46 protein-coding genes, 1 tRNA gene and 2 pseudogenes (1 of these 49 running past the window's edge) are annotated in these 46,132 nt (G+C 67.2%); 42 read left to right on the top strand and 7 right to left on the bottom strand.

What is annotated here, in order from left to right; all coding sequences use genetic code 11:
- From DFQ15_RS16955 to DFQ15_RS05040, 8 genes and pseudogenes are all read left to right on the top strand, one after another.
- Nucleotides 1–1,242: DUF6862 domain-containing protein (locus tag DFQ15_RS16955; RefSeq protein WP_407703852.1), on the top strand; the 1,242-nt coding region annotated here is incomplete at its 5' end.
- A 2-nt stretch (nt 1,243–1,244) separates the two neighbouring features.
- Nucleotides 1,245–1,727 (top strand): hypothetical protein, encoded by a 483-nt coding sequence (locus DFQ15_RS16950; protein WP_146228647.1) that lies wholly within the window; start codon nt 1,245–1,247, stop codon nt 1,725–1,727.
- Nucleotides 1,728–2,043: 316 nt separating this feature from the next.
- On the top strand, nt 2,044–2,760 hold the full coding sequence (locus DFQ15_RS05060) for a hypothetical protein (protein WP_146228646.1): 717 nt from the start codon (nt 2,044–2,046) through the stop codon (nt 2,758–2,760).
- 304 nt (nt 2,761–3,064) lie between these two features.
- Complete coding sequence (locus tag DFQ15_RS16945) at nt 3,065–3,421, top strand: hypothetical protein (RefSeq protein WP_146228645.1); 357 nt, start codon at nt 3,065–3,067, stop codon at nt 3,419–3,421.
- Between the two features lie 105 nt (nt 3,422–3,526).
- Nucleotides 3,527–5,275 (top strand): annotated as a pseudogene (locus DFQ15_RS05055) (Hsp70 family protein).
- Nucleotides 5,272–7,263, top strand: coding sequence for a hypothetical protein (locus DFQ15_RS17515; protein ID WP_199399812.1), 1,992 nt, complete (start codon nt 5,272–5,274; stop codon nt 7,261–7,263). Before DFQ15_RS05055 ends, DFQ15_RS17515 begins: the two are co-directional and overlap by 4 nt.
- A 166-nt stretch (nt 7,264–7,429) precedes the next feature.
- Nucleotides 7,430–8,044: a Dps family protein gene (locus DFQ15_RS05045; protein ID WP_110464912.1), complete on the top strand. Its 615-nt coding sequence runs from the start codon at nt 7,430–7,432 to the stop codon at nt 8,042–8,044.
- A gap of 234 nt (nt 8,045–8,278) precedes the next feature.
- Entirely contained in the window at nt 8,279–9,265 is a 987-nt protein-coding gene (locus DFQ15_RS05040; protein ID WP_110464911.1) for a 4-hydroxybenzoate octaprenyltransferase, read from the top strand.
- Between the two features lie 27 nt (nt 9,266–9,292).
- On the opposite strand, the gene proC is transcribed toward DFQ15_RS05040, so the two are convergent.
- The 3 genes and pseudogenes from proC to DFQ15_RS05025 form a co-directional block, all read right to left on the bottom strand.
- Entirely contained in the window at nt 9,293–10,138 is an 846-nt protein-coding gene (gene proC, locus DFQ15_RS05035; RefSeq protein ID WP_110464910.1) for a pyrroline-5-carboxylate reductase, read from the bottom strand.
- A 182-nt stretch (nt 10,139–10,320) separates the two neighbouring features.
- Nucleotides 10,321–11,814 (bottom strand): glycerol kinase GlpK, encoded by a 1,494-nt coding sequence (glpK, locus tag DFQ15_RS05030; protein WP_110464909.1) that lies wholly within the window; start codon nt 11,812–11,814, stop codon nt 10,321–10,323.
- A gap of 65 nt (nt 11,815–11,879) precedes the next feature.
- Nucleotides 11,880–12,194: pseudogene (locus DFQ15_RS05025) on the bottom strand (DeoR family transcriptional regulator); the annotation flags it as partial.
- A 537-nt stretch (nt 12,195–12,731) separates the two neighbouring features.
- On the opposite strand from DFQ15_RS05025, the gene DFQ15_RS05020 reads away from it, so the two are divergent.
- From DFQ15_RS05020 to DFQ15_RS04925, 20 genes are all read left to right on the top strand, one after another.
- On the top strand, nt 12,732–14,366 hold the full coding sequence (locus tag DFQ15_RS05020; RefSeq protein WP_110464908.1) for a glycerol-3-phosphate dehydrogenase/oxidase: 1,635 nt from the start codon (nt 12,732–12,734) through the stop codon (nt 14,364–14,366).
- Between the two features lie 166 nt (nt 14,367–14,532).
- Nucleotides 14,533–14,901: a 50S ribosomal protein L14 gene (gene rplN, locus DFQ15_RS05015; protein WP_055840955.1), complete on the top strand. Its 369-nt coding sequence runs from the start codon at nt 14,533–14,535 to the stop codon at nt 14,899–14,901.
- An 18-nt stretch (nt 14,902–14,919) separates the two neighbouring features.
- Nucleotides 14,920–15,240, top strand: a complete 321-nt coding sequence (gene rplX, locus DFQ15_RS05010) for a 50S ribosomal protein L24 (protein WP_110464907.1) — start codon at nt 14,920–14,922, stop codon at nt 15,238–15,240.
- A gap of 11 nt (nt 15,241–15,251) precedes the next feature.
- Nucleotides 15,252–15,791 carry a 50S ribosomal protein L5 gene (rplE, locus tag DFQ15_RS05005; RefSeq protein WP_055840949.1) on the top strand — a complete coding sequence of 180 codons (540 nt, stop codon included), beginning with the start codon at nt 15,252–15,254 and terminating at the stop codon, nt 15,789–15,791.
- Nucleotides 15,792–15,799: 8 nt separating this feature from the next.
- Nucleotides 15,800–16,105 (top strand): 30S ribosomal protein S14, encoded by a 306-nt coding sequence (rpsN, locus tag DFQ15_RS05000; RefSeq protein ID WP_110464906.1) that lies wholly within the window; start codon nt 15,800–15,802, stop codon nt 16,103–16,105.
- Between the two features lie 20 nt (nt 16,106–16,125).
- Nucleotides 16,126–16,521 carry a 30S ribosomal protein S8 gene (gene rpsH / locus DFQ15_RS04995; protein WP_110464905.1) on the top strand — a complete coding sequence of 132 codons (396 nt, stop codon included), beginning with the start codon at nt 16,126–16,128 and terminating at the stop codon, nt 16,519–16,521.
- 23 nt (nt 16,522–16,544) lie between these two features.
- Complete coding sequence (gene rplF, locus DFQ15_RS04990) at nt 16,545–17,078, top strand: 50S ribosomal protein L6 (protein ID WP_110464904.1); 534 nt, start codon at nt 16,545–16,547, stop codon at nt 17,076–17,078.
- Nucleotides 17,079–17,089: 11 nt separating this feature from the next.
- A complete protein-coding gene (gene rplR / locus DFQ15_RS04985; RefSeq protein ID WP_110464903.1) occupies nt 17,090–17,458 on the top strand; it encodes a 50S ribosomal protein L18 in 369 nt (122 codons plus the stop codon).
- 18 nt (nt 17,459–17,476) lie between these two features.
- Nucleotides 17,477–17,998 carry a 30S ribosomal protein S5 gene (rpsE, locus tag DFQ15_RS04980; protein ID WP_055840936.1) on the top strand — a complete coding sequence of 174 codons (522 nt, stop codon included), beginning with the start codon at nt 17,477–17,479 and terminating at the stop codon, nt 17,996–17,998.
- Between the two features lie 13 nt (nt 17,999–18,011).
- Nucleotides 18,012–18,194: a 50S ribosomal protein L30 gene (rpmD, locus tag DFQ15_RS04975; protein WP_055840933.1), complete on the top strand. Its 183-nt coding sequence runs from the start codon at nt 18,012–18,014 to the stop codon at nt 18,192–18,194.
- 12 nt (nt 18,195–18,206) lie between these two features.
- Nucleotides 18,207–18,638, top strand: a complete 432-nt coding sequence (rplO, locus tag DFQ15_RS04970; protein WP_110464902.1) for a 50S ribosomal protein L15 — start codon at nt 18,207–18,209, stop codon at nt 18,636–18,638.
- Between the two features lie 58 nt (nt 18,639–18,696).
- Nucleotides 18,697–20,016, top strand: a complete 1,320-nt coding sequence (gene secY, locus DFQ15_RS04965; protein WP_110464901.1) for a preprotein translocase subunit SecY — start codon at nt 18,697–18,699, stop codon at nt 20,014–20,016.
- Nucleotides 20,017–20,252: 236 nt separating this feature from the next.
- Nucleotides 20,253–20,366, top strand: a complete 114-nt coding sequence (rpmJ, locus tag DFQ15_RS04960; protein ID WP_005793651.1) for a 50S ribosomal protein L36 — start codon at nt 20,253–20,255, stop codon at nt 20,364–20,366.
- 19 nt (nt 20,367–20,385) lie between these two features.
- The gene (rpsM, locus tag DFQ15_RS04955; protein ID WP_055840924.1) at nt 20,386–20,751 is read left to right on the top strand and encodes a 30S ribosomal protein S13; all 366 of its coding nucleotides are present in this window, start codon (nt 20,386–20,388) and stop codon (nt 20,749–20,751) included.
- A gap of 19 nt (nt 20,752–20,770) precedes the next feature.
- Nucleotides 20,771–21,175, top strand: a complete 405-nt coding sequence (gene rpsK / locus DFQ15_RS04950) for a 30S ribosomal protein S11 (protein ID WP_055840921.1) — start codon at nt 20,771–20,773, stop codon at nt 21,173–21,175.
- A 133-nt stretch (nt 21,176–21,308) separates the two neighbouring features.
- Entirely contained in the window at nt 21,309–21,932 is a 624-nt protein-coding gene (gene rpsD / locus DFQ15_RS04945; RefSeq protein ID WP_055840918.1) for a 30S ribosomal protein S4, read from the top strand.
- 127 nt (nt 21,933–22,059) lie between these two features.
- Complete coding sequence (locus DFQ15_RS04940; protein WP_110464900.1) at nt 22,060–23,052, top strand: DNA-directed RNA polymerase subunit alpha; 993 nt, start codon at nt 22,060–22,062, stop codon at nt 23,050–23,052.
- 93 nt (nt 23,053–23,145) lie between these two features.
- A complete protein-coding gene (gene rplQ / locus DFQ15_RS04935) occupies nt 23,146–23,547 on the top strand; it encodes a 50S ribosomal protein L17 (RefSeq protein ID WP_110464899.1) in 402 nt (133 codons plus the stop codon).
- Nucleotides 23,548–23,570: 23 nt separating this feature from the next.
- A tRNA-Met gene (locus tag DFQ15_RS04930) sits at nt 23,571–23,647 on the top strand.
- Nucleotides 23,648–23,731: 84 nt separating this feature from the next.
- The gene (locus tag DFQ15_RS04925; RefSeq protein ID WP_158529005.1) at nt 23,732–24,820 is read left to right on the top strand and encodes a DUF2272 domain-containing protein; all 1,089 of its coding nucleotides are present in this window, start codon (nt 23,732–23,734) and stop codon (nt 24,818–24,820) included.
- 169 nt (nt 24,821–24,989) lie between these two features.
- On the opposite strand, the gene DFQ15_RS04920 is transcribed toward DFQ15_RS04925, so the two are convergent.
- Nucleotides 24,990–27,053: a molybdopterin-containing oxidoreductase family protein gene (locus DFQ15_RS04920; protein WP_110464897.1), complete on the bottom strand. Its 2,064-nt coding sequence runs from the start codon at nt 27,051–27,053 to the stop codon at nt 24,990–24,992.
- 108 nt (nt 27,054–27,161) lie between these two features.
- Here DFQ15_RS04920 and DFQ15_RS04915 point away from each other — a divergent pair, with 108 nt between their 5' ends.
- The 3 genes from DFQ15_RS04915 (at nt 27,162) to DFQ15_RS04905 (ending at nt 30,140) form a co-directional block, all read left to right on the top strand.
- Nucleotides 27,162–28,307, top strand: coding sequence for an ABC transporter substrate-binding protein (locus DFQ15_RS04915; protein WP_110464896.1), 1,146 nt, complete (start codon nt 27,162–27,164; stop codon nt 28,305–28,307).
- A 150-nt stretch (nt 28,308–28,457) separates the two neighbouring features.
- Complete coding sequence (locus tag DFQ15_RS04910) at nt 28,458–29,735, top strand: M20 aminoacylase family protein (protein ID WP_233504278.1); 1,278 nt, start codon at nt 28,458–28,460, stop codon at nt 29,733–29,735.
- A 150-nt stretch (nt 29,736–29,885) separates the two neighbouring features.
- The gene (locus DFQ15_RS04905) at nt 29,886–30,140 is read left to right on the top strand and encodes an acyl-CoA-binding protein (protein WP_110464894.1); all 255 of its coding nucleotides are present in this window, start codon (nt 29,886–29,888) and stop codon (nt 30,138–30,140) included.
- Between the two features lie 31 nt (nt 30,141–30,171).
- Here DFQ15_RS04905 and DFQ15_RS04900 read toward each other — a convergent pair whose 3' ends face one another.
- Nucleotides 30,172–30,519, bottom strand: a complete 348-nt coding sequence (locus DFQ15_RS04900) for a polyhydroxyalkanoic acid system family protein (RefSeq protein WP_110464893.1) — start codon at nt 30,517–30,519, stop codon at nt 30,172–30,174.
- On the bottom strand, nt 30,516–31,703 hold the full coding sequence (locus tag DFQ15_RS04895) for an aminopeptidase (RefSeq protein ID WP_110464892.1): 1,188 nt from the start codon (nt 31,701–31,703) through the stop codon (nt 30,516–30,518). Before DFQ15_RS04895 ends, DFQ15_RS04900 begins: the two co-directional genes overlap by 4 nt.
- 266 nt (nt 31,704–31,969) lie before the next feature.
- Between DFQ15_RS04895 and DFQ15_RS04890 the strand changes: the two genes are divergently transcribed.
- The gene (locus DFQ15_RS04890) at nt 31,970–32,293 is read left to right on the top strand and encodes a DUF1840 domain-containing protein (protein WP_110464891.1); all 324 of its coding nucleotides are present in this window, start codon (nt 31,970–31,972) and stop codon (nt 32,291–32,293) included.
- A gap of 123 nt (nt 32,294–32,416) precedes the next feature.
- On the opposite strand, the gene DFQ15_RS04885 is transcribed toward DFQ15_RS04890, so the two are convergent.
- The gene (locus tag DFQ15_RS04885; protein WP_110464890.1) at nt 32,417–33,403 is read right to left on the bottom strand and encodes a tripartite tricarboxylate transporter substrate-binding protein; all 987 of its coding nucleotides are present in this window, start codon (nt 33,401–33,403) and stop codon (nt 32,417–32,419) included.
- A 365-nt stretch (nt 33,404–33,768) separates the two neighbouring features.
- Between DFQ15_RS04885 and DFQ15_RS04880 the strand changes: the two genes are divergently transcribed.
- The 10 genes from DFQ15_RS04880 to DFQ15_RS04835 all read left to right on the top strand — a co-directional run.
- Nucleotides 33,769–34,710 (top strand): SDR family oxidoreductase, encoded by a 942-nt coding sequence (locus tag DFQ15_RS04880; RefSeq protein ID WP_199399814.1) that lies wholly within the window; start codon nt 33,769–33,771, stop codon nt 34,708–34,710.
- A gap of 359 nt (nt 34,711–35,069) precedes the next feature.
- The gene (locus DFQ15_RS04875) at nt 35,070–35,996 is read left to right on the top strand and encodes a glutaminase (RefSeq protein ID WP_110464889.1); all 927 of its coding nucleotides are present in this window, start codon (nt 35,070–35,072) and stop codon (nt 35,994–35,996) included.
- 324 nt (nt 35,997–36,320) lie between these two features.
- Nucleotides 36,321–36,419, top strand: a complete 99-nt coding sequence (locus DFQ15_RS04870) for a potassium-transporting ATPase subunit F (RefSeq protein WP_110464888.1) — start codon at nt 36,321–36,323, stop codon at nt 36,417–36,419.
- On the top strand, nt 36,416–38,197 hold the full coding sequence (gene kdpA / locus DFQ15_RS04865) for a potassium-transporting ATPase subunit KdpA (RefSeq protein WP_110464887.1): 1,782 nt from the start codon (nt 36,416–36,418) through the stop codon (nt 38,195–38,197). The genes DFQ15_RS04870 and kdpA overlap by 4 nt, the downstream gene beginning before the upstream one ends.
- Nucleotides 38,198–38,219: 22 nt before the next feature.
- The gene (gene kdpB / locus DFQ15_RS04860) at nt 38,220–40,376 is read left to right on the top strand and encodes a potassium-transporting ATPase subunit KdpB (protein ID WP_110464886.1); all 2,157 of its coding nucleotides are present in this window, start codon (nt 38,220–38,222) and stop codon (nt 40,374–40,376) included.
- Between the two features lie 15 nt (nt 40,377–40,391).
- On the top strand, nt 40,392–40,973 hold the full coding sequence (kdpC, locus tag DFQ15_RS04855; RefSeq protein ID WP_110464885.1) for a potassium-transporting ATPase subunit KdpC: 582 nt from the start codon (nt 40,392–40,394) through the stop codon (nt 40,971–40,973).
- Between the two features lie 100 nt (nt 40,974–41,073).
- Nucleotides 41,074–43,959 (top strand): DUF4118 domain-containing protein, encoded by a 2,886-nt coding sequence (locus DFQ15_RS04850; protein WP_110464884.1) that lies wholly within the window; start codon nt 41,074–41,076, stop codon nt 43,957–43,959.
- Nucleotides 43,960–43,983: 24 nt separating this feature from the next.
- Nucleotides 43,984–44,679, top strand: a complete 696-nt coding sequence (gene kdpE / locus DFQ15_RS04845) for a two-component system response regulator KdpE (RefSeq protein ID WP_110464883.1) — start codon at nt 43,984–43,986, stop codon at nt 44,677–44,679.
- A gap of 183 nt (nt 44,680–44,862) precedes the next feature.
- Nucleotides 44,863–45,690 carry a pseudouridine synthase gene (locus DFQ15_RS04840; RefSeq protein WP_110464882.1) on the top strand — a complete coding sequence of 276 codons (828 nt, stop codon included), beginning with the start codon at nt 44,863–44,865 and terminating at the stop codon, nt 45,688–45,690.
- 67 nt (nt 45,691–45,757) lie between these two features.
- Nucleotides 45,758–46,132, top strand: partial view of a polysaccharide lyase family 1 protein gene (locus DFQ15_RS04835; RefSeq protein ID WP_110464881.1) — the beginning only. The gene runs 873 nt beyond the window's last position; the window shows 375 of its 1,248 coding nt (coding positions 1–375); it begins with the start codon at nt 45,758–45,760; the stop codon falls past the right edge of the window.

Genomic DNA, 46,132 nt, shown 5'->3' with positions numbered 1-46,132 from the left:
GCCCTCGTCGCCATCGCGGGCACCAGCGTGGGTGCTGCCGTTGGCGGCGGTGCCGGGGCGGCTGCGGCGGGCAACGCCACCGTCAACAACTACCTGAGTCACGTGCGCCCCAACCCCATGCGGCTCTCGGAAGCAGAGCGCTACGAAGCAGCGGTTGCCGCATGCGGCCGAGGCGATGCAGCGGCATGCGACACCCGCAACGCTCTGGCCCAAACCTCCGCCCAGCGCGACAGAGACCTGGCACAAGCCTGCTCCGGCGCCACGCCCGACGCATGTGCGGTCCGGGCCGGTGAAGCCACCGCCATGGGCAACACCGTCAGGACCACCGAGGGCGGTTATGTCTACGCCACCAGTCCCACGCTCACGCAGCTCAATCCCCCCACCATCGGTAATCCGAAGCGCCCCGACTCGCTCCATGACACCTTGGCGCAAAGCACGGCCGATGGCATCTTGGTGGAAGCGGGGAACCAGGCGATAGTCGCGGTGGTGGCACCGCTCGTGAAGGGTGCGAGTGCCGTCGTGGGCATGGTCAAGGGGCCTGTCGGGGACCTGGCGCCCTCCACGGCCACGACGACAGGGATCGCCGCAACGGACGGTACCGCCACCAGCGCCTACGGTAGCGGCGGCCGGACCTACGGCAGCACGACGGTGACGGACGCCGGCGGGAATGTGGTGCCGACGCAGCCGACTTTGCCGGGGGCGGCTGGGCGGGGGGCTGGTGCGACGGATGCTGCGGATTTGGGGGTGGGGGGAAATGGGGGAGTTGTAGCCGATGAGGCTGCGGCATTGGGCCGCATTGGAGGAAAAGCGAATGGCCCGGCACTTACCGGGAAGGCTCCAAACACCGTTCTTAACCAACAGGCTGTAAATGATTTGGCGAATGGATCATTGCCGGGAATCACTAAAAATCCTAAAACAGGATTGCCAGATGCAGTCCCACGTACAGGCGTTCCGCGCGAAATGCCCGCCAGTTCTAATCCCAGTGCAACAGCGGAGGATTTCGCCAATAGATTGTTTGGCGAAAACTCAACACCTGCCATTGCTAAGCCAATCCCCAACTGCAGTGGCTGTTGGAGTGCAACAAATGCAGAAGGAATATCTGTGACCTACCGACCCGCAAGTACCGCTAGTGTGGATACTGCAGCCACAACTGCCTCTGTAGATATCAACTTTAAGTCGAATGAGAACGTCATAAATGGCGGTAAGCCTGTGAAGCTAAAGTTTCCGCAGGCAGGGGGTTAATGATGAGAATGCCCTCCAATATTGCCGCATGGTTTCAAGGAAACTTGTATCTCCTCACTTTATCTGGTTATAGTGCTGACTTGTTTACATGCGCGAAGCCAGGAGAGCTAAACGGCGACGCTAGATTCCGTTGGCAGTTTGCTGTGGATATGGTCTACCGTGGCATCAAATGCGGTTTGATGGATGTTTGGGACGGAGCAAACAAGGCTCGAGGAACGATGGATTATTCACTAACGCTCGTTGAAGATTTGGCGCGGTTCGATCCGGATTCTGATTATTTTGCAATGTGTTGGGTTGGTCCGGAAATTGAGGCAAGTGAGCTATGTCATGCACTTATCGAAAAGTTTGACATCCAAAACTTTGAGTTGGGAGAAATTTGCGTTCCATTCATCGACGAAGTTGAGATAATTTTTGAGCGCAATGGAGTAAGTTGGAGCGAGGCGCCCTTGATCGAACTCGGATCAGGTGCTGGCGCAGAAAGTTAAACGGGGATGATTCGAATGCGAATTGAGCCATCTAGCAAATCAATTTTGCGCAAAAAACAACGGAATCCACTTTGAGCCGACCTCCTTCGTGCCCTGCTCGTTGTCATCCTCTTGGTGTTTTTCGCCGCATGGCCAGCACTGCAGGAATGCCGGACCGGAATTCCTTATTCGATTCTGCTCCTGGCTTTTTTCTGTAATGGCCTTTAAATAATAATTAAGTGGCAATTGCCAATCTGCCTGCCACGTGTGCGTGGCGGTACGGCCGATTCATAGTAACCGTCACGAAAATCCTTCTTATTTCCACACACACAAGACCATGCATCTCTTCAAAATTTCCTCTCCCTTATTTGCTGCATTTGCCCTGACCGCGCTGCTCGCTGGCTGTGCGCAAAATCCGAAAACCGACACAACATCCTCAGTCAATGTGGCGGGCACGCCTTCCCCAATGCCGAAAGACTGGGTGACATTCGAAATCGATATCGGTGCTGCGAATGGGCAGCGATATCCAGATAGTGTGCTGCGTGTTGTCGACAAATCGGACCGCATGGGCGATGTCGGCTTGATGGTGATTGGTGCGCTGGCGGGTAGCTTCCGGAGTCCGGTTTCCAAAGAGGACTATCGCGGAACCAAAGTTCAGACGGTCGCGCATCCGGCTTCGATCAACAAGATGAGCGAGATGATTCCGGCACTGACCGCGTGGCGTGAGGCCCATGGCAAACAGAGCGTTGTCTATAAACACCCTGTTTATGTTCGCCTGAATAGATTTGGCTTGGTCTATCGGGACTTCTCTCAAGACAAGCCAGCCTACGATCTCTATATCCAAACCGCTATCACACATAAACTGAACAGCGACGGCTACATCACATGGGCCGAGAAGCCGGTGTTGTGCTCCACCGAGATCACAACGGGCGACCTGACGCTCGACCAATGGGCGGCCGACGACTATGCTCTGGTGCGCGCCCGTGGACAGGAACACATTCAGTCTTGCGTGCAGACGGTGCGGTCGTCCTTTGATAAGCTGTTTGCGGATTGAGGTTGATCACAGCCCGAATTCCAATCAAGCCATAGCGTATGCAATCAATACTTAGGTTTTTCGTAGAACTGCCCCAAAGCGAACCTCAGTTGCCGCATGGGCCTAGTTTGTAACCATGTCTCGCTATTCGCCTCCGCTACAGCACCGCAGAAAGCTTGGATGAATTCCATTGAAAAGGTCGCTCTTGAGCAAATTTCAGAATTGGTCATCACATGTATGAAGAAAGTGTTGACGACAGTCAAATCTAAATGAATCTTGGATTGTGTTGTTTGAAATAATATTTCCACGAAGAAAGAACGTTGGCATGAAAAATACTCGTATTGGTTTCGCGGCAAATTGCATGGAGATTGCTGGGTATATTCAATTTCCATGTGCTTTTCTCTTGGGTTTGGTTCTTGTGAGCAATGGTGCGCACAGCCTTGTTGCGCTGACAGGGTTCTTGCTGGGAATCGGCTTGGCTACAGCGTCCGTATTGGCGGGGCGCTGGTTGCGCCATGGTCGAAGCCGTAGATGGATCGCTTCGCTCATGTTGTGCACGGTGTACCTTTTCTCGTTGTTCTTGCCATTGGGGGCATTGGGCTTGTGGGCGTTGCTGTCTGCCTCGACGAGAGCTCAGTTCTTCAAATCGAATGAGCCACCGCCGGAACTGCCGATGGCCTGATTTCCAATGAAACATTGCAAGGCGTCTAGCGCACTTGGTTTGCTCTGCGCGGTTTAGTCAAAACGGTCTCTCCATCAACGAGCTCTGATGTTCTAGATCTGCTGCATGCAGATCCATATCCTTATGATTATTGGTATAGATTTGGGAACGACTCATAGCTTGTCGGCGGCATGGATCGATGGTCATGCGCAGCTGATACCCAATGCGCTGGGCGCGTTTCTCACGCCTTCCTGTGTCAGCATGGAGGCTGACGGCAGCATTCTGGTAGGCCAGGCTGCGCGTGAGCGTTTGCAAAGCCATCCCGACCGAACGGCGGCGACGTTCAAAAGGGCGATGGGCACTGCCAAAGTCTTCCATCTGGGGCCCAAAATTTTCAGGGCGGAGGAGCTTTCGGCCTTTGTGCTGCGCGCATTGAGATTGGATGCAGAAGCCATGCTGGGCGAACCGGTCAAACAGACGGTCATCACGGTGCCGGCCTATTTTTCGGACGTGCAAAGACAAGCGACACGTTCGGCCGGATTGCTGGCGGGTTTTGATAGGGTCAGTCTTCTGAATGAGCCCACCGCTGCAGCACTGGCATATGGGCTTCACCAAAAGAGCCCCGAAACGCAATTTCTTGTCTTCGATTTCGGCGGTGGAACCTTCGACGTGTCCATCCTCGAGATTTTCGAGGACGTCATGGAGGTTCGCGCCACCGCGGGTGACAACCACCTGGGCGGCGAAGATGTCGACGAACTCTTGGCGAACGCATTTGCGAAGAGTGCAGGGCTTACCGCGCTTATGGAAAGCGACACGCTGCTGCGTGCGCAAGTGCGCGCAGTGGCAGAGGGGGCGAAGCTTGCATTGGCCACGCGTGACGAAGTGGAGGTGGCCATCCACGTCAAAGGGCAGCTCCATCAAAGGACGTATGCGCTTGCTGACATGGAGGCGCTCCTTGAGCCTTTGCTTCTGCGGCTAAGGCTGCCGGTAGAGAGAGCTTTGCGGGACGCGCACGTCAGGCCTGAACAGCTCGCCGCTGTGGTGCTTGCGGGCGGGAGTACCCGCCTTCGATCGGTCCGCCAGCTTGTCACGCGCATGTTCGGCCGGTTTCCGGAGACGGCATTGAACCCGGACGAGATCGTGGCACTGGGCGCAGCCGTGCAGGCGGGCCTGCAAGCCAAGGACGCGTCCTTGGCCGAGAGAGTGATGACCGACGTGTGCCCCTATACGCTGGGGATCAATACTTCGAACGAGGTGAGTCCGGGCCGCCAGGTCACGGGTTTCATGGCCCCCGTTCTGTAACGCAACACGGTCATTCCAGCGAGCCGGGTTAGACGGTTTTTCCCGGTGCTCGACCGCCAGCACATGTTAAAAATCGAGGTGTACCAAGGAGAAGGCCGCCGGGTAGACGACAACATCCGACTGGGGCATTTCGATCTGCCTTTGCCGGATGGAAAGAAAGGCGATGTCGCAGCGGACGTGCGCTTTACTTACGACGCTGACGGCCTGCTGGAGGTCGAAGCGACACCGCTGAAAAATGGCGTGCCTGCAGGAAAACCGGTGCAGCTTGCGATCGCGGCATCGGAAAACCGCCTGTCGCCAGAAGAAGTGAAGCGAAGGTTGGCCTTGCTGAGCAATCTTAAAATCCATCCCCGAGACAGCCAGCCCACCCGGACGCTCATGGCCCGTGCGGAGCGGCATTATGGGCAATTGCTCGGCGAGCAGCGGGATGCGTTGGGCGATGCGATGTTTCGTTTCGAGGCATCACTCGAAACCCAGGACGAGCGTCGCATGGCGGCGCCCCGCCGCGCTTTGGAGGAAATGCTTCAGTTTCTGGATTCCAACGGAATGTGGCTCGACGAGGCGCCTTCATGACCTCGACATTACGGTCCAGCCTCGCGCTTTTGGGATTGGCCGCTGACGCCGACGAGAAGGCGGTGCGGCGTGCCTACGCCGTGCTACTCAAGCAGATCGACCAGGCTACGGAGCCTGATCGCTTTGTGGCACTGCGTGTGGCGTATGAACGGGCGTTGGGCCACGCACGGAGCGCAGCGCATGTCGGATCGATGACGGGGGCCTGGTCGGCCGCCGCGAACGAGTGGACTGCGCGACCTCCAACCGAAGCGATCTTCGAAGCACCGCCCGGCCCGATGGCCGCCCCTCCGTCCCAGGATGCGGAGATGGGTCAACCCGATGCTGCTGGCCTGCAAGAAGTTGCTGACGATCCGCCGAGCCGATCGGATAACGAAGCAGAACCGGCCACCACCGATCGGAGGGCAGAGCAACGCCCGGAACCGATTCCCGACGCGCCACCTCCCGAGCCGGCGCAATCCCTATCCCGCGAGGCTGATGGCCGTTCGCCGGACAGCTTTGCAGAACCTGATGGGAATATCTCGACCGGTTCCGACCCCGATCCCGCCGCGCCAGCAACAAGCGCCGAACCTGTGCAATCGCGCAACCAGGATGCAGAAAGCGTGCTGAATGCCATGCTGCAGCATCTTGCTTTCAGTCCGTCGGATGTGGATGCGGCGCGCGCGTGCATAGGACAGGCGCTGAAGGACCCGGTATTGATCGCGCTCGATGAGCGCGAGCGCTTCGAGCAGTTACTGGCAGGGCGGCTCGCCAGCCACGAACTCGGTCACCACCGGGTTCCCCTCTTGATGGCCGCCTCCGAGTCGTTCGGTTGGAACAGCTTTGGAAGAGCCGAGTATTTCCAAAGGGATGAACATGGTGCTGCGCTGTGGCAGGCTGTGGAACAGATATCCATCCTGTCGACTAAGCATCTGGCGTTTGCACTGTCTCTTCTTGAAGAGCCGACGCAGTCGGCGGCGCTCGGTGCAAAGATCGACGACAGGATGCTGAAAGCGTTTGAAGCACGGTTTCCGGGCGTGGTGTCCTGGTGGTTCACACCGGGCCATCTCGACCGCTGGCACCGGGTTTGGCAGCGTATGCCATTGTGGCGAAAAGCGCCTGCAAAGCTGCGGGATCCAGACACAAGAAATGCGTTGATGGGAATTGCGCTGGGCATCATCGCCATTCCTGTAGGCATCGCGATATTTTCGTATCTGGCGAACAGCAACAACCAAAGCCAACGTGCGCGGGTTTCGAGCGAGTGTTCGAGGGTCCATGAGAAAACGAGCCGGGCAGGCTGGAAGGATGTTCCCTGGCCAGATGTGAAAACGCTTTCTTCGTGCATGGCGATGCGCCCGCCGTCTGCCATGGGTGGCCGCGCAGAGTTTTCTCAGCTTGAAGCGATCGCGAAACGGCTCTACCCCGGTGCAGGCGTTGTGGCATGGGTATACGCGTCAGAGGTCTCGATCAATTTGCGGGATGGACGTGCCTTTGGCTTTCCGACACCTACGCCGTTGCTGTGTGTATCCATCGCCCGCTTTGCCGCGGAAGCCGCTTGGCTGCAAGTGGGCGACGTGCGCGCCGCAAAAGCCCTGATCACCGATCTGGCGACCTGTGAGTCGCTAGCGAACGAAGGTAAGGAAAAGCCGTCGCCTGGGCGTCCAGAAGGGCAGGGCGAGGTGTTCACCGGAACACCGGTGCTATGGGCCATGCTCCGGCAAACCGACGCATGGCCGCAAACGGCGAATGCAGGAGCAGGAGCAGGAGCAGGAGCAGGAGCAGGAGCAGGAGCAGGAGCAGGAGCAGGCTTACCCATTCCACTGACCTCACTGGTACAGGCGGCTTCTGCAATTGGTCCGGTATCCGAGCAACGAGGCCCGCGATTGCACAGAAAGGCGCAGGACGGCGAAAGCGAAGCCGTTCGCCCGGCTCTTCGGAGCGCAGCGGATGTGCTGACGCCACCTCCTGCCGCGCGGTCGGCGTTTTCGGTGTTGCCACCGCCGGTTCCATAAGCTTGGCTGCCGCACATCCGGCCTCCCGCTGTTCCTGCGCTCCCGCCGCCCGCCTGCCATCTGGTTACGCATCCCCCGCAATCGCAGCGATAGAGTCCGTCTGTTGGCAGGCGCCGCCGCGCCGCCTAAAGTGCGTCATCCCTGAAAAAACTTTGAGGAGTGCCCGATGGCCAAGAACGATTCCAAGAAGAGCAAGATCCCCTTCAACCCCGGCGCGCCGATCACCGACGCACCCTCGGCGTCGGCCGGCACGGTGCCGTCGAAGGGCTCGCAGCGCGTGGCCCCGTCGTCGGGCAGCGCCGGTGCGCCGCGGATCAACATCGGCATCGACGAGGCCGACCGCGCCGCGATCGCCGAGGGCCTGTCGCGGGTGCTGGCCGATACCTACACCCTCTACCTCACGACCCACAACTTCCACTGGAACGTGACCGGGCCGCATTTCAACTCGCTGCACGCGATGTTCATGGAGCAGTACACCGAGCTGTGGACCTCGACCGACGTGATCGCCGAGCGGATCCGCTCGCTGGGCCACTATGCGCCGGGCTCGTACGCCGAGTTCAGCAAGATCTCCACCGTGCCCGACGTGCCGCTGTCGCCGCCCAAGGCCACCGAGATGATCCGCATCCTGGTGCAGGGCCACGAGACGGTGTCGCGCATCGCCCGCGAGTTCATCCCGGTGGCCGAAGAGGCCGGCGACGATCCGACGGCCGACATGCTGACCGCCCGGTGCGCGCTACATGACCAGACCGCCTGGATGCTGCGGTCGCTGCTGGAGGAATAAGCAAGGCCCGGGTGCCGGCCCGCCCGTCTCCGCGGGGCCGCCGGCCGGCATCCCGGCGTCGTATGCCGGTCGCCGGTGGGTTTCGGCATCGGTTCGGGACCATCATCCGGTCGGTGTCATCCGATCAACGGCTCCTCTCGGGGCCGTTTTGCGTGGCGTGGGTGTGGGGACCGGTCACAATCCTGGCCGCCGCATCCCGTTCGCGGATGCGCTCTCGTCTCTTGCTTCTCGCCCATGACTTCCCTGCTTCTGCTGACGCGCTCCATGCCCAGCCGCCTGCCGTTCTACCTCGACCTCGTCCGCTGGAACCGTCCGGCGGGCTGGCTGCTGCTGCTCTGGCCCACGCTGGCGGCGCTGTGGGTGGCGTCGTCGGGTTTTCCGGGCTGGCACCTGCTGGCGGTTTTCACCCTGGGCACGGTGCTGATGCGCAGCGCCGGTTGCTGCGTCAACGACGTGGCCGACCGGGATTTCGACCGCCATGTTAAGCGCACCGCCCAGCGGCCGGTGACCCGCGGCGCGGTGTCGGTTCGAGAGGCCCTGGCATTGGCGGCGGTGCTGGCGCTCTGCGCCTTCGTGCTGGTGCTGACGACCAACGCCTCGACGGTGATCTGGTCTTTCGCGGCACTGGCGATCACCCTGGCCTATCCCTACGCCAAGCGCCATGTGGCAATGCCGCAGGCGGTGCTGGGCCTGGCTTTCGGCGTCGGCATCCCGATGGCCTTCACCGCGGTGCAGGGCGGCGAATCCTGGATCTATACCGCGGTGCCCGGTGCCGACAGCGGGCTGCTGGCCGCCATCGAAGGCGGCGTGCCGGGGGTCGCCTGGTGGCTGCTGCTGGGCAACCTGTTCTGGGTGCTGGCCTACGACACCGAGTACGCGATGGTCGACCGCGACGACGACCTGCGCATCGGCATGAAGACCTCGGCGATCACGCTCGGCCGTTTCGACGTGCCGGCGGTCGTGGTGTTCTACCTGCTGTTCCTGGCGATCTGGGCGATGGCGCTGCGGCCCTACCACCTGGGCCCGGCGTTCGACGCGGCGCTGGCGATCGCGGCGGTGCAGGTGTTCTGGCACTGGACGATGATCCGGCACCGCACCCGCGAAGGATGCTTCCGCGCGTTCCGGGTCAACCACTGGCTGGGCTTCACCCTGTTCGCCGGGGTGGTGGCGGGCTTCGCGTTCTGCAAGGCGGCCGGCTGGGCCGACGCGGCCGGGCGGTAGGCAGCCGGACGTCGCGGCAGCTGGGGCTCAAGCCCGCCCGAATTCGTCGCCCAGCGCGCCCGCCCGCCGGTGGGCCGCTTCCATCGCCTTGACGAAGGCCGCCTTCACGCCGGCGTCTTCCAGCACCGTCAGCGCCGCGTAGGTGGTGCCGCCCTTGGAGGTGACGCGTTCGCGCAGCACGGCCGGCGGCTCGTCGGATTGGCCGGCCAGCGCGGCGGCGCCGGTGAAGGTGCCCACCGCCAGTTGCCGGGCCTGCGCGGCGCTCAGGCCCAGCGCGGTGCCGGCCTCCACCATGGCCTCGATGAAGTAGAAAACGTAGGCCGGGCCCGAGCCCGAGAGCGCGGTGACCGCGTCCAGCTGCGATTCGGCCTCCAGCCACAGCGCCTGGCCGGTCTGCGCGATCGCCTGGTCGACCAGCGAGCGGTCGTCGGCCGTCACTGCCGACCGGGCGAAGAGGCCGGTCATGCCCTGACCGACCAGGGCCGGCGTGTTGGGCATGGCGCGCACGATGCGCTCGCTGCCCAGCCAGGCGGCGATGCTGTCGCTGCGGATGCCGGCCGCCACACTCAGGTGCAGCGCGCCGGGCGCCATCGCGGCGGACGCCAGCGCCACTTCGCGAAACGTCTGCGGCTTCACCGCCCACACCACCAAGTCGCACCCGCCCAGCAGCGCGGCATCGGCCGTCGGTGCCGCCGCCACGCCGTGTTGCGCCAACAGCCGGGCACGTGCCTCGTCGAAAGGCTCGGCGACCCGGATGCGCGACGCCGCCATGCCCTGGCGCCGCAGCCCGCCGATCAGGGCGCCGGCCATGTTGCCCCCGCCGATGAAGGCGACGGTGCGGTCGTGGAGGGCGGAGGCGGTGGATGGCGTCATGGTGGTGTGCGGGGGGCTGAGGACACGGTCGAAGGGGAGGGCAGCATTGTTGCGCGGGCGAGAGACGCGTGGGGCGGGTGGCCGCGTTTTGAACGGAATATGCCTCTGGCCGGCTATCGATGCCGGCTTATAGCTATCAAATGTATAGCGATCGCCATCATTGGCGCAAGCCGCCGACCTGCCTACCGCAGCGTCGTCTGCCGCACCGCATGCTCCCACTGCCGCATCCGCTCCTCGGCCTGGTCGCGGTTCCACCGCGGCTCGAACCGCTTCTCGACCCGCCACAGCTCCGACAGCTCGGCGGTGCCGCCGAAGACGCCGCTCGACAGGCCGGCCAGGCAGGCCGCGCCGAGTGCGGTCGTCTCCACCACCGCCGGCCGCACCACCGCGATGCCCAGCAGGTCGGCCTGGAACTGCATCAACAGGTCGTTGACGCAGGCGCCGCCGTCGACCCGCAGCTCCTGCACCGCCGGCACGCCGGCCCGGGCGGCGTCGCGCTGCATCGCCTGCAGCAGGGCGGCGCTCTGGAAGGCGATGCTCTCCAGCGCGGCGCGGGCGATGTGGGCCATGGTGGTGCCGCGGGTCAGGCCGCTGATGGTGCCGCGTGCGTCGGGCTGCCAGTAGGGGGCGCCCAGGCCGGTGAAGGCCGGCACCAGCACCACGCCGCCGGCGTCGGGCACGCTCTCGGCCAGGGCCTGCACCTCGCTGCTGGAGTCGATCGCCTGCAGGCCGTCGCGCAGCCACTGCACCACCGCGCCGCCGACGAAGACGCTGCCTTCCAGCGCGTATTCGGTCTGCTTCGACGGCTGGGCGGCGCTGGTGGTGACCAGGCCGTTCTGCGAGGTCTGGAACGCGGTGCCGGTGTGCATCAGCAAGAAGCAGCCGGTGCCGTAGGTGTTCTTGGCCATGCCGGGCGAAAAGCAGGCCTGGCCGAAGGTGGCGGCCTGCTGGTCGCCGGCCACGCCGCCGATCGGGATCGTGTGGCCCAGCAGGTCGGCCCGTACGTCGCCGAAGCGGGCGCTGGAGGGCAGCACCTCGGGCATCAGGGCGCGGGGAATGTCGAGCGCGGCCAGCAGCTCGTCGTCCCAGGTGTTGCGGTGCACGTCGAACAGCATGGTGCGGGACGCGTTGCTCACGTCGCTCACATGGCGCTGTCCGCCGGTCAACTGCCAGATCAGCCAGCTGTCGACGGTGCCGAAGGCCAGCTCGCCGCGGGCGGCCTGGTCGCGGGCGTCGGGCACGTGGTCGAGGAGCCACTTGAGCTTGGTGCCGGAGAAATACGCGTCGATCCGCAGGCCGGTCTTCTGCTGGATCTTTTCGGTCCAGCCGCCTTCGCGCAGCCGGGCGCATTCTGGCTCGGCCCGGCGGTCCTGCCAGACGATGGCGCGGTGGATCGGGCGGCCGGTCTTGCGGTTCCAGACCAGGGTGGTTTCGCGCTGGTTGGTGATGCCGACCGAGCGTATGTCGCCAGCCGCGATGCCCGCGTTCTGCAGGGCCTCGCGGGCGGTGGCCAGCTGGGTCCGCCAGATCTCGTCGGGCTCGTGCTCCACCCAGCCGGGCTGCGGATAGTGCTGGGGCAGCTCGCGCCGGGCCAGCGCCACGATATGTCCGTGGCCGTCGAACACGATGCTGCGGGAGCTGGAGGTGCCCTGGTCGAGCGCGAGGAGGTAGGCCATGGAATGCGTGGGTCTGGAAAAGGGCACGCGGCGCGGCGCCGGCACGTCGGGGAACAGCCGGTGGTGGCGACATGCAGGTTGTCGGTCGGCACCCGCAGCCCGCGGTGGCGGAGCAGCGCCTCGGTGGTGGTGGTGCCGATGTCGAGGATCGGCGGGCAGCCGCCGGGCACCTGGGCGACGACCGACCGGGCGATGCGGGTCTCGCCGTCGGCGTGCAGCGTCTCGCGCTGGCGGTGTGCGGTGTTCTCGGTGGTGGAGCCGGGCACCCGCACGCCGCCGTGGAAGCGGGCGAGCATGGGCGCCTCGGCCAGCCGATGGGTGTCGCGCCGCACCGTCTGCAGCGTCACGCCCAGCATGTCGGCCAGGTGTTCCACGGTCATGGAGCCGCGGGCGCGCACGGCGTACAGCAGGCTGATCTGGCGGGGTCGAGGCTCACGTGGCGCCGTCGGGTTGGGGACAGGAAACGCAAGCGACTTTAAAACGAACAGGAACGAACCGCCATCGGGTTAATGCTGGGCGATTTCGATCGGAAAAGAACAAGAATCGCGGCCAATCAAACAACAGCGGCCCGCCGCAGGCCCCGAAGGACCGATGCACATGCGAACGCTCGCGGCCGCCGACGCCCTGCGGGCATGCCGCCGTACCGCACGTACCCTGGCGCGCCCGGGGGTGGTCCGTGCGACGCAATCTGCAAGGGATCGACAAGACCGTCGGCGCCGAGACCTGGCTGCGCGGCATCTCGCTGGCCCACGCGAAGCCGAACGGCGAGACCGTCGCCTGCGACACGCTGACGCGGCCCTGGAAGGACGGCGAGGTCCGCTGGATCGATGGCACCCGGTGCCGCGCAGGGCACGATTCCTGCGCGGCATCCCCACACTTTCCGCGCGCCGTGCGCGGGACGAGGATTCCGAGACCCCATGACGCACGCTGTTCCGCCGCTCCCCGCCCCCCGCGCCGCCCTGTTCGACAGACTGGCCGAAGACCGCCGCTACGACATCGCCGTCGTGGGCGGCGGCGCCACGGGCCTGGGTGTGGCGCTCGACGCCGCGGCGCGGGGGCTGTCGGTCGTGCTGCTGGAGTCGCACGACTTCGCCAAGGGCACCTCGTCGCGCGCCACCAAGCTGGTGCACGGCGGCGTGCGCTACCTGGCCCAGGGCAACATCGCCCTGGTGCGGGAGGCCCTGCACGAGCGGGCCACCCTGCTGGCGAATGCGCCGCACCTGGCCCAGCCGCTGCCTTTCGTCATGCCCTCCTACCGCTTCTGGGAGACGCCGTACTACGGCATCGGCCTGAAGCTCTACGACGCCCTGGCCGGCAAGCGCGGCCTGGGCCGCACCGAATTCCTGAGCCGGGCCGAGACCCTGTCGCGCGTGCCCGGCGCCCAGGCCTGCGGCCTGAAGGGCGGCGTGCAGTACTGGGACGGCCAGTTCGACGACGCCCGCCTGGCCCTGGCCCTGGCCCGCACCGCCGCCGCCCGCGGCGCGCTGGTCGTCAACTACTGCGCGGTGCGGTCGCTGGTGCACGAAGGCGGCAAGGTCTCGGGCCTGCAGTGCGTCGACCAGGAAAGCGGCCGCAGCGTCCACGTCCGCGCCGGCTGCGTCGTCAACGCCACCGGCGTCTGGGTCGACGCCCTGCGCCAGCAGGACGGCCAGGACATCGGCCAGCCGGTCAAGCCGATGATCGCACCCAGCCAGGGCGTGCACCTGGTCGTCGACAGCGCGTTCTTCCCCGGCGACCACGCCCTGCTGGTGCCGCGCACCACCGACGGCCGGGTGCTGTTCGCGGTGCCCTGGCTCGGCAAGGTCATCCTGGGAACCACCGACACCCCGCGCGACGACATCGTCCGCGAGCCCCGGCCGTTCGAGGAAGAAATCGCCTTCATCCTCGGCGAATCCGCCCGCTATCTGCGCAAGCCGCCGCGGCGCAGCGACGTGCGCAGCACCTGGGTCGGTCTGCGGCCGCTGGTCAAGCCGCAGGACGACGACGGCGGCAACACCAAGGTGATCAGCCGGGAGCACACCGTGCTGACCAGCGAGAGCGGCCTGGTCACCGTCACCGGCGGCAAGTGGACCACCTACCGCGCCATGGCCGAGGACGTGCTGCAGAACTGTGCCGATGCCGGCCTGATCGCCCGCACGCCGAGAGGTGCCACCGAGCACCTTCCGCTGGTGGGCGCGCCCCGAATGTCGCAACTGCGCCACAAGATGAGCGACGCGCCCGGGCTGCACAGTTACGGCGACGAGGGCGCATCGGTCACGGCGCTGCCGGGCGCCGGTGTCTGGCTGGCGCCGGGCCTGAGCGAGGCGATGGTGCGCTTCGCCGCCCGCTACGAGTACGCCCGCACCGTGGAGGACGTGCTCGCCCGCCGCTCCCGCCTGCTGTTCCTCGACGCACGGCTGGCGGCCCGGCTGGCGCCCCGCGTGGCCGCATTGCTGGCGGAGGAAGGCGTGCCGACGCCCGCGCTCGCGGAATTCGTGGCGCTGACGGGCCAATACATCGACTTTTCCGTCGGCACGGCCCAGTACAGCGGCAATAGCTTGACAAGCTCATAGGCGGGTGCCAGAATCGAGGGCTTCGCTTTCAAAAGGCGAAGCTTCTTGCCCAGCTCAAGCGCAGTGAAATGGTTTCATTGCGTGGACGACGGGCCCAAGACTGATCGAATCACGGCAATGCGCTTGCAGCGCCTGCCGCGTTACGGTGCAAGTTGGGAATAACGAAATGATCCAAACAGAATCCCGGTTGGAAGTCGCCGACAACACCGGCGCGAAGTCCGTGCTGTGCATCAAGGTGCTGGGCGGCTCCAAGCGTCGCTACGCCAGCGTGGGCGACATCATCAAGGTGAGTATCAAGGAAGCCGCCCCGCGTGGTCGCGTCAAGAAAGGCGAGATCTACAGCGCGGTGGTCGTCCGTACCGCCAAGGGCATCCGCCGCGGCGACGGCTCTCTGGTCAAGTTCGACGGCAATGCCGCCGTGCTGCTCAACGCCAAGCTGGAGCCGATCGGCACCCGCATCTTCGGACCGGTGACGCGCGAACTGCGCACCGAAAAGTTCATGAAGATCGTGTCCCTGGCTCCCGAAGTTCTCTAATTCGATCCAGGACGCGACATGAACAAGATTCGCACAGGCGACGAAGTCATCGTGCTCACCGGGCGCGACAAGGGCAAGCGTGGCACGGTCACGATGCGCAAGGACGACTCCTACGTCCTCATCGACGGCATCAATGTCGTCAAGAAGCACGCCAAGCCGAACCCCATGAAGGGTACGACGGGCGGCATCGTGGAGAAATCCATGCCGATCCACCAGTCGAACGTGGCGATCTTCAACGCCGCCACCGGCAAGGCCGACCGCGTCGGCATCAAGCTGCAAGCTGACGGAAAGCGTGTTCGCGTCTTCAAGTCCAGCGGCGACGAAATCAAGTTGGTCTGAGGGTTACAGACATGGCACGACTCCAGCAATACTACCGCGAGAAGATCGCGAAAGACCTGACCGAGAAGTTCGGCTACACCTCGCCGATGCAGGTCCCGCGTCTGACCAAGATCACGCTCAACATGGGCGTGAGCGAGGCAGTCTCCGACAAGAAGGTCATGGACAACGCGGTCGCCGACCTGACCAAGATCGCCGGCCAGAAGCCCGTGGTGACCAAGGCCAAGAAGGCCATCGCCGGATTCAAGATCCGCGAAGGCCAGGCCATCGGTTGCATGGTGACCCTGCGCGGCATCCAGATGTACGAGTTCCTGGACCGTTTCGTGACCGTGGCACTGCCCCGCGTCCGCGATTTCCGCGGTATCTCGGGCCGTGCGTTCGACGGTCGCGGCAACTACAACATCGGTGTGAAAGAACAGATCATTTTCCCGGAAATCGAGTACGACAAGGTCGACGCGCTCCGCGGTCTGAACATCAGCATCACCACCACGGCCAAGACCGACGAAGAAGCCAAGGCGCTTCTGGCCGGCTTCCGTTTCCCGTTCAAGAACTGAGGTGTCGTGTGGCTAAAGTAGCTTTGATCCAGCGCGAACTGAAGCGCGAAAAACTGGCAGCCAAGTACGCTCCCAAGCTCGCCGAACTGAAGGCGATGGCCAACGACGTCAAGCTGAGCGACGAAGAGCGCTTCGCGGCCCGCGTGGCGATGCAGAAGATTCCCCGCAATGCGAACCCGACCCGCCAGCGCAACCGCTGCGAGATCACCGGTCGCCCACGCGGTACTTTCCGTCAATTCGGCCTGGCACGCGCCAAGATCCGTGAACTGGCTTTCGCCGGCGACATTCCCGGCATCACCAAGGCCAGCTGGTAAGCAGGTAGGAGATATTCAACATGAGCATGAGTGATCCCATCGCCGACCTGCTGACCCGCATCCGCAATGCGCAGATGGTGGCCAAGGCCTCCGTTTCCGTGCCGTCTTCCAAGGTGAAGATCGCGATCGCACAAGTCCTGAAGGACGAGGGTTACATCGACGGCTTCCAAATCAAGAGCGAAGGCAACAAGACCGAGCTCGAGATCGCCCTCAAGTACTACGCTGGCCGTCCGGTCATCGAACGTATCGAGCGCGTCAGCCGTCCCGGCCTGCGCGTCTACAAGGGCTGCGATTCCATCCCACAGGTCCAGAACGGCCTGGGCGTTGCCATCGTCACGACCCCGCAAGGCGTGATGACCGATCGCAAGGCGCGCGCTACCGGTATCGGTGGCGAAGTGCTCTGCTACGTGGCCTGAAGCGGCATCGAGGAGAAACTGAAATGTCCCGCGTAGGAAAAATGCCGGTCGCCATCCCACAAGGTGTGGATGTGTCGATCAAGGATGACCAGATCAATGTCAAAGGCACGGGCGGTTCGCTGTCCCAGCACGCCCATGCATTGGTCAATGTGACGAACCAAGGCGGCAAGCTCAGTTTCGAGCCCGCCAACGAGTCCCGCGAAGCGAACGCCATGAGCGGCACGCTGCGCCAGCTCGTCAACAACATGGTGGTCGGCGTCAGCAAGGGCTTCGAGAAGAAGCTGTCGCTGGTCGGCGTGGGCTACAAGGCCCAGGCACAGGGCGCGAAGCTGAACCTGACGGTCGGCTACTCGCACCCGGTCAACATCGAGATGCCCGCCGGCATCACGGTGACCACCCCGACCCCCACCGAGGTCCTGATCAAGGGCGCCGACCGCCAGCGCGTCGGTCAGATCGCCGCGGAAATCCGCGCGGTCCGTCCTCCCGAGCCCTACAAGGGCAAGGGCATCCGCTATTCGGATGAAAAGATCACGATCAAAGAAACCAAGAAGAAGTAAGGAGCCGCAGCATGTCTTTGACCAAGAAAGAGCAGCGTCTCCGTCGTTCGCGCCAGACCCGGATTCGCATCGCGAACCAGGGCGTGGCACGTTTGACCGTGAACCGCACGAACCAACACATCTACGCTACCGTGATCTCCGGCGACGGCACCCAGGTGCTGGCGTCGGCCTCCACGGCGGAAGCGGAAGTTCGCACGTCGCTGGGTGGCGAAGGCAATGGCGGCAACGCCGCTGCCGCCACCGCCATCGGCAAGCGCATCGCCGAGAAGGCGAAAGCCGCCGGCGTGGAGAAGGTTGCCTTCGACCGCGCCGGTTTCGCCTACCACGGCCGCGTCAAGGCGCTGGCTGACGCTGCCCGCGAAGCGGGTCTGCAGTTCTAAGCACGACGGAAGAACATCATGGCTAAGTTTCAACCCAAAGTGCAGACCGAAGGCCAGGACGACGGTTTGCGCGAGAAGATGATCGCGGTCAACCGCGTCACCAAGGTCGTCAAGGGCGGCCGAATCCTCGGTTTCGCCGCGTTGACCGTGGTCGGCGACGGCGATGGCCGCGTCGGTTTCGGCAAGGGCAAGTCCAAGGAAGTGCCTGCTGCCGTTCAGAAGGCGATGGAAGAAGCCCGTCGCAACCTGAAGAAGGTTTCGCTGAAGAACGGTACGCTGCACCACCAGGTGACGGGTCACCACGGCGCTGCCAACGTGTTCCTGGCACCGGCACCCAAGGGTACCGGCATCATCGCCGGCGGCCCGATGCGCGCTGTATTCGAAGTGCTCGGCGTGACGGACGTGGTTGCCAAGAGCCACGGCTCTTCGAACCCCTACAACATGGTCCGCGCTACCTTCGATGCGCTCGTCAAGTCGACGACCGCGTCCGAAGTGGCAGCCAAGCGCGGCAAGTCGGTCGAAGAAATCTTCACCGCCTGACCGGAGTAACGATATGACGACGCAACAAACCGTCAAGGTGCAGCTGGTGCGCAGCCCCATCGGCACCAAGGAATCGCATCGCGCGACCGTTCGCGGCCTGGGCCTGCGCAAGCTCAACAGCGTGAGCGAGCTACAGGACAGTCCCGAAGTTCGCGGCATGATCAACAAGATCAGTTATCTGGTCAAAGTGCTCTAACAGAGGCAAGACATGGAACTCAATGGCATCAAGCCGGCAGCCGGCGCCAAGCACGCCAAGCGCCGTGTAGGCCGAGGTATTGGCTCCGGTATCGGCAAGACCGCAGGCCGCGGCCACAAGGGTCAGAAGTCCCGTGCGGGCGGCTACCACAAGGTGGGCTTCGAAGGCGGTCAAATGCCTCTGCAGCGCCGTCTGCCGAAGCGCGGCTTCAAGTCGCAGACCCTCAAGTACAACGCAGAAGTCACCTTGGCCGCTCTCGAACAGCTCGGCCTAGCCGAAGTGGACGTGCTGTCGCTCAAGCAAGCCGGCCTCGTCGGCCAGTTGGCCCGCGTGGTGAAGGTCATCAACACCGGTGCGCTGACGAAGTCCGTCAAGCTGACCGGCGTGGGTGCCACCGCAGGTGCCAAGACCGCGATCGAGGCGGCAGGCGGCAGCGTCGCCTGAGTGCGGTCTGAAGCAGTCCGGCATTCCATCTTGACGCATACGTTGAAAGAGTTCAGCAGTGGCTACTAGCGCAGCAACCATCGCGAAGACCGGCAAGTTCGGCGATCTGCGCCGTCGGCTCGTGTTTCTGCTGTTGGCGCTCGTCGTCTACCGCGTAGGCGCGCACATTCCCGTTCCCGGCATCGACCCGGCGCAGCTCCAGCAGCTGTTTCAGGGCCAGCAGGGCGGCATCCTGAACCTGTTCAACATGTTCTCGGGTGGTGCGCTGTCGCGCTTCACCGTGTTCGCGTTGGGGATCATGCCGTACATCTCGGCATCGATCATCATGCAGTTGCTGGGCTATGTCCTTCCCTCCTTCGAGCAATTGAAGAAGGAGGGCGAGGCCGGCCGGCGCAAGATCACGCAGTACACCCGCTACGGCACCCTCGGACTGGCACTGTTTCAGTCCTTCGGCATCGCCGTCGCGCTGGAAAGCTCCGCCGGACTGGTCCTGAGCCCGGGCCTCGGTTTCCGCATGACGGCGGTGGTGAGCCTCACGGCCGGCACGATGTTCCTGATGTGGCTGGGCGAGCAGATCACAGAGCGTGGCCTGGGCAATGGCATCTCGATCTTGATCTTCGCCGGTATCGCCGCAGGTCTGCCCAACGCGATGGGCGGCCTGTTCGAACTGGTGCGCACCGGCGCGATGAGCGTCGTCGTGGCCATCTTCATCCTGCTGGTCGTGGCACTGGTCACCTACTTCGTGGTGTTCGTGGAGCGGGGACAGCGCAAGATCCTGGTGAACTATGCGCGGCGCCAGGTCGGCAACAAAGTCTACGGCGGCCAGTCGTCGCACCTGCCGCTGAAGCTGAACATGGCCGGCGTGATTCCGCCGATCTTTGCCTCGTCGATCATCCTGCTGCCGGCCACTGTAGTGAACTGGTTCAGCGCAAGCGATTCGATGCGCTGGCTGAAGGATATCTCGGGTGCGTTGACGCCGGGCCAACCGATCTACGTGTTGCTGTATGCGACCGCCATCGTATTCTTCTGCTTCTTCTACACGGCGCTGGTGTTCAACAGCCGCGAGACGGCGGACAACCTGAAGAAGAGCGGTGCGTTCATCCCGGGCATCCGTCCGGGCGATCAGACGGCGCGCTACATCGACAAGATTTTGGTTCGTCTGACGCTGGCAGGTGCGGTCTACATCACCTTCGTGTGTCTGCTGCCCGAGTTCCTGATTCTCAAGTACAACGTGCCGTTCTACTTCGGTGGAACTTCCTTGCTGATCATCGTGGTCGTCACGATGGACTTCATGGCCCAGGTGCAGAACTATCTGATGTCGCAGCAGTACGAATCGCTTCTGAAGAAGGCAAATTTCAAGACCTCGCCAGGCGCCTGAAAAGGCGGTCGGCGAGTATGTGAAAAGCGAAGAGGGGTGCTGCGGCACGCCTCGGGGTGGGTGAAGCCACAGTGGCGTGGAAGGTCACATGTCGGGAAGGCCGGCACACGGAATGTGCGGGTTCTTTCTGGTGGCTTGGCGACGACTGCAGCGATGTCTGCGGAACCGTTCCGGGCCCGCAACTATGTTTTTCGCCTTGAGTGGCGAAATGGATCAAAGAGTTTTAGGAGAATGCAATGAGAGTTTCGGCTTCGGTCAAGAAAATCTGCCGCAACTGCAAGATCATCCGCCGCAAAGGCGTGGTGCGTGTGATCTGCACCGACCTGCGTCACAAGCAGCGTCAGGGTTGAAGAGTTTTAGAGGACCAACATGGCACGTATTGCTGGCATCAACATCCCGCCGCACAAGCACGCAGAAATCGGCCTGACGGCCATCTTTGGCATCGGCCGCACCCGCGCCCGCCAGATCTGCGAAGCGAGCGGCATCGCTTACTCGAAGAAGATCAAGGATCTGACCGACGGGGATCTGGAAAAGATCCGCGACCAGATCGCTCTCTTCACCATCGAAGGCGATCTCCGTCGTGAAACCACGATGAATATCAAGCGCTTGATGGACATCGGCTGCTACCGTGGCTTCCGCCATCGCCGTGGCCTGCCGATGCGCGGTCAGCGCACGCGCACCAATGCCCGCACCCGCAAGGGTCCGCGCAAGGGCGCCGCCGCTCTGAAGAAATAACCGCGACTGAAAGAGAAATATGGCCAAGTCTCCTGCCAATAACGCCGCACAGCGCGTTCGCAAGAAGGTCCGGAAGAACGTGTCGGACGGCGTGGCCCACGTGCACGCTTCGTTCAACAACACCATCATCACGATCACCGACCGCCAGGGCAACGCCCTGTCGTGGGCATCGTCGGGTGGTCAAGGCTTCAAGGGCTCGCGCAAGTCGACGCCTTTCGCAGCCCAGGTCGCTTCGGAAGTCGCCGGTCGCGCCGCGATCGAGCAAGGTATCAAGAACCTCGACGTCGAGATCAAGGGCCCCGGTCCTGGTCGCGAGTCGTCGGTTCGCGCGCTGGGCGCGTTGGGCATCCGCATCACGTCGATCGCCGACGTGACGCCGGTTCCGCACAACGGCTGCCGCCCGCAAAAGCGCCGTCGTATCTGAGCGTTCTGCGCTCGGGTCGAGCCTGCGGTTAGAATCGCAGGCTTTTTCGCTTCCCCGTTAAGCCCACCGCCACCTGTGTCTCACCGGTGGCTCCCGCATGGTCGTGCGGAAGATGACATAGAAGGACGTTCAAGTGGCACGCTATCTCGGCCCCAAGGCCAAACTCTCCCGCCGTGAAGGCACCGACCTGTTCCTGAAGAGCGCACGTCGCTCGATCGCGGACAAGTCGAAGTTCGACTCGAAGCCCGGCCAGCACGGCCGCACTTCCGGCCAGCGCACGTCCGATTTCGGTCTGCAGCTCCGCGAAAAGCAGAAGGTCAAGCGCATGTACGGCGTGCTGGAGAAGCAGTTCCGCCGCTACTTCGAGCAAGCCGACCGCCGCAAGGGCAACACCGGCGCCAACCTGCTGTTCATCCTCGAGTCCCGCCTGGACAACGTGGTGTACCGCATGGGCTTCGGCTCCACCCGCGCCGAAGCACGCCAGCTGGTGTCGCACAAGGCGATCACGGTGAACGGCCAGTCGGTCAACATCGCGTCGTACATGGTCAAGACCGGTGACGTCGTAGCCGTTCGCGAGAAGTCGAAGAAGCAGAACCGCATCGTCGAAGCGTTGCAACTGGCCCAGCAGGTCGGCATGCCGGCATGGGTCGACGTCCAGCTCGACAAGGCCGAAGGTACCTTCAAGAAGGTTCCGGATCGCGACGAGTTCGGTGCCGACATCAACGAATCGCTGATCGTCGAGCTCTACTCGCGTTGATGCCCTGCGCCGCCTCGTGCGGCGCGTCCTATTTCGTTCGATTCATTTCCCTGGCCCGCGGGGCACCGCGGGGCGGGGCTTCGCAGCCTTACCGGTGTAACGAGCTGGGGGTATTGAGAGGAAGTCCATGCAAACCAATCTGCTGAAACCCAAAGCGATCAATGTCGAGCAGCTGGCGCCCAACCGCGCCAAGGTGGCCCTCGAGCCCTTCGAGCGCGGCTACGGCCACACGCTCGGCAACGCGATCCGTCGCGTACTGCTGTCGTCCATGGTCGGGTATGCAGCAACCGAGGTCACGATCGCCGGCGTCCTGCACGAGTATTCGTCGATAGACGGCGTGCAGGAAGACGTCGTCAACATCCTGCTGAACCTGAAGGGCGTGGTGTTCAAGCTCCACAACCGCGACGAAGTGACGCTGTCGCTCCGCAAGGACGGCGAAGGCGTGGTGACGGCCGGCGACATCCAGACGCCGCACGACGTCGAGATCATCAACCCCGACCACGTCATCGCGCATTTGTCGGCCGGCGGCAAGCTGGACATGCAGATCAAGGTGGAGAAGGGCCGCGGCTACGTGCCGGGCACGATGCGCCGCTATGCCGACGAAGCCACCAAGTCGATCGGCCGGATCGTGCTGGACGCCTCGTTCTCGCCGGTCAAGCGCGTCAGCTACACCGTCGAAAGCGCCCGCGTCGAGCAGCGTACCGACCTGGACAAGCTGGTCGTCGAGATCGAGACCAACGGTGCCATCTCGGCCGAAGACGCGGTGCGCGCCTCGGCCAAGATCCTGGTGGAACAGCTCGCGGTGTTCGCGCAGCTCGAGGGCGGCGAACTCGCCGCCTTCGACGCGCCGACGCCACGCGGTGGCAACACGCCGTTCGATCCGATCCTGCTGCGTCCGGTGGACGAACTCGAACTGACGGTGCGCTCCGCGAACTGCCTGAAGGCCGAGAACATCTACTACATCGGCGACCTGATCCAGCGTACCGAGAACGAACTGCTCAAGACCCCGAACCTGGGTCGCAAGTCGCTCAACGAAATCAAGGAAGTGCTGGCTTCGCGCGGACTCACGCTCGGCATGAAGCTCGAAAGCTGGCCGCCGGCCGGCCTGGACAAGCGCTAAACACAGAACCCGGCCTCCGACCCTGTCGGTGGCCAGTGCCTCGGGCAGTACCTGATCCGGCTGCCCGATTTAATAACCGAAGGAAAAAGCACCATGCGCCACGGACACGGACTCCGCAAACTCAACCGCACCAGCTCGCACCGCCTGGCGATGCTGCATAACATGATGAACTCGCTCATCGAGCACGAGGCCATCAAGACCACGCTGCCGAAGGCCAAGGAACTGCGGCGCGTCATCGAACCGATGATCACGCTGGCCAAGGAAGACACGCTGGCCAACCGCCGCCTGGCGTTCAACCGCCTGCGCGACCGCGACAGCGTGACCAAGCTGTTCACCGACCTGGGCCCGCGCTTCAAGGCGCGTCCAGGCGGCTACACCCGCATCCTGAAGATGGGCTTCCGCGTGGGCGACAACGCGCCGATGGCATTCGTCGAACTGGTCGATCGCGCCGCTTCCGGCGAAGAATCTTCCGCAGACGATGCAAAGACTGCATAAGTAGGCTATACTACGATTCTTGTCGCGCGATGGAGCAGCCTGGTAGCTCGTTGGGCTCATAACCCAAAGGTCGCAAGTTCAAATCTTGCTCGCGCAACCACACAACGGCAGCGATGCCGCTTTAGAAGCCCGCAGCGATGTGGGCTTTTTTTTGCTTGTGCGCTGGGCGATGAGGATGCCGGCCATGACGCCGATACGCGCTTTCCGGTGGCTGGTGGTGGTGGGCACCGTGCTGTTGGTCGCCTGTGCGCAGGTCCCGGCACGGCCGGGTGCGGCGTCCCCGCGGGCCGCGGCGCTGTCGCGGGCCACGCAGGCCGTCGCTGCGCCCGCACCCCGCGTGCAGAGTTGCGCAGCCGCGTCGGCTCAGGCCTCCACCGACCCCCGCACGGCGCGCTGGGTGGCCCAGGCGATGCAGGAGCATGCGGCCTTCGGTGGCCAGCAGCTGGATGCCGACGGCCGCATGACCAAGGCCGGCATCCAGGAAGCCGAAACCGATGCGCTCGCCGACGGCAGCGGCCCCGCGTGGCGCCGGGTGCTGGCGTACTGGCAGGCGCTCGACCCGGGCAAGCCACGCGACCTGCGCGGCACCGCCGGCGGCATCCAGCGGCTGGCGCCGCTCCTGGCCGCGCTCGACGGTGCGGGCAAAGGCGACGGTGCCGATCCAGGGCTGTCGTCGCTCGACGACGGCCAGCGCCTGGCGATCCGCACCGCTCTCCAGCGGGCGGCGCTGGTCGACAACCCGTGGTCTGCCGCCTTCGTCAGCTATCTGGCCCGCAGCGCCGACATGGCCGACGAAGAGTTCGCCTATTCCGACGCCCACCACGTGTATGTGGCGCAGGCCTTCGATGCCAGCCGCGACGAGCGCGCCGGCACCCCGTCGGATGCCGCGTTCCGTGCCTGCGCCATCGCCCGCACCACGCCGCGCCCGGGCGACATGGTTTGCCAGACCCGCGGCAGCGGTGCCGAGCTGGACCGGTTCGCCGCCGTGGAGACTGCGCTGGCCGAGCGCGGAGCCGGCGGTGCGTTCCCGATGCATTGCGACCTCGTCGTGGACGTCGATCTGCCGGGTGGGTATGCCGACACCATCGGCGGCAACGTGCTGCAGTCGGTCACCCGGCGCCGCATGGCGCTGGAGGCCGGCCCGCCCGCCACGATCGCCCGTCGCTATTTCCACGCCGACGCGCCCGCCGGATGCGTGGAGGACCCCGGCGCTTGCGGTGCGCCCTTCATGAGCTTCCAGCCGTGGACGGTCTTGCTCCAGGTGCGTCGCTGAGTTTCGCAGCGCCGATTTTTGAGCGAATCGTTGCCGTAGCCGTCGCGGATCGCCGGCTCTTCGCTGCCGAATTAATAGCATAGAAGATGCCGGAGCGGCCCGCGGCGTCGGCTGCGTCCCAGGCTGGCCGGCCGCGGCAGGGGCGCCGTGGCCGCGGACGTCGAGCGGCTTACTGCACCGTCGCCACTTCCACCAGGCAGTCGTAGAACGTCGGCGTGCGGCCCAGGTCGGTCAGGCGCTGGCTGGTCAGTTCGTTGACGTTGGTGCCGGCGATGCCCGACTTGCGCCACCAGATGCCCAGGCCGTGCACCACGCCCGGCCGTGCGCGGTGGCTCACCTCGGCCTTGCAGCGGTATTCGCCGCGGCCGTTGAATACCCGCACCACGTCGCCCGACGCGATGCCCCGCGCCTCGGCGTCGGCGGCGCTGATCTCCAGCAGCGGCTCGCGCTCGATGTCGCGCAGGCTCTTCACGTTGGCGAAGGTCGAGTTGAGGAAATTGCGCGCCGGCGGCGAGATCATCGCCAGCGGGTAGGACGCATCGGGCCCGGCGACCTCGTGGTTCGGCACATGGTCGGGCAGGCCGTCGAGGCCCTGGGCGACCAGCCGCTCGCTGAGGAATTCGCAGCGGCCCGAGGCGCTGGGAAAGCCGCCGTGGGCGAAGGGCGCATCGGGCACCGGCAGCGGCGCGAAGCCGTCGCGCAGCAGCCGGTCGAAGTCGACATGGGTGCCGTAGGCCTGGCGGCACAGCGCCTCGTCGTCGTCGCGGAAGCACGCGTCGTCGAAGCCCATGCGCGAGGCCAGGCCGCGGAACACGTCGGTGTTGCTGCGCGCCTGGCCGACCGGTGCGATGGCGGGGCGGTTCAGCAGCACGTCGGTGTGGCCGTAGGCGGGGTGCACGTCCCAGTGTTCGAGCTGGGTGGTGGCGGGCAGCAGGTAGTCGGCGTAGTCGGCGGTGTCGGTGCGGAACTGCTCGATCACCACGGTGAACAGGTCCTCCCGTGCGAAGCCGGCGGCCACCCGGGCCGATTCGGGCGCGACGGCGACCGGATTGCTGTTGTAGACCACCACCGCCGCGACCTGGGGGCCGAAGGTGTCGGACGCGGGCTGCAGCAGCACGTCGCCGATGGTCGACATGTTGAGGGTGCGCGGCCGGCGCCCGGCCAGCAGGTCGGGCCGCTGGAGCGCGGCGCGCTGCACCGGGAAGTAGCCCGAACTGCTCATCAGCAGCCCGCCCGCCCGGTGGCGCCACGCGCCCACCAGGGCCGGCAGCCAGGCGACGGCCCGGGTGGCGTTGCCGCCGCCCTTGACCCGCTGCATGCCGTAGTTCAGCCGGATCGCGGCGGGCTGGATGGTGCCGTAGTCGTGGGCCAGCGCGCGGATCTGCGCCTCGGGCACGCCGCAGACCTCGGCGGCGTGCGCGGGCGGCCACTGCAGCGCGCGCTGCCGCAGCGCGGCCCAGCCCAGGGTGTGGCGCTCCAGGTAGTCGTGGTCGAGCCGGTCGTGCACGATGCATTCGTGCATCAGCGCGAAGGCCAGCGCGGCATCGGTGCCGGGGCGCAGCGCGACGTGCTCGTGGCACTTCTCCGCCGTCTCGGTGCGGCGCGGGTCGATGCAGACGATGCGGGCGCCGCGGCGCTTGGCTTCCTGCACATGGCGCCAGAAATGCAGGTTGCTGCCGATCGCGTTGCTGCCCCAGATCAGGATCAGCTGCGACTCGGCGAAATGCTCCACCTTCATACCGACCTTGCCGCCCAGCGTCTGGGTCAGGCCCTCGGCGCCGGCCGAGGCGCAGATGGTGCGGTCGAGCAGCGAGGCGCCCAGCCGGTGGAAGAAGCGGCGGTCCATGCTCTCGCCCTGCACCAGGCCCATGGTGCCGGCATAGCTGTAGGGCAGGATCGCCTCGGGCGCATGGGCGGCGATGGCCGAGAGGCGGCGGGCGATCGCGTCCAGCGCCTCGTCCCAGCCCACCGGCTCGAATTGGCCGCCGCCCTTGGGGCCGACCCGGCGCATCGGCTGCAGCAGCCGCTCGGGGTGATAGACCCGCTCGGGGTAGCGCGAGACCTTGGTGCAGAGCACGCCGCCGGTCTGGGGGTGGTCGGCGCTGCCCTGGACCCGCACGGCACGGCCAGCCTCGACGGTGGTGACAAGGGCGCAGGTGTCGGGGCAGTCGTGCGGACAGGCGCCGCGCACGCGCACGGATGCTTCCGAAATGGCGGGTGCGATAGCAAACATGTAAAGATAGGCGAAGTAATTTCGTCGAAGTTGATTCGATTGCTAATATTTGCTTACACTTCTCTCGCGCCAGAATTAGGCGTTACCCCTGATGCTGGAGCGCACACAGTGAATTTTTCGAACGTCAGCCGCCGATCTTTTTCCGGCGCATTGCTTGGAACCGGTCTGGCGATGGCCGCAAATCCGTCGGCATGGGCCCAAGAAGGCCGCATAGTATTGGGCCAGTCTACCGTGCTGACCGGACCGCTCGCCCCGCTCGGTATTCAATATGCAGAGGGCGCTCGTCTTTGCTTCGACCAGGTCAATGCCCAGGGCGGCATCGGCAGGCGTCCGATCGAGTTGAAGACGCTCGACGATGCCTACGATCCCGGACGCTGCGCCGACAACACCCGCAAGCTGCTGGCCGAGGACGTGACCGCGCTCTTCGGCTATGTGGGCACGCCCACGAGCCAGGCAGCGCTCGCGGTGGCGACGCAGGCGCATGTGCCCTTCATCGCACCGCTCACGGGTGCACCCGCATTGCGCGAGCCGTTCAACCGCAATGTGTTCTTCCTGCGTGCTTCCTACGACGAGGAAGCGGAGGTCATCGTCAAGCAGCAGACTTCGATGAACCTGAGCCGCATCGGAGTCGTCTACCAGACCGACGCCTTCGGCAAGGTCGGCCTGGACGGTGTCGTCAAGGCCCTGTCAGCGCGCAAGTTGCAGCCTTCCGCGCTGGTCGCGGTCGACCGCGAAGCGGTGGACATGTCGGAACCGGTCAAAAAGTTCTCGAAGAACTGGCCCGAGGCCATCGTGATGGTGGGTACGCTCTCGCCCTGCGCGGCTTTCATCCGGGCGGCGCGCAAGGCGGGGTTCGGCGGCATGTGCTTTTGCATGTCCGTCGTCGACACGCAGACGCTGGGCCAGACCTTGGGAGCGGTCGGCGCAGGGGTGGTGGTCGCGCAGGTGCTGCCCTCGCCCTTCAAGAGCAGCCATGCCGCGTCACGCGAATTTGTGGATGCGGTCAAAAAGGGCGGCGGCAAGGTCACGCCCGGCTACACCGCCTTCGAGGGCTACCTGGCCGCACGGGTGCTGGTCGAGGGTATGCGCCGCGCGCGCGGCTCGGTCGACCGCGAGAGCCTGGTCGGCGGTCTGGAGTCGATCGGCAACGCCACCATCGCCGGCCTGCCGGTGTCCCTGAGCGCCAGCAGCCATGTGGCGTCGAAATTCGTCGAGCTGTCGATGCTGACCGGCGACGGCCGGGTCAAGGCCTAGTCAAGGCCTGGAAGTCCGGGCGGCAGAAGAGGTCGTCGGCCGCGCAGTGCCGCTCGCGGAGCCCGCGGGCCGTTCAGGAAGCGCAGTAGACTGTTCCGCACGCATCCAGGCGGGCCGCGTGCGGCCCGTCGCCGTTTCCAGGAGTCCCGCATGCCCCCCTCCGTCATGACCGATGTCGCCGATGTTCCCGCCACCGGCGCGTTGCCGGACGCGCTGCACCCCGACAGCCCCGAGATCCAGGCGATCACCGCGCTGCGGCGCGACATCCACGCCCACCCCGAACTGGGCTTCGAAGAGGTCCGCACCTCCGCGCTGGTCGCGCGGAAACTCACCGAATGGGGCATTCCGGTGCACCGGGGCCTGGGCCGCACCGGCGTGGTCGGCACCCTGCGCGGTACCGGCGGCACCAGCAGCCGCACCCTGGCCCTGCGCGCAGACATGGACGCGCTGCCGCTGCAGGAGTTCAACACCTTCGCCCACGCGAGCCGCCACCCGGGCCGGATGCACGCCTGTGGCCACGACGGCCACACCGCGATCCTGCTGGCCACGGCCCAGTACCTGGCCGCGCACCGTGACTTCGACGGCACGCTGTATTTGGTCTTCCAGCCGGCGGAGGAGGGCGGCGGCGGCGCCCGGGTGATGGTGGAAGAAGGCCTGTTCGAGAAGTTTCCGGCCGAGGCGGTGTTCGGCCTGCACAACTGGCCGGGCATGGCGACGGGCCACATGGCGGTCAGCAGCGGGCCGGTGATGGCATCGTCCAACGAGTTCAGGATCACCGTCCGCGGCAAGGGCTCGCACGCGGCGATGCCGCACCTCGGCATCGACCCGGTGCCGATCGCCTGCCAGATGGTGCAGGCCTTCCAGAACATCGTCAGCCGCAACAAGAAGCCGCTGGATGCGGGCGTGATCTCTGTCACGATGATTCACGCCGGCGATGCCACCAACATCGTGCCCGACAGCTGCGTGCTGGAGGGCACGGTGCGCACCTTCAGCCTGGAGGTGCTCGATCTGCTGGAGGCCCGCATGCGCACCGTGGCCGAGCACACCTGCGCCGCGTTCGACGCGCGGTGCGAGTTCGTCTTCGACCGCAACTATCCGCCGACGGTCAACGACGCGGCCGCGGCCGACTTCCTGCGCGACGTGGTGGCCGAGGTGGTCGGTCCCGACCGGCTGCAGGAGCAGGAGCCTACGATGGGCGCGGAGGATTTCTCGTACATGCTGCGGGCGCGGCCCGGCGCCTACGCCTTCCTCTCGAACGGCGACGGCAGCCACCGCGACGAGGGCCACGGCATGGGTCCCTGCATGCTGCACAACCCGAGCTACGACTTCAACGATGCGCTGATCCCGATCGGGGCGCGCTGCTGGGTGCGACTGGTGCAGAAGTGGTTCTCCACGCCGTCGCCGATTCAGAAAAGCGATAAAAAGTAGCCGCAGCCATTACAGAGCATCGACCTGTAGCTATATATTTAATAGCAAAATCATCCGGCGCGCCGCCGGGCCAGGGGCTCGGGCACTGCGTGCAAACCCGGTGCGCCGCCACCGTAAGATGCGCGTTCCTCCCGCCCTCGACCACCGCACATGCCCGATCTGATCGCCGATTTCGACGCAGCCGTCGCCCGCTCCAAGAACCTGGCCGAGCGGCCCGACAACCCCACGCTGCTGAAGATATACGCGCTCTACAAGCAGGCGACGCAGGGCGACAACGTCGAGAAGCGGCCGAGTTTCAGCGACGTGGTCGCCCGCGCCAAATGGGACGCCTGGACCAGGCTCGAGGGCACCGCCGGCGACGCGGCGCGCCAGCAGTACATCGATCTGATCGCCTCGCTGGAGTAGCCTGCGCGGTGTACGCGGCGCCGCCGTTCTCTCAGGCCGCGGGCGGCAACGGCTCCGCCGCGGCCGCCGCGAGCGGCAGGCCGTCCACCGCCATCGCATCCAGCGCCTTGCGCGCCTCCTCGGCGATGCGGTCGTGGAACACGCTCAGCAGCAGCCCGAGCTTGGCGTCGAGCTCGAAGCTCTCGGGCGCCACCTCCAGGGTGCCGGTCACCCCGCTGCCGGTGAAGTGCAGCACGTCGGCCTCGTCGGCTACGGCCGATTCCTCGTATCGGCATTCCATGCCGTAGCGCTCGACCATGCGCTCGGCCCAGTGGCGCGCTACGCGCCGCGCGGCCGCCTGGCCCAGGGCATGGTCACGTCGAAGATTGAGATCGGTCACGAACGGGCTCCCGGTAGGTGGTCAGAAAAAGCGGTGCTCGCGGCGCCGCTGCCGGCGGCCTCGGCCAGTGCGGCCCGACGCTCGGCCCGCGGCAGCGCGGCCAGGCGGCGCACCTCGGCGTAGAAGCGGGGCCACGGATCGCCGGGGGCGCGGGCCTCGCGGGCGAAGATCGCCTCGAAGCCCGGCACCAGCTCGTCGTAGGCCGCCTGCGCACCGAAAGCCGCATTGTTGGCCCGCGCCACCCAGGCGTCGTAACCGGAAACCTGCGCCGCGTCGCCGCCCCAGCCGGCGCGCAGCGCGGCGTAGGCGCTGCGGAACTCGGCCAGCGCGGCGGCCTTCTGCGCCGGCCGCTCGTCCGCTGCACCGTCGGCGGGCCGGGTCTGGTAGATCGCCCGCAGCCGGTCGCGGGTGGTTTGCACCAGGGTGCGGAAATCGCGGCGGCGGCCCTCGAAGCGGGCGTAGTCCTGCCGGGCGGCCTCCGAGGCCTCGGTCGCCAGCCAGCGCTGCTGGCCCAGGCGTTCCACCGCGGTCGCGAAGGATTCGTTGAAGCTGGTGTCGTCCCGCACATAGACGACCTGGTGGGCCAACTCGTGGAAGACGATGCGGGCCAGTTCGCCCTCGGGGTAGCCGATGAAGGTGTTGAGCAGCGGATCGCCGCCCAGCCAGTTCATCCAGCCCAGCGTGGAATAGGCCGGGACGCCGTAGACGACGGTCTCCAGTCCGTCGGCCCGCAGGCGGGCGGCCTCGGCTTGCGCCTGGGCTTCGGCATAGTAGCCGCGGTAGCCGACGCAGCCCGCCACCGGGAAGCACCAGGTGTGCAGCTCCAGCGAGAGTTCGGGCGCGGCCACCACGTTCCAGATCACCGCGGCGCGCTTCAGGTCGGCATAGCGGCGGTAGCTGGCGTTGTCGGGCAGGCCGAGCGCGCGCGAGGCGAAGGCGCGGATCCGCTGCGCCAGCTGCAGCCGCTCCTTCAGCGCGGGCGGCGCGGCGGGCTCGGCCAGCCACTGGTCGATCGGGCGCGCGGCCTGCATCACCCGCAGGTGGCCGGTCACCGCGTCCCAGTAGTAGCCGGTGGTGTCTCGGGTATGGGCGCAGCCGGCGAGCAGCACGGCGGCCAGCGAGGCGGCGGCGATACGCAGGGCGGCGGGCCGGTGGAGGAGGGCGGAAGGGCGGGCGACGGGCATGCGACGATCGGAAGGGCGGTGGGCGGTGGGCGGTGGGCGGTGGGCGGTGGCGCGGAAACCCGCGAACGCCCGGGAGTGTAGGCGCGCCGCCGCCCGGTCGGGTGAGCACCGGTATCGGTGTCTCGGCTGCGACGGTTCGTGCCGTGCTCTACGCAGGCCGGCCGCAGCGCGGCCTGACGGACAGTTGCAGTCGGCCGCGCCGCACGCGGCACAATCCGCAGACGCCCCGGTGGCGCGACCTCACATCAGCCCAAAAAGACGACACCATGTTCAAGTTCAAATCCCAAGCCACCGCCGAAGTCATCCTGCTCGAAGCCAGTGCCCAGCAGATGCTCAAGCTGATCGGCAAGGAGCCGGCCCACCAGGGCATCATCACCGTCGCCCAGATCCCCGGCGCCGTCGTCGCCCTCGAGGCCGCGGTGCGCCACGACGAAGAGCAGCCCCAGCAGGTGGCCGACGAGAACGCCGACGGCGCAGGCCACCATGCGCACGGCGCCCACAGCGTCACCCTGCGCCAGCGCACAGCGCCCTTCATCGACATGCTCAAGCGCAGCGCGGCCGAAGGCAAGGACGTGGTCTGGGGCGTCTGAGCCCGATTCCCGGATGAAAAGTGGCTGCAGCCGGCATGCGGCGCCGGCCGCGCGGACCGCGCACTGAAAAAAGCCGCCGGGCCCGGGTGGGCCACGGCGGCTTCGCGCTGCGGGCGGAAACACTCAGTCGGCGTAGACGCCCGCGTTCTGGATGATCGGGGTCCACTTGGCGATCTCGGCCGCGACGAACTTTTTGTGGCCGGCAGGTTCCACCCGCTTGTCGTTGGCGATCACGGCGCCCAGGCCTTCTTCCTTCTTGACGAATTCCGGGTCCTTCAGCGCGACCTTGAGTGCGTCGTTGATTTTCTTCAGCACCGGGGCCGGCGTGCCCCTGGGGGCGTACAGGCCGTGCCAGATCGTGACCTGGAAATCCTTCAGGCCCGACTCGGCGAGTGTCGGCAGGTCCTTCAGGGCGGGCGTGGTCAGGCGCTTGTCGGTGGTGACCGCATAGGCCTTGACCTTCTTGGCCTCGATCTGCGAGGTGGTGTTGGTCGTCTGGTCGCAGAGCAGATCGATCTGGCCGCCGATCAGGTCGGCGATGGCCGGCGCGGTGCCCTTGTACGGCACGGGCGTCATCTCGACCTTGGTGGCGCTCTGGAACAGCAGGCCGCACAGGTGCGAGGCCGAGCCGACGCCCGCGTTGCCCAGGTTGATCTTGCCCTTGTTCTCGGCGATCCAGCCGGTCAGTTCCTTGTACGTGTTGGCCGGCAGAGCGGGCTTGGCTATCAGGGTCATCGGCACGTCGTTGACGATGCCGAGGTATTCGAAATCGGTCTCCACCTTGAACGGCAGCTTGCGGTAGAGGCCGGGCATCGTGGCCATGCCGATATGGTTGAGCAGCAGGGTGTAGCCATCCGGATTGGCGCGGGCCACCTTGGCGGTGCCGATGGTGCTGCCGGCACCGGCGGCGTTCTCGATGATCACGCTCACACCGCCCAGGGGCTTGCGCAGTGCTTCGGCCAGATCGCGCGCCACCCGGTCGGTCGGGCCGCCCGCGGCGAACGGCACCACGATCGTCACCGGCGTGCCGGCGGGGAAATCCTGGGCCTGTACGCCGATGGCGCCGAGCGCGGCCGCTGCCAGTACGGCGAGAGAAAGCAGTTTGTGCATGAGCGGTCTTCCTATCAAATAACGAGCGATCATAGCCACGGGTTTTGCAAATGCAACAGGCAGTTACCCTAGAACCGAGGGCATTGCCGTGTGGGGTTTTGCCCCCCGATCTGGGCCGCCGGGAGCCCTGTTACACCGCCCGCCGGAGCTGTCCCTAGCATGGACCGCACCGGGACCGGGTGCCGCCGCCTCCGCGGCTGGCCCGTGCAGCCCTCTCCAACGTGCCGACTTCCCGCTCCAGTACCCGCAACGGCGCTTCCACCCCTTCCCGCACGGCCCCGGCCGGCAAGGCCGCTGCCCGCGCCACGCCGGCCCGCAAGACCGCCGCCGCATCGTCCCGCGCGGCAGTCACCGGCACCGCCACCATCCAGCGCGCGATCCAGCGTGCCCAGACCGCCCGCGACGCCCGCGCCGGCGCGGCGCCCAAGAAACCGGTGCAGGCCGGCGCCCGCCGCCAGCCCGAGACGCCGCTGCCCAACCGTCGCCTCGCCAAGCCGGGCCTGGAGCGGAGCATGGCGCTGCGCCCCCGCTACGACGCGCCCGACTACGCCGGCAGCCACAAGCTCGGCGGCATGGCGGCCCTCGTCACCGGGGGCGATTCGGGTATCGGCCGGTCGGTCGCGGTGCTGTTCGCCCGCGAGGGGGCCGACGTCGCGATCGTCTACCTCGACGAGCACCAGGACGCCGAGGACACCCGCCGCGCGGTCGAAGCCGAAGGACAGCGCTGCGTCCTGATCCCGGGCGACGTGCGCAAGCCCGCGTTCTGCAGGCGTGCGGTGGAGAAGACGGTCAAGGCCTTCGGCCGGCTCGACGTGCTGGTCAACAACGCCGCCTTCCAGTCGCATGCCGAGGACATCACCGACATCACCGAGCAGCAGCTCGACATGACCCTGCGCACCAACGTGCACGGCTACTTCCACATGGTGCAGGCCGCGCTGCCGCACCTGCCGCGCGGCGGCAGCATCCTCAACACCGGCTCGACCACCGGGCTGCGCGGCAGCAAGCAGCTGCTGGACTATTCGGCCACCAAGGGCGCGATCCATGCGTTCACCAAGGCGCTGGCGTCCAACCTGCTGCCGCGCGGCATCCGGGTGAACGCGGTGGCGCCGGGCCCTGTGTGGACGCCGCTGAACCCGGCCGACAAGAAGCCGAGCGACGTGCGCAAGTTCGGCAAGGACACCGACATGGGCCGCCCCGCCCAGCCGGAAGAGCTGGCGCCGGCCTACGTGTTCCTGGCGGCACCGGCCTGCGCCGGCTACATCACCGGCATCGTGCTACCGGTGACCGGCAGCGTCGGCGCGATCTGATCGGGTACGTCAACAAAGCGCACAACACGCTCTAAGAGCGGCTAACACAACCCAGCGAAGCCGTTCTGGCTAGGCGCCGCATCGCAGACAGTACGAGTAGTACGACAAGGTGCGGCAACGACACCAGAAGGGTTGTGTTAGCCGCTCTAAAGCCGTCGCGAAGACGTCGCCTGCACGGCACCGCGGCGCGACCCGTTCTTGCGCAGTACGGTGTCGCCGTGCGCGAGCCCTGTGGCGGGCGCCGCCACGGCAGGCGTGCCGGGCGCGCTGCGGCATGCGCGACCCGCGCTGCAGGACGATGCCTCCGCCGCACGGCCCGCCGACAATGCAGCCTTTTCTCCTCCAGGCGCCGCTTCCCCATGAATTTCCAGACCGTCCTCGACGAGATCGCCGCCGAACTGCGGCCCCGGATGGGCCAGGCCGGCAAGGTGGCCGACTACATTCCCGCGCTGGCCCGGGTGCCGGCCGAGCGCTTCGGCATCGCGCTGCGCACCTGCGACGGCCAGGAGGCGGCCAGCGGCGACAGCCGCGAGATGTTCTCGGTGCAGAGCATCTCCAAGGTCTTCTCGCTCACGTTGGCGATGAAGGCGCTCGGCGACGCGCTGTGGGAGCGCATCGGCCGGGAGCCGTCGGGCACCGCATTCAATTCGCTGATCCAGCTGGAGTTCGAGCAGGGCGTGCCGCGCAACCCGTTCATCAACGCCGGCGCGATCGCGGTGGCCGATCGCCTGGTGAGCCTGGGCGACGCGCCCGCGGCGATCCTGGCGCTGCTCGAAAGCGTCTGCGGCGAGCCGGTCGCGATCGACCCGGAGGTGGCCGAGTCGGAGGTGGCCGAGTCGGAGGCCGCCCACGGCTACCGCAACCTGGCGGTGGCCAACTTCATGAAGAGCTTCGACAAGATCGACAACCCGGTGGCGAAGGTGCTCGACGCCTACTTCCACCAGTGCGCGATCCGGATGAACTGCGTGCAGCTGGCGCGCGCCGCCGGCTATCTGTGCCGCAACGGCGTGCACCCCTACGGCGGCGAGCCGGTGGTGACCGACCGGCAGGCGCGGCGGATCAATTCGCTGATGCTGACCTGCGGCACCTACGACGCGGCGGGCGAGTTCGCGTTCCGCGTCGGGCTGCCGTGCAAGAGCGGCGTGGGCGGCGGCATCGTCGCGATCCTGCCCGACGAGCTGAGCATCTGCGTCTGGTCGCCGGCGCTCGACCACAACGGCAATTCGCACCTGGGCATGCAGGCGCTGGAGCTGTTCGTGGCGAAGACGGGGTTGTCGGTCTTCTGACCGTTCAGCGCCGCCGGGCCGGCCGGCGATCCGCAGGCCCTGGATTGCGCATCGAATCGGCCTCCCGCCGGCGTGGTATGCCGGCTATAAGCTATTAATTCGATAGCATTCGTATACGCTTTCTTTATACCGCCCGCAGGAGTCTCGCCCCCGTTTTTACGCGCCGCTGACGAGACTTGGCCCATCGATTTTTACGCGATGCGCGGAGGGGTCTATGGACGGGTGGGACGTGTTGGCGGTGGGCGGATTCGCCCTGTTCTGGGGGCTGGTGGCCGCGATGGCGCACGGCTGCGAAAGGCTGCGGCCGCAGCGCGGAGGCCGGCCATGATCGCCACCGCCACCCTCTACGGCGCTGCGGGCTTCGCCGCGCTGGCGCTGCTGGTCTACCTGGTCGTGGCGCTGCTGCGCGCGGAGGACCTGTGAGCGCCGCCGCCTGGGGCCTGCTGGGCCTTTTCCTTGCCGTGCTGCTGGTGCTGGCGCTGCCGCTGGGCCGCGCGCTGGCGGGGCTGTGCACCGGCGCCCTGCCGCGCTGGATGCGGGCCGTGGAGACGCCGCTGTGGCGGCTGGCCGGCGTCGACCCGGCCCAGGGCATGGGCTGGAAGCGCTACGCCCTGGCGCTGCTCGCCTTCAACACCCTGGGCGCGGTGGCGGTCTATGCGCTGCAGCGGCTGCAGGGCGGGCTGCCGTTCAACCCGCAGGGCCTGGGCCCGGTGTCGGTCGATTCGGCCTTCAACACGGCGATCAGTTTTGTCGCCAACACCGACTGGCAGGGCTATGCCGGCGAATCCACCATGGGCTACCTGGTGCAGATGCTGGGCCTGGCGGTGCAGAACTTCCTCTCGGCCGCGACGGGCATCGCGGTGGCTTTCGCGCTGATCCGCGGCTTCGCCGGACGCTCGGCCGGCGCGGTCGGCAACTTCTGGGTGGACGTGACCCGCATCACCGGCTGGGTGCTGCTGCCGCTGTCGGTGGTGCTGGCCTTGGTGCTGGTGCAGCAGGGCACGATCCAGAACCTCGACGGCTACAAGAGCGTGCAGATGCTCGAATCGGTCGCCTACCAGCAGCCCAGGACGGGCGCCGACGGCCAGCCGGTGGTGGACGCCGAAGGCAAGCCGGTACTGGAGGACGCCACCACCCGGACCCAGACGCTGGCCATGGGCCCGGTCGCGTCGCAGGAGGCGATCAAGATGCTGGGGACGAACGGCGGCGGCTTCTTCAACGCCAACTCGGCGCACCCCTACGAGAACCCGACGGCGCTGACCAACTTCCTGCAGATGCTGGCGATCTTCCTGATCCCGGCGGCGCTGTGCTTCAGCTTCGGCAGCGTGGTGGGCGACCGCCGGCAGGGCTGGGCGGTGCTGGCCACGATGGCGGTGCTGTTCGTCGTCGCGGTGGTCGCGGTGATCTCCGCCGAGCATGCCGCCAACCCGCTGCTGACCGCGCTCGGCATGGACGGCGGCGCCGGCAACCTGGAGGGCAAGGAGACGCGCTTCGGCATCGACGCGTCGGCGCTCTTCGCGGCCGTCACCACCGCGGCCTCCTGCGGCGCGGTGAACGCGATGCACGACGCCTTCACCCCGTTGGGCGGCATGGTGCCGCTGGTGCTGATGCAGCTGGGCGAGGTGGTCTTCGGCGGCGTGGGCTCGGGCCTCTACGGCATGCTGGTCTTCGCGATCCTGGCGGTGTTCATCGCCGGGCTGATGATCGGCCGCACGCCCGAGTACCTGGGCAAGAAGATCGAGGCCTACGAGATCAAGATGGCCTCGATCGTGATCCTGGTCGCGCCCACGCTGGTGCTGGTGGGCACGGCGGTCGCGGTGCTGGTGGCCGCGGGTACGGCCGGCATCGCCAACCCGGGGCCGCACGGCTTCTCGGAGGTGCTGTACGCGCTCACCTCGGCGGCCAACAACAACGGCAGCGCCTTCGCCGGCCTGTCGGCCAACACGCCCTTCTACAACGTGCTGCTGGCCGTCGCGATGTGGCTCGGCCGCTTCGCGGTGATCGTGCCGGTGCTGGCGATCGCCGGCGCGCTGGCCGCCAAGCCGCGGCTGCCCGCGAACAGCGGGACCATGCCCACGCACGGCCCGCTCTTCGTGGCGCTGCTGATCGGCACGGTGCTGCTGGTGGGCTTGCTGAACTACGTGCCCGCCCTGGCCCTGGGCCCGGTGGTGGAGCACCTGATGCTGTGGGCGGGCCGCTGAGCCGCCGCGCCGGAGAAACGACATGAGTACGCAGAAAAAAGAATCTTTTTCCCTGTTCGACCCGGCGCTGCTGCGGCCCGCGCTGCTGCAGGCGCTGGCCAAGCTCGACCCGCGGGTGCAGTGGCGCAACCCGGTGATGTTCGTGGTCTACGTGGGCAGCATCCTGACCACGCTGCTGGCGGTGGAGGCCGCGCGCGGCCACGGCGAGGCCGGCGTGGGCTTCGTGGCCGCGGTGGCGGTGTGGCTCTGGTTCACCGTGCTGTTCGCCAACTTCGCCGAGGCGATGGCCGAGGGCCGTGCCCAGGCGCAGGCCGCGTCGCTGCGCGGTCTGCAGAAGGCGGCATGGGCGAAACGCTACGACCCCTCGGCTTCGCACGCCGCTGCGCGGCCCGGCGCCGTCCACGATGCCCCTTTGTACGGTCGTCCCTGGCTGCCCGAGCGGGCCGAGAACTTGCGCAAGGGCGACCGGGTGCTGGTCGAGGCGGGCGACATGGTGCCGCTCGACGGCGAGGTGGCCGAGGGCGTGGCCTCGGTCGACGAATCGGCGATCACCGGCGAATCGGCCCCGGTGATCCGCGAGGCGGGCGGCGATTTCTCGGCCGTCACCGGCGGCACCCGGGTGCTGTCCGACTGGCTGGTGGTGCGCATCGTCGCCAACCCGGGCGAGGGTTTCATCGACCGGATGATCGGCATGGTCGAGGGCGCCAGGCGCCAGAAGACGCCCAACGAGATCGCGCTCAACATCCTGCTGGTGGCGCTGACCATCGTGTTCCTGGTGGTGACCGCCGCGCTGCTGCCGTATTCGATCTTCAGCGTGCAGGCCGGCCAGGCGGGCCAGGTGGTGACGATCACCGCGCTGATCGCGCTGCTGGTCTGCCTGATCCCGACCACCATCGGCGGGCTGCTGTCGGCCATCGGCGTGGCCGGCATGAGCCGGATGATGCAGGCCAACGTGATCGCCACCTCGGGCCGCGCGGTGGAGGCGGCGGGCGACGTCGACGTGCTGCTGCTCGACAAGACCGGAACCGTCACCCACGGCAACCGCCAGGCCTCTGCCTTCGTGGCCGCGCCCGGCCTCACCGAAGCGGCGGTGGCCCGCGCCGCGCTGCTGGCCTCGATGGCCGACGAGACGCCCGAGGGCCGCAGCATCGTGGCGCTGGCCCGCCGCATGGGCATCGAGGAGCCGGCCGCAGAAGGTGCCGTCTTCGTGCCCTTCACCGCCCAGACCCGGATGAGCGGCGCCGACCTGCAGGGCGAGGGCGGCGGCTCCCGGCTGCTGCGCAAGGGCGCGATGGACGCGGTGAGGAAGCACGTCGAATCCTTGGGCGCCACCGTGCCTGCAGCGGTGCAACGCGCGGCCGAAGACATCGCCCGCCGCGGCAGCACGCCGCTGGTGGTGGCCGACGGCGAAGTCCACGGCGATGGCCGTCCTGCGGACGTCCGGGTGGTCGGCGTGGTGGAGCTCAAGGACATCGTCAAGGCCGGCATCCGCGAGCGCTTCGCCGAGCTGCGCCGCATGGGCATCAAGACGGTGATGATCACCGGCGACAACAAGCTCACCGCCTCGGCCATCGCGGCCGAGGCCGGGGTGGACGACTTCCTGGCCGAGGCCACGCCCGAGGACAAGCTGGCGCTGATCCGCCGCTACCAGGCCGAAGGCCGGCTGGTGGCGATGACCGGCGACGGCACCAACGACGCGCCAGCGCTCGCCCAGGCCGACGTGGCGGTGGCGATGAACACAGGCACCCAGGCCGCGAAGGAGGCCGGCAACATGGTCGACCTCGACAGCAACCCGACCAAGCTGCTGGAGGTGGTGGAGACCGGCAAGGCGCTGCTGATGACCCGCGGCTCGCTCACCACCTTCTCGATCGCCAACGACGTGGCCAAGTACTTCGCCATCCTGCCGGCGATCTTCGTCACCACCTATCCGCAGCTCTCGGCGCTCAACGTGATGCGGCTGGAAAGCCCCAGCTCGGCCATCCTGTCGGCGGTGATCTTCAACGCGCTGGTGATCGTGTTCCTGATCCCGCTGGCTTTGAAGGGCGTGAAGTACCGCGCCATCGGCGCCGCCGCGCTGCTGCGCCGCAACCTGGCCATCTACGGACTGGGCGGCCTGCTGGTGCCCTTCGTCGGCATCAAGGCGATCGACCTGCTGCTGGTGGCGCTGCACCTGACCTGATCCGGAGACCTTCCCATGAAAACCATCCTGCGCCCCGCGCTCACCCTGTTCGTCGTGCTGTCGGCCCTCACCGGCATCGCTTATCCGCTGGCCGTCACCGGCATCTCGAAGGCGGTGTTCCCCGACCAGGCGGCGGGCAGCCTCGTCGTGCAGGACGGCAAGGCCGTCGGCTCGTCGCTGATCGGCCAGCCGTTCTCGGACCCGGGCCACTTCTGGGGCCGGCCGTCTGCCACCACGCCGATGCCGTACAACGCATCCGCTTCGGGCGGCGCCAACCAGGGGCCGACCAACTCGGCGCTGGTCGAGGCGGTGAAGGGCCGCATCGCGGCACTGCGTGCCGCCGATCCGGGCAACACCGCGCCGGTGCCGGCCGACCTGGTCACCACCTCGGCCAGCGGGCTCGACCCGCACATCAGCCCGGAGGGCGCCCGCTACCAGGTGGCCCGGGTGGCGGCCGCGCGGAAGCTGCCGGCCGAGAAGGTGCAGGCGCTGGTCGATGCGCACACCCAGGCCGCGGGCTTCGGGGGCTTCTTCGGCGAGCCGCGGGTCAACGTGCTGGCGCTCAACCTGGCGCTCGACCAGTCGCTACGAAAATGATAGCTGATAGCCGGCGCCCTGCGCCGGCTGCAGCCCCTTTTTGCTTGAAAACCCCTGCCGGTGGTAGCCTGCGGCACCCCCCGGCCACCCACACCGCCCGATGCCCCCACGCCCCGATCCCGACGCGCTGATCGCCCAGATCCGGGGCGACGAGGCGCAGGCCCGCCGCGGCCGGCTGCGGGTCTACCTGGGCGCCAACGCCGGCGTGGGCAAGACCTTCGCGATGCTGGGTGCGGCGCAGCAGGCGCGGCGTGAGGGGCGGGACGTGCTGGTCGGCCTGGTCGAGACCCACGGCCGCGCCGAGACCGAAGCGGTGCTGGCCGGCCTGCCGGTGCTGCCGCGCCGCATGCTGGCGTGGCGCGGCCGCGCGCTGGCCGAGTTCGACCTGGACGCCGCGCTGGCGCACCGCCCGGCGGTGCTGCTGCTCGACGAGCTGGCCCATGCCAACGTGCCCGGCGCCCGCCACGCCAAGCGCTGGCAGGACGTGCAGGAGCTGGTGGCCGCCGGCATCGAGGTCTGGACCGCGCTCAACGTGCAGCACCTGGAGAGCCTCAACGGCACGGTGGGCGCCATCACCGGCGTGCGGGTCCACGAGACGGTGCCCGACACGGTGCTCGATGCCGCCGACGAGGTGGTGCTGATCGACGTCACCCCCGACGAGCTGCTGGCCCGCCTGGCCGCCGGCAAGGTCTACCTGCCGCAGCAGGCCGAGCGCGCGGCCCACCACTTCTTCCGCAAGGGCAACCTGATCGCGCTGCGCGAGCTGGCGCTGCGCCGCACCGCCGAGCATGTGGAGGACGACGTGCGCAGCTACCGGGTCGAGTCCGGCACCGGACGGGGCGCGGCGGCGGGCACGGGCGCGGCGCAGGACGCGTGGAACACCTCGGGCGCGATCCTCGCCTGCGTCGGCCACCGCGAGGGCGCCGAGCACACGGTGCGCACCGCCGCGCGCCTGGCCGGCCAGCTCAACGTGAACTGGCACGCGGCCTATGTCGAGACGCCGCGCCTGGCCCGCCTGCCCGCCGCCGCGCGCGACCGGGTGCTGGCGGTGCTGCAGCTGGCCCAGGGTTTGGGCGCCGAGACCGCGGTGCTGGCCGCCACCGACGCGGCCGAGGCGCTGGCGGGCCTGGCCCGCCAGCGCAACTGCGCGATGCTGGTGCTGGGCCGCCCGGGCGCCCGCGCCGGCCGCTGGACGGCGCAGCTCTGGCGCTGGCTGCCGCCGGCCGTCGCCGACGGCACGCTGGGCCGCGTCGGCGGCCTGCGGCAGCGCATCGCCGAGCAGGCGCCGGCGCTGGATCTGCTGGAGGCCGCGCCCGCCACCAGCAGCCGCAGCCTGCGCGCGCCGCAGCTCGGCGCGCGGGCCGATGCCGAGCCCGGCGGCGACGCGGTCGTGGTCGACGACGCGCGCTCCGCCGTCGCGGCGCGCGACGTGTTCCCGGCCACCTGGCAGGGCTACGCCTGGGCGACGGCCGGCGGCGCGGCGGTGACTCTGGGCGCGCTGCCGCTGTCGGGCGCGCTGGAAGTCGCCAACATTGTCATGCTGTATTTGCTGGGCGTGCTGGGCATCGCGATGCGCTTCGGCCGCGGGCCGGCGGCGTTCGCGGCGCTGCTCAACGTGCTGCTGTTCGATTTCTTCTTCGTCAAACCGCGCTTCTCGTTCTCGGTCGGCGACATGCAGTACGTGCTGACCTTCGGCGTGATGCTGGCGGTGGGCCTCACCGCCGGCCAGCTGACCGCCGGCCTGCGCTACCAGGCCCGGGTCGCCGCCGCGCGCGAGGCCCGGGCCCACGCGCTCTTCGCCCTCACCCGCGATCTCTCGGGTGCGCTGCAGACCGAGCAGGTCGCCGCCCTCGGCGTGGCCGCGCTGCGCCAGACATGGGGTGGCGACGCCTGCGTGCTGCTGCCCGACGCCGACGACCGGCTGGTGCTGCCGGCCGATGCGCCCGCCGGGCTGGATGCGAGCGTGGCCGACTGGACCCTGCGCAACGGCCAGAGCGCGGGCCTGGCCACCGCCACCCTGGCCGCGCACGCCTGGCACTACGCGCCGCTGCAGGCGCCGATGCGGGTGCGCGGCGTGCTGGCGGTGCGGCCGACGCATCCGCGCTGGCTGCTGATCCCCGAGCAGGCGCAGCAGCTGCAGACCCTGGCCCGCCAGATCGCGATCGCGCTGGAGCGGGTGCACTATGTCGAGGTGGCGCAGCAGGCGGTCGTCGAGATGGAATCCGAGCGGCTGCGCAACGCGCTTCTGGCGGCCCTGTCGCACGACGTGCGCACCCCGCTCACCGCGTTGATCGGCCTGGCCGAGACGCTGCGCGCCTCGCCGCCGCCGCTCTCGCCGGCGCATGCCGACATGGCCGATGCGGTCGCCCGGCAGGCCCGGGCGCTGCACGCGCTGGTGCACAACCTGCTCGACATGGCGCGGCTGCAGAGCGGCGGGGTGCACCTGCGCAGCGAATGGCAGTCGGTGGAGGAGATCGCCGGCACCGCGATCCGCGCCGCCGCGGCCGCGCTGGCCGGGCAGCCGGTGCAGACGCGGTTTCCGCCCGACCTGCCGCTGGCCGAGTTCGACGCGGTGCTGCTCGAGCGGGTGCTGGTCAACCTGCTGGAGAACGCCGCCCGCTACGGCGCGCCGCCGATCGTGCTGTCGGCCGAGGCCACCGCCGATGCGCTGCGGCTGTCGGTGCGCGACCACGGGCCCGGCCTGCCCGCCGCGATGCGCGGCCGCGAGGCGACGCTGTTCGACAAGTTCACCCGGGGGACGCCCGAATCGGCCACGCCCGGCATCGGCCTGGGCCTGGCGATCGCCCGCGCCATCGTCGAGGCGCACCGCGGCCGGATCGCCGCGGCCGATGCGCCCGGCGGCGGCGCGGAATTCACCGTGACCCTGCCGCGCCGGCCACCGCCCCCGGTGGCCGAGCCGGCCGATGCCGGCGACACTGCCGATCCCCACGCGCCGGCGCCCGCCGCGCCGGACGCGCCCCCCTGACACCGACACCGAAACCGCCCCGCCATGCCCGCACCCACCGCCGTCGTCATCGAGGACGAACCGCAGATCCGCCGCTTCGTCCGCGCCGCGCTGGAGGGCGAGGGCTGGCAGGTGTTCGAGGCCGACACCGCACGCCGCGGCCTGGCCGACGCCGGCACCCGCAAGCCCGACCTGCTGGTGCTCGACCTGGGCCTGCCCGACGGCGACGGGCTCGACCTGATCCGCGACGTGCGCGGCTGGTCGGCCGTGCCGATCATCGTGCTCTCGGCCCGGGTGGACGAGGCCGACAAGATCGCCGCGCTGGATGCCGGCGCCGACGACTACCTCACCAAGCCCTTCGGCACCGGCGAGCTGCTGGCCCGGGTGCGCGCCAACCTGCGCCGGCCGCGCGCCACCGGCGGCGGGGCCGACGAAGCCCAGCTGTTCCGCTTCGGCCCGGTCGAGGTGGATCGGCAGGCCCGCATCGTGCGCCGCGCCGGCGCCGAGGTGCACCTGACGCCGATCGAGTACCGGCTGCTGCTGCAGCTGGTGGCCCAGCCGGGGAGGGTGCTGACCCACCGGCAGCTGCTGCGCGAGGTGTGGGGGCCGTCGCATGCCGACCAGAGCCATTACCTGCGCATCTACATGGGCCATCTGCGCGTGAAGCTGGAGGCCGACCCCGCGCAGCCCCGGCACCTGCTGACCGAAACCGGCGCGGGGTACCGGCTGGTGGTCGAATGAGGGGCACGCAGCGGAGCGGCATCGCCACAGTTGTCACCGAACGTGCCCCCGATTGCCGCCGCCCGCGAATTTAGGAGAAAATGCCCGCCAGCCGTTGTTCCGTAACGGCATGATGCTATATAAATAATAGCGTATGAGCGCGATGGCATGCCGGCTCGCGCTGCGCCGACCGACTGCTCCGCCATGCCGCTTCCACCGCCAGACCGCCCCCGTTTCACCCGCGCCGCGCCGCCTGCCGCAGCCGCCGCTTCGCCCGACGGATCGGAGCGGCTCAACAAGCGCATGGCGGCCCTCGGGCTGTGCTCGCGGCGCGAGGCCGATCTCTGGATCGAGCAGGGCTGGATCAAGGTCAACGGGCAAGTGGCCGAGATGGGCGTCAAGGTCACGGCGGCCGACAGGGTCGAGGTCGACCGCCAGGCCTCGCAGCACCAGGAGCGGCAGGTCACGATCCTGCTGCACAAGCCGATGGGCTTCGTCAGCGGCCAGGCCGAGGACGGTCACGAGCCCGCCGTGGTGCTGGTCAACCCGCGCACCCACTGGCGCGAAGACCCGAGCAGGAACCGCTTTTCTCCGCCGCAGCTGCGCGGCCTGGCGCCGGCCGGGCGGCTCGACATCGACTCGGTCGGGCTGCTGGTGCTGACGCAGGACGGCCGGGTGGCGCGCCAGCTGATCGGCGAGGACTCGGGCGTCGAGAAGGAATACCTGGTGCGTGTCGCCTACGGCCCGGTGGCGGAGAACTCGCAGGCCGCGTTTCCGCGCGAGAAGCTGGCGCTGCTGCGCCACGGCCTGAGCCTGGACGGCCATGCGCTCAGGCCCGCGCAGGTCGAGTGGCAGAACACCGAGCAGTTGCGCTTCGTGCTGACCGAGGGCAAGAAGCGCCAGATCCGCCGCATGTGCGAGCAGGTCGGGCTGAAGGTGGTGGGCCTGAAGCGGATCCGCATCGGCCATGTGGTGCTGGGCCACCTGCCGGTGGGCCAGTGGCGCTACCTCGGCGCCGGGGAGCGGTTCTGAGCCGCCATCGTCGGCCCGCACGCGGCCGGATGGCGATTGCCGAGGCACTTCGTGACGTGAGCATTCCATGCTGAAAATCTTCTTCGGGATTCTGTTTCTGATGCCCGGCGTGCTCTGGGCGCAGGCCATCGGTCGACCCGATGGCTTTGCCTCGGGCACTACCGGCGGTGGCGCCGGAGAAGTGGTCAGACCCGCATCGCTGGCCGACTTGGAAAACGCCTTGTGCCAAAGCTTTCAAGGCACCCGTTGCACCGACGATCGGGCGCGCGTGGTGGTGCTGGACCACCTGTTCGATTTCACCGGCTCGATCCGCATCAACGGAGCGGCCACCACCACGGAGACAGGGTGCATCGCCACTGCGTGCAAGGAAAATTCGCCTTACCGCAGCCAGCTGGCGCTGGATGTCGCCCATTTTTGCCAGGGCCGCACGGCCACCCCTGTG

Source organism: Xylophilus ampelinus (assembly GCF_003217575.1).
GTDB lineage: Bacteria > Pseudomonadota > Gammaproteobacteria > Burkholderiales > Burkholderiaceae_C > Xylophilus > Xylophilus ampelinus.
Note: the sequence above shows the minus strand (reverse complement) of the source record. Positions and strands in the feature narration are given on the sequence as shown.

Bases quoted from the DNA above. Each gene is read 5' to 3' on its own strand.
- DFQ15_RS04925 (WP_158529005.1), top strand. From the start codon at position 23,732: ATGACGCCGATACGCGCTTTCCGGTGGCTGGTGGTGGTGGGCACCGTG.
- rplQ (WP_110464899.1), top strand. From the start codon at position 23,146: ATGCGCCACGGACACGGACTCCGCAAACTCAACCGCACCAGCTCGCAC.
- DFQ15_RS04870 (WP_110464888.1), top strand. From the start codon at position 36,321: ATGATCGCCACCGCCACCCTCTACGGCGCTGCGGGCTTCGCCGCGCTG.
- DFQ15_RS04910 (WP_233504278.1), top strand. From the start codon at position 28,458: ATGCCCCCCTCCGTCATGACCGATGTCGCCGATGTTCCCGCCACCGGC.
- DFQ15_RS05040 (WP_110464911.1), top strand. From the start codon at position 8,279: ATGACTTCCCTGCTTCTGCTGACGCGCTCCATGCCCAGCCGCCTGCCG.
- rplO (WP_110464902.1), top strand. From the start codon at position 18,207: ATGGAACTCAATGGCATCAAGCCGGCAGCCGGCGCCAAGCACGCCAAG.
- glpK (WP_110464909.1), bottom strand. From the start codon at position 11,814: ATGGCCTACCTCCTCGCGCTCGACCAGGGCACCTCCAGCTCCCGCAGC.
- DFQ15_RS05045 (WP_110464912.1), top strand. From the start codon at position 7,430: ATGGCCAAGAACGATTCCAAGAAGAGCAAGATCCCCTTCAACCCCGGC.
- DFQ15_RS05060 (WP_146228646.1), top strand. From the start codon at position 2,044: ATGCATCTCTTCAAAATTTCCTCTCCCTTATTTGCTGCATTTGCCCTG.
- rplX (WP_110464907.1), top strand. From the start codon at position 14,920: ATGAACAAGATTCGCACAGGCGACGAAGTCATCGTGCTCACCGGGCGC.
- kdpE (WP_110464883.1), top strand. From the start codon at position 43,984: ATGCCCGCACCCACCGCCGTCGTCATCGAGGACGAACCGCAGATCCGC.
- kdpB (WP_110464886.1), top strand. From the start codon at position 38,220: ATGAGTACGCAGAAAAAAGAATCTTTTTCCCTGTTCGACCCGGCGCTG.
- DFQ15_RS04890 (WP_110464891.1), top strand. From the start codon at position 31,970: ATGTTCAAGTTCAAATCCCAAGCCACCGCCGAAGTCATCCTGCTCGAA.
- rpsH (WP_110464905.1), top strand. From the start codon at position 16,126: ATGAGCATGAGTGATCCCATCGCCGACCTGCTGACCCGCATCCGCAAT.
- DFQ15_RS04940 (WP_110464900.1), top strand. From the start codon at position 22,060: ATGCAAACCAATCTGCTGAAACCCAAAGCGATCAATGTCGAGCAGCTG.
- rplE (WP_055840949.1), top strand. From the start codon at position 15,252: ATGGCACGACTCCAGCAATACTACCGCGAGAAGATCGCGAAAGACCTG.
- DFQ15_RS16950 (WP_146228647.1), top strand. From the start codon at position 1,245: ATGAGAATGCCCTCCAATATTGCCGCATGGTTTCAAGGAAACTTGTAT.
- rplF (WP_110464904.1), top strand. From the start codon at position 16,545: ATGTCCCGCGTAGGAAAAATGCCGGTCGCCATCCCACAAGGTGTGGAT.
- DFQ15_RS04905 (WP_110464894.1), top strand. From the start codon at position 29,886: ATGCCCGATCTGATCGCCGATTTCGACGCAGCCGTCGCCCGCTCCAAG.
- DFQ15_RS04895 (WP_110464892.1), bottom strand. From the start codon at position 31,703: ATGCCCGTCGCCCGCCCTTCCGCCCTCCTCCACCGGCCCGCCGCCCTG.
- DFQ15_RS16945 (WP_146228645.1), top strand. From the start codon at position 3,065: ATGAAAAATACTCGTATTGGTTTCGCGGCAAATTGCATGGAGATTGCT.
- rpsK (WP_055840921.1), top strand. From the start codon at position 20,771: ATGGCCAAGTCTCCTGCCAATAACGCCGCACAGCGCGTTCGCAAGAAG.
- rplR (WP_110464903.1), top strand. From the start codon at position 17,090: ATGTCTTTGACCAAGAAAGAGCAGCGTCTCCGTCGTTCGCGCCAGACC.
- DFQ15_RS04850 (WP_110464884.1), top strand. From the start codon at position 41,074: ATGCCCCCACGCCCCGATCCCGACGCGCTGATCGCCCAGATCCGGGGC.
- DFQ15_RS04920 (WP_110464897.1), bottom strand. From the start codon at position 27,053: ATGTTTGCTATCGCACCCGCCATTTCGGAAGCATCCGTGCGCGTGCGC.
- rpmJ (WP_005793651.1), top strand. From the start codon at position 20,253: ATGAGAGTTTCGGCTTCGGTCAAGAAAATCTGCCGCAACTGCAAGATC.
- rpsM (WP_055840924.1), top strand. From the start codon at position 20,386: ATGGCACGTATTGCTGGCATCAACATCCCGCCGCACAAGCACGCAGAA.
- DFQ15_RS04885 (WP_110464890.1), bottom strand. From the start codon at position 33,403: ATGCACAAACTGCTTTCTCTCGCCGTACTGGCAGCGGCCGCGCTCGGC.
- rpsE (WP_055840936.1), top strand. From the start codon at position 17,477: ATGGCTAAGTTTCAACCCAAAGTGCAGACCGAAGGCCAGGACGACGGT.
- rpmD (WP_055840933.1), top strand. From the start codon at position 18,012: ATGACGACGCAACAAACCGTCAAGGTGCAGCTGGTGCGCAGCCCCATC.
- DFQ15_RS04875 (WP_110464889.1), top strand. From the start codon at position 35,070: ATGAATTTCCAGACCGTCCTCGACGAGATCGCCGCCGAACTGCGGCCC.
- DFQ15_RS04840 (WP_110464882.1), top strand. From the start codon at position 44,863: ATGCCGCTTCCACCGCCAGACCGCCCCCGTTTCACCCGCGCCGCGCCG.
- DFQ15_RS05020 (WP_110464908.1), top strand. From the start codon at position 12,732: ATGACGCACGCTGTTCCGCCGCTCCCCGCCCCCCGCGCCGCCCTGTTC.
- rplN (WP_055840955.1), top strand. From the start codon at position 14,533: ATGATCCAAACAGAATCCCGGTTGGAAGTCGCCGACAACACCGGCGCG.
- DFQ15_RS17515 (WP_199399812.1), top strand. From the start codon at position 5,272: ATGACCTCGACATTACGGTCCAGCCTCGCGCTTTTGGGATTGGCCGCT.
- kdpC (WP_110464885.1), top strand. From the start codon at position 40,392: ATGAAAACCATCCTGCGCCCCGCGCTCACCCTGTTCGTCGTGCTGTCG.
- proC (WP_110464910.1), bottom strand. From the start codon at position 10,138: ATGACGCCATCCACCGCCTCCGCCCTCCACGACCGCACCGTCGCCTTC.